This is a genomic window from Roseomonas marmotae (assembly GCF_017654485.1).
GTDB classification, from domain to species: domain Bacteria; phylum Pseudomonadota; class Alphaproteobacteria; order Acetobacterales; family Acetobacteraceae; genus Pseudoroseomonas; species Pseudoroseomonas marmotae.
Window position 1 is genome coordinate 52,817 of record NZ_CP061093.1, and the last position, 49,898, is coordinate 102,714.

48 protein-coding genes (1 of these 48 cut by a window edge) are annotated in these 49,898 nt (G+C 70.1%); 34 read left to right on the forward strand and 14 right to left on the reverse strand.

All coding sequences use genetic code 11. From position 1 onward, the window contains the following. The 6 genes in view from motA to IAI58_RS18315 are tightly spaced (at most 31 nt apart) and all read left to right on the forward strand, a layout consistent with a single transcriptional unit that may run on beyond the window. Nucleotides 1–359: the final stretch of a flagellar motor stator protein MotA gene (gene motA, locus IAI58_RS18290; RefSeq protein WP_207448703.1), read on the forward strand. It extends 535 nt beyond the left edge of the window; 359 of the gene's 894 nt are visible here — the last part of the coding sequence; its start codon lies beyond the left edge, outside the window; it ends in the stop codon at nt 357–359. Nucleotides 360–364: 5 nt separating this feature from the next. Beyond that, nucleotides 365–2,794, forward strand: a complete 2,430-nt coding sequence (locus IAI58_RS18295; protein ID WP_207448705.1) for a hypothetical protein — start codon at nt 365–367, stop codon at nt 2,792–2,794. A 1-nt stretch (nt 2,795) separates the two neighbouring features. After that, nucleotides 2,796–3,551: a flagellar hook basal-body protein gene (locus tag IAI58_RS18300; protein WP_207448707.1), complete on the forward strand. Its 756-nt coding sequence runs from the start codon at nt 2,796–2,798 to the stop codon at nt 3,549–3,551. Between the two features lie 25 nt (nt 3,552–3,576). Further along, nucleotides 3,577–4,359: a flagellar basal-body rod protein FlgG gene (gene flgG / locus IAI58_RS18305; RefSeq protein ID WP_207448709.1), complete on the forward strand. Its 783-nt coding sequence runs from the start codon at nt 3,577–3,579 to the stop codon at nt 4,357–4,359. Nucleotides 4,360–4,371: 12 nt separating this feature from the next. Then, nucleotides 4,372–4,821: a flagellar basal body P-ring formation chaperone FlgA gene (gene flgA, locus IAI58_RS18310; protein ID WP_207448711.1), complete on the forward strand. Its 450-nt coding sequence runs from the start codon at nt 4,372–4,374 to the stop codon at nt 4,819–4,821. Nucleotides 4,822–4,852: 31 nt separating this feature from the next. Continuing rightward, nucleotides 4,853–5,620 (forward strand): flagellar basal body L-ring protein FlgH, encoded by a 768-nt coding sequence (locus IAI58_RS18315; protein ID WP_207448713.1) that lies wholly within the window; start codon nt 4,853–4,855, stop codon nt 5,618–5,620. Here IAI58_RS18315 and IAI58_RS18320 read toward each other — a convergent pair. Next, on the reverse strand, nt 5,614–6,165 hold the full coding sequence (locus IAI58_RS18320) for a hypothetical protein (protein ID WP_207448715.1): 552 nt from the start codon (nt 6,163–6,165) through the stop codon (nt 5,614–5,616). The two genes, IAI58_RS18315 and IAI58_RS18320, sit on opposite strands and share 7 nt — an antisense overlap. A gap of 120 nt (nt 6,166–6,285) precedes the next feature. Here IAI58_RS18320 and IAI58_RS18325 point away from each other — a divergent pair, with 120 nt between their 5' ends. From IAI58_RS18325 to IAI58_RS18365, 9 genes are all read left to right on the forward strand, one after another. Then, a complete protein-coding gene (locus tag IAI58_RS18325; RefSeq protein WP_208776181.1) occupies nt 6,286–7,419 on the forward strand; it encodes a helix-turn-helix domain-containing protein in 1,134 nt (377 codons plus the stop codon). 67 nt (nt 7,420–7,486) lie between these two features. Then, nucleotides 7,487–9,454: a hypothetical protein gene (locus IAI58_RS18330; protein WP_207448719.1), complete on the forward strand. Its 1,968-nt coding sequence runs from the start codon at nt 7,487–7,489 to the stop codon at nt 9,452–9,454. Between the two features lie 56 nt (nt 9,455–9,510). Beyond that, complete coding sequence (locus IAI58_RS18335; protein ID WP_207448721.1) at nt 9,511–10,530, forward strand: GNAT family N-acetyltransferase; 1,020 nt, start codon at nt 9,511–9,513, stop codon at nt 10,528–10,530. Then, on the forward strand, nt 10,530–11,243 hold the full coding sequence (locus tag IAI58_RS18340; protein ID WP_207448722.1) for a class I SAM-dependent methyltransferase: 714 nt from the start codon (nt 10,530–10,532) through the stop codon (nt 11,241–11,243). Before IAI58_RS18335 ends, IAI58_RS18340 begins: the two co-directional genes overlap by 1 nt. Then, nucleotides 11,236–12,624 (forward strand): serine/threonine-protein kinase, encoded by a 1,389-nt coding sequence (locus IAI58_RS18345; RefSeq protein WP_207448723.1) that lies wholly within the window; start codon nt 11,236–11,238, stop codon nt 12,622–12,624. Before IAI58_RS18340 ends, IAI58_RS18345 begins: the two co-directional genes overlap by 8 nt. Before the next feature lie 209 nt (nt 12,625–12,833). Then, a complete protein-coding gene (locus tag IAI58_RS18350) occupies nt 12,834–13,370 on the forward strand; it encodes a (2Fe-2S)-binding protein (RefSeq protein ID WP_207448725.1) in 537 nt (178 codons plus the stop codon). Beyond that, nucleotides 13,367–14,380, forward strand: a complete 1,014-nt coding sequence (locus IAI58_RS18355) for an FAD binding domain-containing protein (protein ID WP_207448727.1) — start codon at nt 13,367–13,369, stop codon at nt 14,378–14,380. Before IAI58_RS18350 ends, IAI58_RS18355 begins: the two co-directional genes overlap by 4 nt. 13 nt (nt 14,381–14,393) lie before the next feature. Further along, nucleotides 14,394–16,619 carry a xanthine dehydrogenase family protein molybdopterin-binding subunit gene (locus IAI58_RS18360; protein ID WP_207448729.1) on the forward strand — a complete coding sequence of 742 codons (2,226 nt, stop codon included), beginning with the start codon at nt 14,394–14,396 and terminating at the stop codon, nt 16,617–16,619. A 324-nt stretch (nt 16,620–16,943) separates the two neighbouring features. After that, nucleotides 16,944–17,918 (forward strand): Bug family tripartite tricarboxylate transporter substrate binding protein, encoded by a 975-nt coding sequence (locus IAI58_RS18365; protein ID WP_207448731.1) that lies wholly within the window; start codon nt 16,944–16,946, stop codon nt 17,916–17,918. A gap of 295 nt (nt 17,919–18,213) precedes the next feature. Here the strand turns inward: IAI58_RS18365 and IAI58_RS18370 are convergent, their stop codons facing one another. Further along, nucleotides 18,214–18,906, reverse strand: coding sequence for a FadR/GntR family transcriptional regulator (locus IAI58_RS18370; RefSeq protein ID WP_237182953.1), 693 nt, complete (start codon nt 18,904–18,906; stop codon nt 18,214–18,216). Between the two features lie 89 nt (nt 18,907–18,995). Between IAI58_RS18370 and IAI58_RS18375 the strand changes: the two genes are divergently transcribed. From IAI58_RS18375 to IAI58_RS18405, 7 genes are all read left to right on the forward strand, one after another. Beyond that, a complete protein-coding gene (locus tag IAI58_RS18375; protein ID WP_207448735.1) occupies nt 18,996–19,910 on the forward strand; it encodes a fumarylacetoacetate hydrolase family protein in 915 nt (304 codons plus the stop codon). A gap of 121 nt (nt 19,911–20,031) precedes the next feature. Continuing rightward, nucleotides 20,032–21,006, forward strand: a complete 975-nt coding sequence (locus IAI58_RS18380) for a Bug family tripartite tricarboxylate transporter substrate binding protein (protein WP_208776185.1) — start codon at nt 20,032–20,034, stop codon at nt 21,004–21,006. Between the two features lie 11 nt (nt 21,007–21,017). After that, entirely contained in the window at nt 21,018–21,995 is a 978-nt protein-coding gene (locus IAI58_RS18385) for a tripartite tricarboxylate transporter substrate binding protein (RefSeq protein ID WP_207448737.1), read from the forward strand. Next, the gene (locus tag IAI58_RS18390) at nt 21,996–22,460 is read left to right on the forward strand and encodes a (2Fe-2S)-binding protein (protein ID WP_272877194.1); all 465 of its coding nucleotides are present in this window, start codon (nt 21,996–21,998) and stop codon (nt 22,458–22,460) included. Further along, nucleotides 22,457–24,601, forward strand: a complete 2,145-nt coding sequence (locus tag IAI58_RS18395) for a molybdopterin cofactor-binding domain-containing protein (RefSeq protein WP_207448739.1) — start codon at nt 22,457–22,459, stop codon at nt 24,599–24,601. Before IAI58_RS18390 ends, IAI58_RS18395 begins: the two co-directional genes overlap by 4 nt. A gap of 4 nt (nt 24,602–24,605) precedes the next feature. Further along, nucleotides 24,606–25,598: a substrate-binding domain-containing protein gene (locus IAI58_RS18400; protein ID WP_207448741.1), complete on the forward strand. Its 993-nt coding sequence runs from the start codon at nt 24,606–24,608 to the stop codon at nt 25,596–25,598. Between the two features lie 747 nt (nt 25,599–26,345). Then, nucleotides 26,346–26,978 carry an HAD hydrolase-like protein gene (locus IAI58_RS18405; RefSeq protein ID WP_207448743.1) on the forward strand — a complete coding sequence of 211 codons (633 nt, stop codon included), beginning with the start codon at nt 26,346–26,348 and terminating at the stop codon, nt 26,976–26,978. 332 nt (nt 26,979–27,310) lie between these two features. On the opposite strand, the gene IAI58_RS18410 is transcribed toward IAI58_RS18405, so the two are convergent. Genes IAI58_RS18410 through IAI58_RS18420 form a run of 3 tightly spaced genes read right to left on the reverse strand, consistent with a single transcriptional unit; the run spans nt 27,311 to nt 30,385 of the window. Beyond that, nucleotides 27,311–27,688 (reverse strand): c-type cytochrome, encoded by a 378-nt coding sequence (locus IAI58_RS18410; RefSeq protein ID WP_237182954.1) that lies wholly within the window; start codon nt 27,686–27,688, stop codon nt 27,311–27,313. Continuing rightward, complete coding sequence (locus IAI58_RS18415; RefSeq protein ID WP_207448747.1) at nt 27,685–29,925, reverse strand: xanthine dehydrogenase family protein molybdopterin-binding subunit; 2,241 nt, start codon at nt 29,923–29,925, stop codon at nt 27,685–27,687. Before IAI58_RS18415 ends, IAI58_RS18410 begins: the two co-directional genes overlap by 4 nt. 10 nt (nt 29,926–29,935) lie before the next feature. Beyond that, nucleotides 29,936–30,385, reverse strand: coding sequence for a (2Fe-2S)-binding protein (locus IAI58_RS18420; protein WP_207448749.1), 450 nt, complete (start codon nt 30,383–30,385; stop codon nt 29,936–29,938). Between the two features lie 310 nt (nt 30,386–30,695). Here IAI58_RS18420 and IAI58_RS18425 point away from each other — a divergent pair, with 310 nt between their 5' ends. The 4 genes from IAI58_RS18425 to IAI58_RS18440 all read left to right on the forward strand — a co-directional run bounded on the left by IAI58_RS18425 (nt 30,696) and on the right by IAI58_RS18440 (nt 33,484). Further along, a complete protein-coding gene (locus IAI58_RS18425; RefSeq protein ID WP_207448751.1) occupies nt 30,696–31,013 on the forward strand; it encodes a hypothetical protein in 318 nt (105 codons plus the stop codon). Between the two features lie 233 nt (nt 31,014–31,246). After that, the gene (locus IAI58_RS18430) at nt 31,247–31,429 is read left to right on the forward strand and encodes a PepSY domain-containing protein (protein WP_207448753.1); all 183 of its coding nucleotides are present in this window, start codon (nt 31,247–31,249) and stop codon (nt 31,427–31,429) included. Further along, entirely contained in the window at nt 31,429–32,088 is a 660-nt protein-coding gene (locus IAI58_RS18435) for a response regulator transcription factor (protein ID WP_207448755.1), read from the forward strand. The genes IAI58_RS18430 and IAI58_RS18435 overlap by 1 nt, the downstream gene beginning before the upstream one ends. Then, on the forward strand, nt 32,081–33,484 hold the full coding sequence (locus IAI58_RS18440) for a sensor histidine kinase (protein ID WP_207448757.1): 1,404 nt from the start codon (nt 32,081–32,083) through the stop codon (nt 33,482–33,484). Before IAI58_RS18435 ends, IAI58_RS18440 begins: the two co-directional genes overlap by 8 nt. A 112-nt stretch (nt 33,485–33,596) precedes the next feature. On the opposite strand, the gene IAI58_RS18445 is transcribed toward IAI58_RS18440, so the two are convergent. Next, on the reverse strand, nt 33,597–34,571 hold the full coding sequence (locus tag IAI58_RS18445; RefSeq protein WP_207448759.1) for an MBL fold metallo-hydrolase: 975 nt from the start codon (nt 34,569–34,571) through the stop codon (nt 33,597–33,599). 192 nt (nt 34,572–34,763) lie between these two features. On the opposite strand from IAI58_RS18445, the gene IAI58_RS18450 reads away from it, so the two are divergent. Then, complete coding sequence (locus IAI58_RS18450) at nt 34,764–35,702, forward strand: LysR family transcriptional regulator (RefSeq protein WP_208776182.1); 939 nt, start codon at nt 34,764–34,766, stop codon at nt 35,700–35,702. Nucleotides 35,703–35,952: 250 nt separating this feature from the next. Here the strand turns inward: IAI58_RS18450 and IAI58_RS18455 are convergent, their stop codons facing one another. The 3 genes from IAI58_RS18455 to IAI58_RS18465 all read right to left on the reverse strand — a co-directional run bounded on the left by IAI58_RS18455 (nt 35,953) and on the right by IAI58_RS18465 (nt 39,085). Further along, nucleotides 35,953–36,231 (reverse strand): hypothetical protein, encoded by a 279-nt coding sequence (locus IAI58_RS18455; RefSeq protein WP_237182521.1) that lies wholly within the window; start codon nt 36,229–36,231, stop codon nt 35,953–35,955. Nucleotides 36,232–36,321: 90 nt separating this feature from the next. Further along, nucleotides 36,322–38,031, reverse strand: a complete 1,710-nt coding sequence (locus IAI58_RS18460; protein WP_207448765.1) for a thiamine pyrophosphate-requiring protein — start codon at nt 38,029–38,031, stop codon at nt 36,322–36,324. A 64-nt stretch (nt 38,032–38,095) separates the two neighbouring features. Continuing rightward, a complete protein-coding gene (locus tag IAI58_RS18465; RefSeq protein ID WP_207448767.1) occupies nt 38,096–39,085 on the reverse strand; it encodes a Bug family tripartite tricarboxylate transporter substrate binding protein in 990 nt (329 codons plus the stop codon). Nucleotides 39,086–39,519: 434 nt separating this feature from the next. Here IAI58_RS18465 and IAI58_RS18470 point away from each other — a divergent pair, with 434 nt between their 5' ends. The 7 genes from IAI58_RS18470 (at nt 39,520) to IAI58_RS18500 (ending at nt 46,165) form a co-directional block, all read left to right on the forward strand. Continuing rightward, nucleotides 39,520–39,819 carry a type II toxin-antitoxin system RelB/DinJ family antitoxin gene (locus IAI58_RS18470; RefSeq protein ID WP_207448769.1) on the forward strand — a complete coding sequence of 100 codons (300 nt, stop codon included), beginning with the start codon at nt 39,520–39,522 and terminating at the stop codon, nt 39,817–39,819. Further along, entirely contained in the window at nt 39,816–40,103 is a 288-nt protein-coding gene (locus IAI58_RS18475; protein WP_207448771.1) for a type II toxin-antitoxin system RelE/ParE family toxin, read from the forward strand. Before IAI58_RS18470 ends, IAI58_RS18475 begins: the two co-directional genes overlap by 4 nt. A gap of 220 nt (nt 40,104–40,323) precedes the next feature. Next, complete coding sequence (gene galE, locus IAI58_RS18480; RefSeq protein ID WP_207448773.1) at nt 40,324–41,313, forward strand: UDP-glucose 4-epimerase GalE; 990 nt, start codon at nt 40,324–40,326, stop codon at nt 41,311–41,313. A 17-nt stretch (nt 41,314–41,330) separates the two neighbouring features. After that, nucleotides 41,331–42,122 (forward strand): SDR family NAD(P)-dependent oxidoreductase, encoded by a 792-nt coding sequence (locus tag IAI58_RS18485; protein WP_207448775.1) that lies wholly within the window; start codon nt 41,331–41,333, stop codon nt 42,120–42,122. Nucleotides 42,123–42,135: 13 nt separating this feature from the next. Beyond that, the gene (locus tag IAI58_RS18490; protein ID WP_208776183.1) at nt 42,136–43,032 is read left to right on the forward strand and encodes a polysaccharide deacetylase family protein; all 897 of its coding nucleotides are present in this window, start codon (nt 42,136–42,138) and stop codon (nt 43,030–43,032) included. A 9-nt stretch (nt 43,033–43,041) separates the two neighbouring features. Beyond that, complete coding sequence (locus tag IAI58_RS18495) at nt 43,042–43,509, forward strand: hypothetical protein (RefSeq protein WP_207448779.1); 468 nt, start codon at nt 43,042–43,044, stop codon at nt 43,507–43,509. Nucleotides 43,510–43,516: 7 nt separating this feature from the next. Beyond that, nucleotides 43,517–46,165, forward strand: a complete 2,649-nt coding sequence (locus tag IAI58_RS18500; protein ID WP_207448781.1) for a glycosyltransferase family protein — start codon at nt 43,517–43,519, stop codon at nt 46,163–46,165. Here IAI58_RS18500 and IAI58_RS18505 read toward each other — a convergent pair. The 5 genes from IAI58_RS18505 to IAI58_RS18525 form a co-directional block, all read right to left on the reverse strand. Beyond that, nucleotides 46,132–46,866: a hypothetical protein gene (locus IAI58_RS18505; RefSeq protein ID WP_207448783.1), complete on the reverse strand. Its 735-nt coding sequence runs from the start codon at nt 46,864–46,866 to the stop codon at nt 46,132–46,134. The genes IAI58_RS18500 and IAI58_RS18505 overlap by 34 nt on opposite strands. Further along, complete coding sequence (locus IAI58_RS18510) at nt 46,863–47,525, reverse strand: ParA family protein (RefSeq protein ID WP_207448785.1); 663 nt, start codon at nt 47,523–47,525, stop codon at nt 46,863–46,865. The genes IAI58_RS18505 and IAI58_RS18510 overlap by 4 nt, the downstream gene beginning before the upstream one ends. A gap of 115 nt (nt 47,526–47,640) precedes the next feature. Further along, nucleotides 47,641–48,282 (reverse strand): hypothetical protein, encoded by a 642-nt coding sequence (locus tag IAI58_RS18515; protein WP_207448787.1) that lies wholly within the window; start codon nt 48,280–48,282, stop codon nt 47,641–47,643. A gap of 426 nt (nt 48,283–48,708) precedes the next feature. Further along, nucleotides 48,709–48,975, reverse strand: a complete 267-nt coding sequence (locus IAI58_RS18520; protein WP_207448789.1) for a hypothetical protein — start codon at nt 48,973–48,975, stop codon at nt 48,709–48,711. Further along, nucleotides 48,972–49,196, reverse strand: a complete 225-nt coding sequence (locus IAI58_RS18525) for a DUF4170 domain-containing protein (RefSeq protein WP_237182522.1) — start codon at nt 49,194–49,196, stop codon at nt 48,972–48,974. The genes IAI58_RS18520 and IAI58_RS18525 overlap by 4 nt, the downstream gene beginning before the upstream one ends. Nucleotides 49,197–49,898: the final 702 nt, after the last annotated feature.

Consider the following 49,898-nt stretch of genomic DNA (forward strand, 5'->3'; position numbering starts at 1 on the left):
TCGTCGCCGCCGTGCTCGGCATCATCAAGGCGCTCGGGGCCATTTCCGAAAGTCCGGAGGTGCTGGGCCATATGATCGGCTCCGCGCTGGTCGGCACCTTCCTCGGCGTCTTTCTCTCCTATGGCCTGGTCGGGCCCATGGCCGCGCGCCTGAAGAGCATCTTCGAGGAGGAGCGGCGGATGCTGGATGTCGCCCGCGCGGTGATCACCAGCTACCTGCAGAATCTCTCGCCGCAGATCTGCGTCGAGGTCGGCCGGCAATCGGTGCCGACCAAGTTGCAGCCGAGCTTCGACCAGATGGAGGAACAGCTGCGCACTGCCGCCCGGTTCAGGACCGATGCCGAAGGTGGGGGCGAGTAAGCCCGATGCGCCGCTCCCTGCTGCTGGCCTCGACGCTGCTGACCCAGGCGGCGCTGCTGTCCCTGCCCGCCGCCGCCCAGCCGGTGCCGGCCGTAATGACCGAGACCGCGGCGGTGCGGCTGCGGAGCGGGCAGCATGCCGACCGCGGCCGCGTGGTGCTGCATCTCGGCAAGATCCCGGCACACACTATGCGAAAAACAAGCAATGGGTTCGAGCTGCGGCTCCGCGGCCGGCATCGCCTCGACCTCGCGGGCACCCGCCCGCTACGCGAGGTCGCGGGCCTGGAAGCGCGGCAGGAGGGGGAGGAAACGGTGCTGCTGCTGCGCGGCCCCGCGATCCAGGCTGAGACCGGATCCTTCGACGGCATGCTCTATATCGACCTGCGCGCCAGCCCCCCGGGGTTGGAGGCGGCTCAGCGGAAGCTGCTGGAGGACGCCGTGCGGCTGAAGCTGATGCGGCCGGAACAGGCCGAGGCGCTGCTGCATGCAGCCCGTGGTGGAGAGACGCAGCCGGCAGCCACCCTGCCGCGCCCGCCCGAGCCCGCCGGACCGCAAGCCGCCGCCGCACTGCCGCCGCCCCCGAAGGCGACCGGCGATGATTTCGCGGCCCTGCGGGAAGCGGTGATCGCCAAGCTCGCCGTGCTGAACGGCCTGCGCCCTGCCGATATGCTGCCTTCGGCACCGTCACCGTCACCGTCTCAGCCCGCCACGCCAGCCCTGGTTTCAGGCCCGCCGGCGGCGGCTGCCCCTGCGCCTCCTCCCCCCGCACCTCCTCCCCCCCCGCCGCCGCCACTGCCTGCCCCTTCCTGCCCCGCCACCTTCTCCCTGCGGGGATGGACAGGCCCGCAGAGCTTCGCCGAGGCCCTGCCGGCGCTGCGCGCGGCCCTGGCACGCTCCGACCAGGGCACCACGGAAGCCGTCGCGCTGGCGGAATTCTATGCCGGCCATGAACTGGCACGGGAGGCGCTGGTGGTGCTGGAAGGCGCCAGGGGCGAGGCCCCCGCCGGCCTGCTGCGGGAGCGGCTGGAACGGGTGCGCGATGTCGCCACGCTGCTGCTGGGCCGCCCCATTCCGCCCCATTCCCCGCTGCTGGCCCCGGCCGCCGATTGCCAGCGGGAGGATCTGCCGCTGTGGCAGGCGCTCGCCGCCATGGCCGGCGATGGCGCGGCCCTGGCGCCGTTGGCCCCCCGCGCCCGCGCCGCGCTGCGGGAGGTGCCGCAGGCGCTGCGCCTGTCTTTTGTGCAGCGGCTGGCCGATGCGGTGGAGAATGACCCGGCCACGCTGCGCATCCTGCTTGGCGCCATCCGCGCCGATACCGGGCTCAGCCCCACCCAGGCGGCGGCGCGCAACTGGCAGTATGCGCGCCTCGCCCGGCAGGAAGGCAACCGGGCGGATGAGCAGCAATATCTGGAACAGGCGCTGCGTGGCGGTGGCCGCAGCCTGCCGGAGATCCAGGCCCGTGCCCGGCTGGCGGCGCTGAACCTGGGCCGCCCGGGCGCCGAGGGCCGGCGGGCGGAGGCGCAGATCAACGATACCCTCCGCACCTATCGCTACGAAGCGCTGGGGGAGGAAGCCGCCATGGCCTATGCCGACCGCCTGCTGGAGCAGGGGGCGCTGGGCGCCGCCCTGGCGGTGGCCGATGGCGCCAGCCAGGCCTCGGCGCGTCCGGGCGTGGAAAGCCGCGGCGCGCGTCTGGCCGCCACGGCGCTGCGCCGCCTGCTGGCCAACCCCGCCCCGGATGGCCAGCACCTGCCGCCGCCGGATGAGCGGCTGGGCCTCTTCTGGCAGTATGAGGGCTATGCCACTCCGGGCGAGCGCGGCGACGACATCCGCCTGGCCGCCGTGACCCTGCTGCTGCGCCAGGGCCTGGCCGAGACGGCGCGCGACCTGGCGCAGCAGATCACCCCCGCGACGATGCAGAGGCCAGAGGCCATGCTGCTGCTGGCGCGGGTGGAGGCCCTGGCGGCGCAGGGCGATCCCCGGCGCGCGCTGGCGCTGCTGGCCAGCCTGCCGCCCGACGAGGCCAGCCGCCGCGTCGCCGCCGAGGCCCTGGCCCGGCTGGGACGGATGGAAGAGGCGGCAGCGCAGCTCGAGGGGCTGCGCGACACCGGCGACCTCTCCCGCCGGGCGGAACTGCTTTTCCAGGCCCGGTCCTGGCGTGCCGCCGGCGCGGCCTATGGCGCCCTGCTGCGCGACCCGGCCCTGCCCGCTCCCGCGCGGGAGGAGGCCACGGCGCGGCTGGCCACCGCCGCCGCCCTGGCGCGGCAGAAGGCCGATGTACCGGCCGAGTTGCTGGCGCCGGAAACCGGGAGCGCGGCCATGCTGCGCCTGACCGACGCCCCGCCTTCCTCCACCAGCGGAATCGGCGGGCTGCATGGCGCCCTCGCCCGCAGCCGGGAGATCGAGGCCCTGCTGCCATCCGAAGGGCTCCGCTGAGATGGAAGGTCCCGGCATCATCGGCCTCTCCGGCCAGATGGCACTGCGCCAGCAGCTGGATGTGGTGGCCAACAACATCGCCAATGCCAGCACCACCGCCTATCGGGGCGACCGCATGCTCTTCCAGTCGCATATCAGCAGGCTGGATGTGCCGGGGCGCGAGGTCGCCTTTGTGCAGGACCGTGCCACCTATCTGGATAGCCGCCCCGGCAGCGTCGCCTCCACCGGCAATCCGCTGGATGTGGCGATCGACGGCAATGCCTTTCTGGCGGTGGAGCGGCCCGGCGATGCCGGGCGCGGCTATACGCGCGACGGCAGGCTGCGTATCGCGCCCGACAATGGCCTGGTCGATATCGCCGGCCGTCCGGTGCTGGATGAGGGCGGCGGCCGGATCCTGATGCCCGAGCGCTTCTCGAGCATTGAGATCCGCGCCGACGGCACCTTGCTCGCCGTCAATGAAGGCCGGACGGAACAGGTGGCGCGTATCGGCCTGTTCCAGGCCGCCGAGCCCCGCGCCATCCGCAAGGCCGGCGACGGGCTGCTGGAAATTCCCGAAGGCGATGCGCGCCCGCTCGACCCTGCCTTGCGCGAGGCGCGGCTGGTGCAGGGCGCGCTGGAAGGCTCCAGCGTGCAGCCCATCACTGAGATCGCCAGTCTCACCGCGTTGCAGCGCGCCTATGACAGCGTGCAGCGCATCGTCGCGGATGACGACAGCCGCATCCGCAGGATGATCGAGGCGCTGGGGCGCCCGAACTGAACCGCATCAGCCAGGAGAGATCACCATGCGCGCCATGAGCATCGCAGCCACCGGCATGCAGGCCCAGCAGACGAATGTCGAGGTCATTGCCAACAATATCGCCAATGTCTCCACCACCGCCTTCGCCCGCCGCAAGGCGGAATTCCAGGACCTGATCTACCAGTCCTCCGAACGCGTCGGCTCCTCCTCCTCAGAGGCAGGCACGGTGCTGCCGGTGGGCACGCAGATCGGCCTGGGCACGCGCAACGCGGCGGTCAACCGCGTCACCCTGCAGGGCACGCTGACGGAAACCGGCAACAAATACGATCTGGCGCTGGAGGGGCGCGGCTATTTCGGCATCACCCTGCCCGACGGTACCATGGCTTATACGCGCGACGGCAGCTTCAAGCTCTCGCCCGAGGGGCAGATCGTCACGACCGAAGGCTACCCGCTGGAGCCCGCCATCACCGTCCCGCAGGACGCCAAGGATGTGACCATCAACCAGGCGGGCGAGGTCATCATCACCGAGGCCGGCGGGCAGCAGCAGAATGCGGGGCGCATCGCCCTCTATCTCTTCGCCAACGAGGCGGGGCTGGAAGCGACGGGCGGCAACAAGTTCCTGGAGACCGAGGCGTCCGGCCAGCCCAATGCGGGCCTGCCCTCGGACCCCGGCTATGCCAAGCTGCGGCAGAGCTACCTGGAAGCCTCCAATGTGAATGTGGTGCAGGAGATCACGCAGCTGATCCAGGCACAGCGGGCCTATGAGATGAACTCGAAGGTCATCGAGGCCAGCGACCAGATGATGCAGACCGCCAACAACGTCCGGTAAAGGAGACGAAGGATGCGCGCCTTTCCCATCGGCGCGGCGCTGCTGGCGGCGTCGCTCTGCCATCTGCCCCCGGCCCATTCGCGCGAGGTCTGGCACGCCATGCGCGACCTGCAGCCGGGCGACCTGCTGCGGCCCCAGGATATCGACCCGGCCGAGCCGCGCCGCGACAGCACGGGCTTCATCGAGGCCAGCCAGGACATCGTCGGGCAGGAGGTGAAGCGCCGCATCCGTGCCGGCACCGCCATCCCCGCCCGCGCCATCGGCGAGCGCGCGCTGGTGCGGGCCAGCCAGCCGGTGCGCGTCTTCTGGAAGGCCGGCGGCCTGTCGCTGGAGATGCAGGGTAAGGCACTGGAGGACGGGCCGCTGGGCAGGGAGATCCGTGTCCATAATCCCGGCAGTGGCCGCACCATTCGCGCCCAGGTCGTCTCCGAGGGCACGGCCGAGATTCTGGGCGCACCCTGATTTCTGCGAAAATACAGGAAAGGACACGGGGATGACGACGACCGCGGCACGCCCATCGGCGGCACGCGCCCTGGCGGTGGCCGGACTGCTGCTGACGCTCGCCGCCTGCGACAGCTGGGGGCATATCCAGCGCCCGCCACCGATCTCGGCTCCCGGCTCGCTGGACGGCATCCCCGCGGCGGGGGAGCCGGACAGCCCGCTGGCCGTCGCCACGCGTCCGCGGCTGGAAGGCACCGGACCCACCGCGCCGGGCTCGCTCTGGCGCCCGGGCAGCCGCACCTTCTTCCGGGACCAGCGGGCCCGCGCGGCGGGCGACCTGCTGACCGTGGAGATCGAGATCGACGACAGCGCGCAATTTGACAACAAGACCGATCTCGACCGCGATACCACGCAAAGCCTGAAGCTGCCGGCGCTCTTCGGCCTGCAGGGCTATCTCTCCCGCGCCTTCGGCGGCAGCACCGACCCGGCGCTGAGCGTCGGCGGCGGCAGCAGCACCAGTGGGGAGGGCAGGGTACGGCGCACCGAGAAGATCCGCCTGCAGGTGGCGGCGACGGTGGTGCGCGTGCTGGCCAGCGGCAATCTGGAGATTGCCGGCTCGCAGGAAATCCGAGTCAATGACGAGCTGCGGGAATTGCAGCTGCGCGGCCTCGTGCGGCCGGAGGATATCCGTCCGAACAACCGCATCGCCTCCGAGAAGATCGCCGAGGCCCGCATCTCCTATGGCGGGCGCGGCACCTCCTCCGACATGCTGCGGCCGCGTTGGGGCCAGCAGGTGCTGGACCGCGTGCTGCCCTACTGATAGCGGGCGGCGGCGGCATCCAGCGCAGCGCACAGCCGTTCGGCGGTCGCGGCCTCCAGACCGCTGGCCAGCAGCAGGGGCGGCGCACCGTCCCGCCGCTCCTGCCACAGCCGCGCCTCGGCAGCGCGCTGGCGGGCGGCGACGGCGGCGGCCAGCCCATGGATGCCGGTGGCGCCGGCAGGTGGCGCGGTCTCCGGCCGCTCCACCCGGCGCCCGGCCAGGGCATCCCACGACGGGCGCTCGCCCCGGACTTCCAGCCCGGCATCATCCAGCCGCAGGGTCACGGCCCGGCGCCCGCGCAAGGCACGCCGCAGCGCCCCGCCCGCCAAGGCCAGGATCAGCAGCGCGCAGCCGGCCGCGGTGAGGGAGAGCGGATCGCGCCGCCCGGGATTCAGCAGCACCGCCAGGGCCGGCAGGCCGAAGAGCCCGCCCAGCAGCACGGCGGCGGCGATGAAGCCGGGTTCGGGCTTGGCCGGGCGGATCTCGAAGAGCGTGGCATTGCCTTCGGCGCGGATGGTGAAGCGGCTGCTCTCGGTCCGTGGCATCGGCTCGGTCTTGGCTTTTTTGGAGGCTAGCGCGGAACGATGATGGCGGCGAGAGCGCCTTTGCGCTTGCATACCGGCCGGCAAATCATTGCCATGCCTGCATCCCCGCCCAGGAGCCCGATGATGACCGGCGACCCGCCGCAGGACAGCTGGCCCAGTTCGCCCTGGGAGGGAGAGGAGGAGGCGCCGCGTCCTCCCTGGGCCAGTGGCCCCGCCCCGGCGGCGCCGCTGCCCGCCGAGGCGCTGTTGCGCCCGCTGGCCGAGGCGGAGGATGCGCTCTCCCGCCTTGATGCCCTGGCGGGGGCCGCGGCGCCAGCGGTGCAGGCCGGTCTCGCGGCCCGGATGGCGCTGGCGGAGGCGGCCGGCTGGCTGGCGGTCGAGGAGATCTGGGTGCATCCGCGCGACCTGGCGCTGCGCGAGGCGCGGCTGACCGGCTCCACCGCGGCCGCCCTGGCGGGGGAGAGGCTGGCCGCCGCCCTGCCCTCCACCTTGCGGGAGGCCGAGGCCGCGCCGGCCGAGCCTCCCGCCGATGCCGCGATCGAGCAGGGCCTGGCCCTGGCCCGCGTCCTGCGCCGGCTGGCGACCCTGCAGACCGTCGATCCACTCGATTCCGCCGAGGCCTTCTCCCATGCCATCGGCCCGCTGGGGCCGGCGCTCTGGCCGGCCGCCTCCCACGTCCCGGGCGTGGCGGCGCCGGATTTCGCCCAATGGCGCGCGGGCTTCCTGAAGGCCGGGGAAGATGCGCCGGCCCTGCTGGCCGCCGCGCGCGGCGCCGCCGCCTGGGCGCGCGAGGCCGCCGAGGCCGATCCGGCCCGCCCCGGCGCCTTGCAGGCCCTGCTGGTGGCGGCAGTGCTGGTCAAGCGGCGCGGCCGGCTGCGGCATGTGCCCTTGCCCTTCTGGTGCGCCTTCACCGGGCGGATGCGGCGGCAGCGTCCGCGCCTGCAACAGCCCGGCTGGCCCCTGGCCTTCCTGGATGAGGTGGCGGAGGGCGCGCGGCGGGGTCTCTCGGAACTGGACCGGCTGAATGCCGCCGCCGCCCGCGCCGCCGCCCTGGCCGCGAAGGAGCGCAGTCACGGCCAGGCCGGCAAGGCCGCTGAGATCGCGCTGCGCCAGCCCGTGCTGACGGCGGCTGGGCTGGCGGCGCAGCTGGGTGCCACACCCCAGGGGGCGCTGCTGATCATCAAGCGGCTGATGGCCGCGGGCATCCTGCGCGAGGCCACGGGCCGCGCCAGCTTCCGCGCCTTCGTGGTCTGAGCCTCGGCCTTGCGGCCAGATGGCTGGCCGCGCTAGCCTCATGCGAAATTCTATGACGGAGCGGCGGATGGCCGACCTGACCCCGCGCCTGCGGCGGCTCACACGCTGGGCGGAGCTGGACCGGATGCTGCCGGCACTGGGCCGGCCTTCCGGCAAGGCTGCCCAGGCCCTGGCAGAAGCGCTGCTGCGGCTGGCGAAGCGGGAGGGCGGGGGCCTCGGCCTGAACCCGGCGGTGCTGGGGCGGCTTTCGTCACGGCTGGATGCACAGGGCCTGCGGCTGGAACATCCCAGCTGGCAGGCCATGACGGCCGTCCTGGCCGGCGCCGCGCCGGCCACCTTCCAGGCGGGGGAGGCCATGCCCGCCGCGCTGGCCGTGGCCGCGCTGCGGATCAGTCACGGCCATGCGGCGGCGATGCGCTGGCTGCTCACGACTGTCACCGCCCTGCCCGGTACCGCGGCGCTGGATGCCAGGCTGCACGAGACACTGTGGCGGCTGGACCTGTTGCGGGCTGATGCCGGCATGGCGGCCTGGGCGCCGGACCTGCCGCCAGCGCAGCAGCTCCGCGCGCTGCGGCTGCTGGGCCTCACCGCCCGCCGCCCCATGCCCTATAGCCAGGCGCTGGTCGAGCATCTGGCGCTGCCCTGGATGGCGCGCTGCACCGTGACAGGCGAGGCGGAACCGGCCCTGGTTCTGGAGGGCCTGCTGACCGAGCACTGGCTGAAACGCGAGGAATCAGAGGCACATTACGCACGCTGGACCAGCGCCTGGACACCCGGCCTCTTCGCACTGGGCCGTGCGGCGCAGGCACCGGAACACCGGCCCGGCCCGGCGGGCGACGGTCCTCCACCCCTGGCTTTCATCGTCCATAACGGCGTGCTGCTGGCGCATACCGAGGTGCTGCTGCTGGCCCTTCGGCGGCTGCAGCAACGCGGCGATGCCGGCTTCCGCCCGCAGATCTGGGTGCTGGGCGAGATGGAGGAGCGCTTTCACGCGGCATTCTCGGCGGCGGGGGCGGAGCTGTACGCCCTGGGCGCCTGGTGTGCCGGCCAGGGACTGGCCGCCCGACTGCACCGGTTGAGGCGGGAGCTAGCGGCACGAGGCTGCGAGGCCGCCGTCTGGCTCTGCCACCCTCATCTCCTGGCCTATGCCGCCGGGCTCGGCATCGCGCCGCGCCTAGCCTGGTGGTCGTTGAAATACCACCCGCCCATCCCTGGCCCGGATCTGCGGCTCTGCCAGGCCGGCGGTGAGCCGATGGCGGCCGTCACCATCCGCGGCCAGTCCTGGCACATCCTGCCCCTGGGCTTCATGGCGGTGCCGCCAGGGCCGGAGGCCCGGGCCGAGGCGGCGCGCCTGCGGGCCGGACTGCCACCCGATGCCGTCCTGCTCTCCACCGTGATGCGGATCGACAAGATGGACTCGCCCGCCTTCTGGGAGACCGCCGCCGCGATCCTGAAACAGGCGCCCCAGGCCATCTGGCGCTATGCCGGCCAGCAGGATCTGCCTGGGCTGCGCGCCTGCCTGGAGCGCCATGGGGTGGCCGGGCGGGCGCAGTTCGTCGGCTGGGTCAACCCGGCGGTGGAGGCGGCGCTGGCCGATCTCTACCTGGATGGCTGGCCGGTCGGCTCGGGCGCCACGGCGGCCCAGGCCATGATGGCCGGCATTCCCTATGTCTTCCGCGTGGCGGAAGCGGCGATGGATGGTTCGACGGGCGTGATGGACACGCTCTGGCTGCTGCCGCGCCGGCGCGGCGCGCTGGGGCCGGAGGCGGAGGCCAGCTTCCTCGCCTGCTTCGCTGAATCGACGGGCTCGCTGCTGCGGCAGCCGCGGGATCAGGAGGAACAGGTGCGCTGGGCGCTGGACCTGATCGCTGATGCCGCCTTGCGCCGCCGCACCGGCGCCGCCTTCCAGCGTTTCGCCAGCCGCCATGTCTGCAACCCGGAGGGACTCGCGGAGGGGCTGCGGCGCGCGGCGGCGCAACTGCTCCCTGGCCGGAGCTTTGCGAAAAATATTTGCGTGGAGGTTCCAGCCCTCTAGTATCGCCGCCGGTCGAGCCGTCCTGCCCCGAGAACGGTAGTGCGAAAAAGAGAGACATGCCGGAAGCCCTTCATCTCCGCCCTGCCCCGCAGCTCCCCCTGCCCATGCGGGCGCCCTCGCCAGCGGCCACGCGGCCCGAGGGGTTTGAGATGCTGGTCGATGCCTTCGTGGCCGACGATGCACCAGATCTCTTCAACCGTGCCGCTTTCCATCGCCTGCACCGGCATCGCCCGGGCATCGGCGCCGGCGCCTTCCTGCAATGGCGGCAGGGCAGCTCGGGCCGCATCTGCGCCACCTTCCAGGCGTTGGAGACCGAGCCCGGATATTTCGCCAGCCCCGGACGCGGCTCCTATGGCGGATTCGATCTCGCCGGGGATCTGGGCTGCGCCGAGATCGCCGACTTCGTCACCGCGGCGGAGGCGCATCTGCAGGAGCTGGGGGCGCGGCGGCTCGGCCTGGTGCTGCCGCCTTTCTGCTACGCCCCCGGCCGCGCGGCGCTGGTGCTAAGCACCCTGCTGGGCGCCGGCTATGTGGTGGAGCGGCACGAGCTCAACCAGTCCATCGACCTGCAGCACGCAAGGCTGTCCTCCAGGCGCAACTACCTGATCAGCCGGGCGCGGCGCGAGGGGCTGAGCACCACGCTGCTGGCGCCGCGCGACTACCAGGAAGCCCATGCGGTGCTGGTGGAGAGCCGGGAGAAGAAGGGCCTCACGCTCAGCATGAGCTGGCCCGACGTGGCGGAGATGGCCGAGGCTTTTCCCGATGCCCTGCGCGTCTTCGGCGCCTATCACGGCGGCAGCATGGTCGCGGCCGCCATCTGCATCGCGGTCAATCCCCGCCAGCTCTACGTCTATACCTGGGGCGAGCGGCGCGGCAGCGAGCCGCTGAGCCCGGTGACGCTGATCGCCGACACGCTCTACCGCCATGCCCGCGCCGGTGGCTTCCAGCGGCTCGACCTCGGCGCCTCATCCATCGGCGGCGTCGTCAATCACGGCGTGTACGCCTTCAAGAAAAGCCTCGGCGCCACGCCGTCGGTGAAGCTGTTCCTCGGCAAGACGCTGAGCTGGAGATCCTGATGTCCCTCGTCCTGAACCGCGACTACTCCAACACCTATGATCCGGAGGCGGATTTCGACCGCTGGTACACCATCTTCGCGGCACGGCGGATCGCGCCGCGCCTGGGGCGGGGCACGCGCATCCTGGAAGCCGGATCGGCCACCGGGCTGCTGACCGCCGAACTCTGCGGCGAGGGGCGGCAGATCACCTGCATCGAGCGTTCCGCCAGCTATGCCGCGCTGGCCCGCGCGCGAGGCCTGCCGGGTGTCACGGTGGTGGAGGCGCAGCTGGAGGAATTCGCGGCCGAGGGCGGCTTCGACCATGTGCTGGCCACCAACCTGCTGCATGAATTTCCAGATCCCGCCGCCATCCTGGCGCGGTTGGCGGCGCAGCTGGCACCGGGCGGGCTGATGCATGTCACCCTGCCCAACCCGCGTTCCCTGCACCGGCTGGTGGCCTTGCATGCGGGGCTGCTGGAGGATCTCTGCGCCATGCACCTGCCACCGCCCAACGAGCAGCATTTCCGCCTGCATGAGGCGGCCGAGGTGGAGGCCATGGGCCGTGCCTGCGGGCTGGAACTGCTCTCGCGCGAGGGCATTCTGGTCAAGCCGCTGCCGAATGCGGAGATGGCCCGGCTTCCGCCGACGGTGCTGGAGGGTTTCGACGCCCTGGCCGCCGGATTGCTGCCGGAGCATGGCGCGGTGACCTATTTCCTGTTCCGCCGCCATGGCTGAACCGCTGCATGTGGTGGGCGGCTCCGTCGCGGCCCTGGTGGCAGCGCTGACGGCGGCGCGGCACCGGCCAGTGGAGCTGTATCTGGATCCGGCCCGCGCGGGCGGCGGCTTCGCGGGCCTGCGCCTGGGGGGCTCCTGGCTGCCCCTGGGCATGCGGCTGCTGGAGCTGGATTACGAGGACCCGCTGGAGGCGCGGCGGCCACTGGCGGATTACGACCCGGCGCGGGACGACCACCGTCCCTTCATCGACGTGCTGCGCCGCCATTTGGAGGAATGGCTGGGGCCGGAGCTGATAGCCGCTCCGGCACCGGAAATGCTGTGGGAGGGGCGCCGCACGACCTGCGCCCTGACCAGTGCCGATATCGCCACCTTGCCACCGCTGATGGCCCCCTCCCTGCGCGCCCGCATCGCCGCCGAGGCCGGGGCCCTGTTGCGGGACCCCGCACCGCCGGCCTGGCGCTTCCTGCCCGGCCGTGCCGCGCGACTGGAGGCGGTGGGGCTGGAGGCGGCCTCCCGCGACAACCATGGCGCCACCCTGCACAGCATGCTGCTGGCGCCACTGGCGGCGCGGGTGGACCCGACCGGCTGGGCCGCCTGCCCGGCCACCGAGCGCCGCAAGCTCTGGGCAGCGCTGTTCCATCCGCGCACGGTGCTGGAGGCCTTCCGCGACGGCCGCACCAGTTTCCGTCCGCGTCGCCCCTTCGCCACGCTGCGGCGGGGCGGCATGGCCGGCGCGGTGCGGCGGATGCTGGCGGCGCTGAGAGCATCGCCGGCGGTGCGGCTGCACCGGGTCGGGCGCCTGACCGGACTGGCGCGGCGTGGTGAGGAACTCCTGCTGGATTTCGACGGCCGGCGCACCCGTCTGCCCACGCGCAGTGCCGCTTTCGGCCTGGGAGCGGAGGAGGCCTTCGCCGCCGCGGGGCTGGCCTATGCGCCCAACCGGCTGCGCGCCGGCTTTGCCTGGATGGCGGTGCGGGAGGCGGAGCTGCTGCACATCCCTTCCGCTTTGCTGCTCTGCGGCGCGGGCGCCCCTGCCTTCCGCATCTCCGATGGCGGGATGGTGGCGCCGGGGGAGCGGCGCCTGACCATCGAGTTTGGCGATATGGCGGCCGCGCCGGGGGCCGATGCGGCCCGCGCCGCGCTGGAGGCGGCGGGGCTGCTGCGACCGGGCGCCGCGCCACGGCTGCTGCATGCCCTGGCCGGCCCCGCGCAGGTCGCGCCCAGCGAGGCCAACCGTCAGGCGCATGAGACGGCCGCGACAGCCTTCCGCACGGCTCTGGGCGGGCGGCCACGCATTCTCGGCGGCGCCCGGCGCTTCGGCTTCGAGAGCTTCAACGACCAGATGGTGGACGGGCTGCATTGCGGGCAATGCCAGGGGTGAAGCCAGCCTGACAGGGCCACGCGGCGCGGCGGGGTGGCGCCTGCCATAGCATCCAGGCCGGACAACCCGGCCCGCCCCGGCACGTTGAAGGACGAGCTTCGCGCCATCCGGCCCGCCGCCAGCGGCTGGCCGGAAGCCTTCGTCCCGACCCCCATCCGGCCCCACCCGCTCCTGCCCGCCGGTGCGGCCGGCGCCCAGGAGCATGCCCCATGAGCGCCATCAACCCCCTGATCCCCCCCCGGGCGCAGCACCCGGGACATCCGGCGACCGCCATTCCCATCATCCTCACCATCAACGGCCGGCGGCAGGAGTTGCATGTGCAGCCCTGGACCTCGCTGCTGGACCTGCTGCGCGAGGAGCTGGCGCTGACCGGTACCAAGAAGGGCTGCGACCACGGGCAATGCGGCGCCTGCACCGTGCTGCTGGACGGGCAGCGGGTGAATTCCTGCCTCGCGCTGGCCGTCACCAAGGATGGCGCCGAGATCACGACCATCGAGGGACTGGCCGAGGCCGATGGCACCCTGCATCCGCTGCAGGAGGCCTTCATCGAGCATGACGCCTTCCAGTGCGGCTATTGCACGCCCGGGCAGATCTGCTCGGCGGCGGGGCTGCTGCGGGAGGGGCATGCGCAGAGCCTGGAGGAGATCCGCGAGCAGATGAGCGGCAATATCTGCCGCTGCGGCGCCTATCCGAATATCGTCGCCGCCATCGACGCGGTGCGGCGGAACGGGGGGGCGGAATCGTGAACCGCTTTTCCTATAGCCGTCCACAGGATGTCGCCGAGGCCCTGCGCGCGATCGGGGCGGATGGAAAATTCATCGCCGGCGGCACAAACCTTGTCGACCTGATGAAATACGATGTCGAGCGGCCGCGCCAGCTCGTCGATATCGCCCGCATCCCCGGACTGGACCGGATCGAGGCGCTGCCGGAGGGTGGGCTGCGGATCGGCGCGCTGGTGACGAATTCGGCGCTGGCCTATGCCGAGGAGGTGCAGCGGGATTATCCGCTGCTCTCGCGCGCCATCCTCTCCGGCGCCAGCCCGCAGCTGCGCAACGCCGCCACCACCGGCGGCAACCTGCTGCAGCGCACGCGCTGCTACTATTTCTACGACGCCGCCACGCCCTGCAACAAGCGCGAGCCCGGCACCGGGTGCCCCGCGCGCACGGGCGTCAACCGCATCCATGCCATCCTCGGCGCCAGCGAGCACTGCATCGCCACGCATCCTTCCGACATGGCCGTCGCCCTGGCGGCGCTGGAAGCACGGGTGCGCGTGGCCGGTCCGGGGGGCGAGCGCGTCATTCCCATGGCCGAGTTCCACCGCCTGCCCGGCGACCGGCCGGAGATCGACACCACCCTGGCGCGGGACGAGATCATCACGGCGGTGGAGCTGCCGGAGGCGCGCTTCCCCCGCCACTACACCTACCTGAAGCTGCGGGACCGGCAATCCTATGCCTTTGCCCTCGTCTCCGTGGCCGTGGGGCTGGAGATGGAGGGCGAGACCATCCGGCGCGCGCGCATCGCGCTCGGGGGCGTGGCGCACAGGCCCTGGCGGGTGCCGGAGGCCGAGGCGCTGCTGGCCGACCAGACTGCCGGCCGCGAGGCCTTCGCCGAGGCGGCGGCGCGGCTGCTGCATGGCGCGCGCGGCCATGGCCATAACGACTTCAAGATCGAACTGGCGCGCCGGGCCATCGAGCGGGCCCTGGCGCAGGCCGCAGCGGGCCGTCCGCAGGGCCTGGCCGACAAGCGCATCGCCTGAGGAGGAGCGGAGCATGACCTATATCGGCACTCCCCGCAGCCGCGTCGACGGCCGCGCCAAGGTGACGGGCGCAGCGCGCTACGCCGGCGAATTCACCGCGCCCGATCTGGCGCATGGCTATGTCGTAAGCGGCGCCATCGCCAGGGGCCGCGTGCTGGCAGTGGAGGCGGGCGCCGCCCGCGCCATGCCCGGCGTGCTGGCGGTCCTGACGCATGAGAACCGGCCGGACACGGCCCGGCTCAGCAGCAGCTACCGCGACGAGGTGGCGCCACCCGGCTCGCCGCTGCGGCCGCTCTACAACAACCGCATCCAGCACAGCGGCCAGCCCGTGGCGCTGGTGGTGGCGGAGGATTTCGAGACGGCGCGGGACGCTGCCTCGCTGATCCGCGTCGTCTATGAGGCGGAGCCGCATCAGACGGATCTGGAGGTGCAGCGCCATAAGGCCTATGTGCCGCCCCGGAAGCGCACGGGCATCTCGCCCCCGCCCAATCCGCGCGGCGATGCCGATGCCGCCCTGGCCGCCGCGCCTGTGACGGTGGAGCACGAATACCGCATCGCCTTCGAGCACCATAATCCCATGGAGCCACATGCCACCACGGTGATCTGGGAAGGCGGCGGCCGGCTCACCGTGCATGACAAGACCCAGGGCGCGCAGAACAGCCAGAGCTATGTCACCAATGTCTTCGGCCTGTCGCAGGACATGGTGCTCGTGGTCTCGCCCTATGTGGGAGGCGCCTTCGGCTCCGGCCTGCGGCCGCAGTACCAGCTGCATCTGGCGGTGATGGCGGCGCTGGCGCTGAAACGCTCCGTGCGGGTCTCGCTGACGCGGGACCAGATGTTCACCTTCGGCTACCGCCCCGCCACCATCAACCATGTGGCGCTGGGCGCCGATCGCGATGGCGGGTTGCAGGCGGTGAAGCACGCCGTGGTCGCCAATACCTCGACCTATGAGGACTATCAGGAGGTCGTCGCCAACTGGTCCGGCCTGGCCTATGCCTGCGAGAATGTGGACCTGCAATACCGGCTGGCGCAGACCGACCTCCATACGCCGCTGGACATGCGCGCGCCCGGGGCGCCGCTCGGCATGTTCGCGCTGGAATCGGCCATGGACGAGCTGGCCCATGCGCTGCGGATGGACCCTCTGGCGCTGCGCCTGCGCAACTATGCCGAAACCGACGGCAATACCGGGAAACCCTTCACCAGCAAGGCGCTGCGGGAGGCCTACCGGCTGGGCGCCGAGCGCTTCGGCTGGTCCCGCCGCAGCCTGGCGCCGCGTTCCATGCGGGAGGGGCGGGAGCTGATCGGCTGGGGCATGGCCACCGGCCTCTGGGAGGCCTCGGTCGAGAAGACCAGCGCGCGCGCCACTCTGCTGCTGGATGGGCGGCTGGAGGTGGCGACCGCCACGGCCGATATCGGCACGGGCACCTATACCATCCTGGCCCAGATCGCCGCCGAGACCATGGACCTGCCGATGGAGCAGGTGACGGCGCGGATCGGCGATTCCTCCCTGCCGGCCTCACCGGTGCAGGGCGGTTCCTGGACCGCGGCCTCGGCGGGCTCGGCAGTGCAGACGGCCTGCCATAAGCTGCGGGAGGAGTTGTTCAACCATGCACGGCGCATGGAGGGCTCCCCACTCGCCAATGCAGATCTGCAGCATGTGGTCTTCTCGCAGGGGCGGATCGCGCTGCACAGCGATCCCGCCCGCGCAGTCAGCTACGCCGATGCGATGCGCGCCGCCGGGTTGCAGAAGCTGGAGGTTGAGGAGACCGCCCAGCCCGATCCGAAAGTCCAGCAGGAATATTCCTCCTATACACATGCCGCCGTCTTCGCCGAGGTGCGGGTGGATGAGGAACTGGGCACGGTGCGCGTGACGCGCATCGTCGATGCCGTCGCGGCCGGTCGGATCATCAATCCCAAGACGGCGCGCAGCCAGATCATCGGCGGCGTGGTCTTCGGCATCGGCATGGCGCTGACGGAGGAGACGATGGCGGACCATGCGCTCGGCCGCTTCATGAACCACAACCTGGCCGAATACCATGTGCCCGTGAATGCCGATGTGCCGGAGATCGAGGTGATCTTCGTCGAGGAACAGGAGGACAAGGCCAATCCGCTGGGCGTGAAAGGCCTGGGCGAGATCGGCGTGGTCGGCACGGCGGGAGCCATCGCCAATGCCATCTTCCATGCCACGGGCAGGCGTGTCCGGGATCTGCCGATCACGATCGACCGGATGATCGGCTAGCCGGCCGCTCCCTGTCCCGCCCGCGCCCGGGTTCCGCGACGCGTCTGGCGGTGCCACCCCTGACCCGGGCGGTGGTGGCACCAAAGCCCACTGTTCACCCTCCCGGACGCATGCCAAGCTGAAATCCGGGCATGGCGGACGGAGTGGTGCTCTCCGCCCGCATGGCCGGTCGCCGCCGGGCCCTGATCGATCCCACATCCATGCCAGGGGGCACCCCAGGGCGGGAGGCAGGTTCAGACCGCCGCGCTGGCACGGAATTGGCTAGCGATGCCGAGGAGCCAGTCGCCCACTCCGCTTCTTCCACTCTCGAGTTCAGGACCTTCGATGCTCTTACGCCGTATGTTTCTTGGTTCCGCCGGTGCCGTCGCCCTTGCCGGCGCGGCACGGTCCCAGCCAGCCTATCCCGACCGCCCGATCCGGCTCATCTGCCCCTATCCTGCCGGCGGCGCGACGGATGTGCTGACGCGTATCCTGGCGGAGGGGCTGCGGGAGCGGCTGGGCCAGCCGGTGGTGGTGGAGAACCGCTCGGGCGCGGGCGGGAATATCGGCGTGGATGTCGTCGCGAAGGCCGATCCGGATGGCTATGTGCTGGGCACGGCGCCGGTTGGCAACTTCGTCATCAACCCCTTCCTCTACAGCAACATGCCCTATGAGCCCATGCGCGACCTGACGCCGGTCTCACTGGTCTGGGAGGTGCCGAATGTCGCGGTGGTGTCGGAGAAGTTCGTCCCGGCGCGCACGCTGAAGGACTTCCTGGCCTGGGCGAAGGAGAAGAAGGGCGGGGTGGTCTATGGCACCTCCGGCGTGGGCACGACCGCGCATCTCTGCTCCGAGCTGCTGTTCAAGCGCGCGGGCGTGGCCTGCACCCATGTGCCCTTCCGCAGCGCGGCCCAGGTGATCCCGGCGATGCTGTCGGGCGACGTGGATTTCGCGATCGACAACCTGGCTTCCTATGCCGGCGTGATCCAGCAGGGCCAGATGGCGGCGCTGGGCATGACGACGGCCGAGCGCTGGCCGACCATGCCGCAGGTGCCGACCATGACCGAGGCCGGCATGCCCGGCTTCGTGGTCACGGCCTGGTCTGCGCTGATCGGGCCGGCGGGGCTTCCCGCGCCCATCCAGCAGCGGCTGGCCGCGGCGGTGCAGAGCGTGGCGGCCGACCCCGCGATCCAGCAGCGTTTCCTGGTCGCCGGCGGGCAGGCCCTGTCGACCACGCCGGCCGGGGCGCGGGAGCGCATGGAGCGGGAGCGCCCGATGTGGAAGGAAATGGTGGAACTCTCCGGCGCCCGGATGGACTGAGCGGAGGCACGGAGCCTGGCGGGGCCGATACGGCACCGCCAGCCTTCATCCCCCGGCGGCGCCAGAACGTCCGCGCCAGCCCCGCGCTGCCCGGTGCCGCATCATGACCCTGGCGGCCTCATGGGCAAGGGATCGCCTATCAGGCGGGCAGCGCGGCAGGCGGCATGAGCGCCAAGTGGCCGCTCCTGTTTCCGGCGGGTGCCAGGAGAGTCTTTCCCTCCACCGCCGCCCGCTTCCATGGCGCCTGCCGCTGTTCCGGCGGGCATCATCACCCGGATCAGGCCCCTTCTCCCGATCAGGATCCGTCCTGGCCTTCGTCGCCAAACATGTAGCCCTGCACGAACAGGATGTGCTCCCGCATCACGCGCCGCGCCTCCGTCCTGTCCCGCTGCCGGACCGCATCCACCATGGCGTGGTGCTGCACCTGCAGGATGGCGCGCCGCTCCGCCGTGTTCCCGCGCGCCTTGAGCTGCCCCCAATCCGTCTGCTCCCGCACCCGCGCGAGGGAGCGTGACATGGCGATGATGGCGCCGTTATGGGTGGCCAGGGCGAAGGCATCGTGCAGGGCGGCGTCCCACCGCTCGAATGCCGGCAGATCCCCCGCATCATCGGTGCCGCGCAGGCATTCCGTCATCCGCGCGATATCGGTCTGGGTGGCGCGGGCCACCGCCAGGGAGATCATTTCCGGTTCCAGCATCAGCCGGCACTCCACGACATCGGAAGGACTGAGCTCCTCCTCCCCCACCGGGGCCGCGCCAGGAGGAGCATTGCGGAAGGTCCCGCGCCCGACATGCCGGGTGATCAGGCCCTCGGCCTCCAGGGCCTCCAGGGCGCGGCGCACGGTATTGCGCGCGACGCCATAGCGCGTCCCCAGCTCCCGCTCCGTGGGCAGTTTCTCACCGATGGCCCAGCGGTCCTCACGCAGCTCGCGGGCCAGGAGGTTCCGCAGCGCGGCCGCCCCTCTGCGTTCCGCAACGTCCTGTGTCACGAGATCTCCCTTGACGAAATGAACCAATAGGAAGACCATACCGGAACATTGGTCTATAATAAACCTAAATTGGTATAGGAAGCGGCGTTATGAAGCTTGCGATGATCAAGCGCGGAGACAGTTCCTGCCTGGTGCGCGTGGACCAGTCCGGAAAGCGCTTCTGGCCCGTCGCCGACCTCGCCCCCGGCCTGCCGAAGGACATGGCGGGGCTGATCGCCGCCCTCTCCGGCGGCGCGGCGCTGCCCGAGCCCTCTGGCACCGGCGAGGCACTGGACCCCGCTCAGTTGCTCGCCCCGCTGCCCCATCCGCCACGCAACATCTTCTGCGTCGGCAAGAACTACCATGCCCATGCCAGGGAATTCGCCGGCAGCGGCTACGACTCCTCCTCCACCAGCGCGGCGGATGCCATCCCGAAGGCGCCGATCATCTTCACCAAGCCCTTCACCTCCATCTCCGGCCCCTGGGACGATATCCCGATGGTACCGGGCCTGGATGCCGAGGTGGATTACGAGGCGGAGCTGGCGGTGGTCATCGGCCGCGGCGGGCGCTGCATCCCGAAATCCTCCGCCATGGCCCATGTCTTCGGCTATACCGTGGTGAACGACGTCACGGCGCGGGACCTGCAGGGCAAGCACAAGCAATGGCTTCTGGGCAAGGGCATCGACGGCTTCTGCCCCATGGGCCCCTGGATCGTCACCGCCGATGAGCTGCAGGCCGATGCCATGCGCGTCACCTGCAGCGTCAATGGCGAGAAGCGGCAGGACGCGGTCACCGCCGACCTGATCTTCGACATCCCGACGCTGATCGAGACCATCTCCCTCAGCATGGCGCTGCTGCCGGGCGACGTGATCGCCACGGGTACGCCGGAAGGCGTCGGCATCGGCTTCAAGCCGCCGCGCTTCCTGCGTGACGGCGATGTGGTCGAATGCGCCATCGAGGGCATCGGCCAGATCCGCAACACCGTCCGCAAGGCGGATCCGGCGGCGCTGCGCGGCGCTGCCTGACGCGTGGCACGCCATGCGGCGTGCCATGGGAGGCGGGAGGCGAGGCCGGCGCAAGACCGGCCCGATCCCGGAAACAATCCAGGAAAGGCGGGGCGGATGTCCCCGCAGGAGGATAGTCGTGCTGTCTCGTCGCGACGTGATGATGGCGCTTGCCGCCGCGGGCCTGCCCATGGCGGCAAGCGCGCAGGAAGCCTGGCCCAGCCGGCCCATGCAGATGACCGTGCCCTTCCCGCCCGGCGGCCAGGCGGATGTCACCGCCCGCCCCGTGGCGGCGGCGCTGGAGCGGGTCTTCGGGCAGGCGGTGCCGGTGGTGAACCGCCCGGGTGCGGGCGGCATCCTCGGCACCTCCAGCGTGGCCCGCGCGCCGGCGGACGGCTACACGGCGCTGATGGCGCTCTCCTCGCATGCCGTGCTGCCGGAGAGCGAGCGCATCCAGGGCCGCACGCCCGCCTATACGATCGAGCAGTTCGCGCCCATCGCGCGCATCACCGCCGACCCCACCGTCTTCCTGGTCCCCGCCGATGCGCCCTGGCGCTCGATCGAGGAACTGGTGGAGGATGCGAAGAAGCGGCCTGGCGCCATCACCTTCGGCTCCGCCGGCAATTACTCCACTTTGCATGTGGCCATGGCGATGTTCACCGGCTCCGCCGGCATCGACATGCTGCATGTTCCCTACCAGGGAGGCGGCCCGGCGCTGACGGCCCTGCTCTCCGGCACCTTGCACGCCCTCGCCTCCGGCCCCGGCCCGGCGCTGGCGCACGTGAAGGAGGGCCGCCTCCGCGCCCTCGCCAGCTGGGGGCAAGAGCGGCTTCCGGGCTTCGAGGATGTGCCGACCTTCATCGAGCTCGGCCACCCGGAGGTGGAATTCTACATCTGGACCGCCGTCTTCGTGCCCGCCGCCACGCCCGCCCCGGTGCAGGATCGGCTGCGGCAGGCGCTGCGCCAGATCTGCGAGAGCGATGAGGGCCTGCGCCGTGCGCTGGACACCGCCGGCAGCCCCATCGCCTACCAGGAAGGCGCCGAGTTCGACCGGTTCTTCCAGCAGGACAGCGCCCGCCTGATCCGCGCCGTGCAGCGCATCGGCAAAGTGGATTGAAGGAAGACAACATGCCCATCAGCATCACGCGCCGCGGCCTCGGTATCCTCGCCGCCGGCGGGCTCGCCGCGCCGGCCCTGGCACAGGAAGCGGCCTGGCCCAGCCGCGCCGTCCGCATCATCGTGCCCTTCGGCGCCGGCGGCTCGGCCGATATCGCCGCGCGCAACGTGGCGGAGGCCCTGACGCAGGAGCTCGGCCAGCCCTTCGTGGTGGAGAATCGCCCGGGTGCCGGCGCCACCATCGGCACCGAGGCCGCCGCGCGCGCGGCGCCGGATGGCTACACGCTCCTGATGATGTCCAATACGCATACGGCGAATGAGACGCTGCTGCCGAACCGCCCCTATGTGCTGATGCGGGACCTGGCGGCGGCGGCGGCCGTCAATGTGGCGCATCACGTGCTGGCGGTGCATCCCTCCCTCGGCGTCAGCAGCGTGGCGGAGCTGATCGCAAAGGCCAAGGCGGAGCCAGGGAAGATCGATTACGCCTCATCCGGCCCCGGCACGCCCTACCACATCGCGGGCGAGGTCTTCCGCGCCATGGCGGGCATCGAGATCCAGCACGTGCCCTTCCGCTCCTCGGGCGAGGCGCGGACGGCGCTGATCTCCGGCACGGTGCCGATGATGTTCGACGCCATCCCGACCATGCAGCCGCATATCGCCGGCAACCGCGCCAGGGCGCTCGCCACCACCGGGCCGCAGCGGGACCCGCTGATGCCGGAGCTGCCCACCGTCGCGGAATCCGGCCTGCCGGGCTACGAGGCTTCCATCTGGCTCGGCCTGATGGTGCCGGCGCAGACGCCGCGCCCGGTCGTGGAAAGGCTCAACGCCGCCACCAATGGCTGGCTGGCCCGTCCCCAGACCAAGGCGGCCATGGCCGCCCAGGGCGCGCAGCCCATGCCCATGTCCGTCGCTGAATTCGACGCCTTCCTCCGCAAGGATGTCGAGACCCAGCGGGACTATGTCAGCATGGCGCAGATCAGGGTGGACTAGGTGCGGCTCGCCTTCACCCTCAACGGCGCCCCCGCGACGCTGGAGGCGCCGGAGGGCATGACGCTGCTGCAGGCGCTGCGCGGACCGCTCGGTCTGAGCGGCCCGCGCTTCGGCTGCGGCGCCGAGGCCTGCGGCGCCTGCTACGTGACGCTGGATGGGGTGCCCCAGCCCTCCTGCGCCCTGCCGGCGGAGGCCGTGCAGGACCGGGAGGTGGGCACGGTGGAAGGCCTCGGCACCCCGGCGGAACCTCATCCGCTGCAAGCGGCCTTCCTGGCGGAACAGGCCGGGCAATGCGGCTGGTGCCTCTCGGGCATCCTGGTCAGCGCCGCCGCCCTGCTGCGGCGGAACCCGGCCCCCGACGAGGCGGCGGTGCGCGCGGCGCTGGAGCCGCATCTCTGCCGCTGCGGCGCGCAGAACCGCATGATCCGCGCCGTGCTGCGGGCGGCGGAGGAGATGCGGGCATGAACCTCGCCTATCATTTCGCCACGGGGGCGAACGGCAATGGCCCGGACCTGCCCGGCAGCCTGCGGGCGGAGCCGCGCCTCTCCCGCTGGCTGCAATTCTCGGCCGATGGCTTCGTCACCGTCAGTCCGGGCAAGGTGGAGATCGGCCAGGGCATCCTGACCGCCCTGGCGCAGATCGCGGCGGATGAGCTGGATGTGACGCTGGACCGCATGCGGATCGCCCCCGCCTCCACCCCCGGCAGCCCGAACGAGGGCGTGACCTCCGGCAGCCTCTCCGTCCAGGAAAGCGGCACCGCGATCCGCCATGCCTGTGCCGAGGCCCGTGCCATCCATCTCAGCCTCGCGGCCCATGACGCGGGGCTTGAGCCGGCGGCGCTGCGCGTGGAGGACGGCAGCTTCCTGGCGCCGGATGGCCGCACCATCGGCTCCTACTGGGCACAGGCCGGCGCCGGCCTGCTGGAGGTGGAGGCGCGGGGCGACGTGGCGCCCAAGGCGCCGGCGGCGCGGCATCTGGCCGGCCGTCCGGTACCGCGCCTGGACCTGCCGGAGAAGATCTTCGGCCAGCCGCGCTACCTGCATGACCTGCGCTGGCCGGAGATGCTGCATGCCCGGATGATCCGCCCGCCCGCCCGCGCCGCCAGCCTGCGCGCGCTGCGCGAGGGGCCCCTGCCCGGCGATGCCCGCCCGCTGCGCGACGGCAATTTCCTGGCCGCCATCGCCACGGAGGAATGGGCCGCCGAGGCCGCTGCCGCCCGCCTCGCCGCGCGTGCCGAATGGGAATTGCGCGAAAGCCTGCCGGAGGAGGGCGATCTCACCGCCTGGCTGCGATCAGCCCCGGCACAGGAGAGCATCGTCGCGGAGCGGGGGGAACCGGCGCCGCCCGCTGCCCATGGCGTCACCGCCCGCTTCACCCGCCCCTTCCTCGCCCATGCCTCCATCGGCACCTGCTGCGCCGTGGCGCTGTGGCGGGAGGAGGCGGTGGAGATCTGGACCCACAGCCAGGGCATCTACAATCTCCGCGCCGACCTCGCGACCGTGCTGCGCCTGCCGCCGGAGCGGATCATCCTGCATCATGTCGAGGCCGCCGGCTGCTACGGCCATAACGGCGCCGACGACGTGGCGCTGGATGCCGCCCTCTGCGCGCGGGCTAATCAGGGCCGCCCGGTGCGCGCCCTCTGGAGCCGTGCGGAGGAACTGGCCTGGGGCCCGCTCTCCCCCGCCGGCATGGCGGAGATCGAGGCGGCGGTGGATGCGGAGGGCCGGCTCTGCCACTGGCGCACGGTGCTGCGCGGCAATGGCCATTCCTCCCGCCCTGGCCGCGCCAAGGACCCGACGCTGCTGGCGGCAGCCTATCTTGATCCGCCCTTCACGCACCCCGTGGCCATCGACGCGCCGATGGCGGCGGGCGGCGGCGGCCAGCGCAACGCGGTGCCGGGCTACGAGGTGCCGGTGCTGGATATCCGCATGCACCGGCTGCTGGAGATGCCGATCCGCAGCTCCGCCCTGCGCGCGCTGGGCGGGCTGCTGAATGTCTGGGCCATCGAATCCGTCATGGACGAGCTGGCGGAGCGCAGCGGCCAAGATGCGGTGGCCTTCAGGCTGCGTCACCTCAGCCAGGACCCGCGCGCCCGCGCGGTGCTGGAGGAAGTGGCGCGGATGTGCGGCTGGCCGCGCGCGCCCGCGGGGGAGGGAATCGGCACCGGCATCGCCGTCGCGCGCTACAAGGGCACTGGCGCCTGGTGCGCCGTGGCCGCCGAGGTGGAGGCCACGGATGCCGTGCGCTGCCGCCGCCTCTGGATCGCCGCCGATATCGGGGAGGCGGTCAACCCCGATGGCGCGGCCAATCAGCTGGAGGGCGGCGCCATCCAGGCCACCTCCATCGCGCTGAAGGAGGCGGTGCGCTTCGACCGCTTCAACGTCACCAGCCAGAGCTGGGACGACTATCCCATCCTGCGCTTTTCCGAGGTGCCCACCGTCGAACTGCGCCTGATCGCCCGACCGGAGGAACCGCCGCTGGGCGCGGGCGAGGCCTCGCTCGGCCCCACCATCGCGGCCATCGCGGGTGGCATCCGGGTGGCGCTCGGCATCCACCCGCGCGCCATGCCCTTCACGCCCGACAATCTCGCCGCCAGCATGGAATAGACCAGTGCCAGAGACCCTTCGCCTCTCCCTCGCCTGCACCACCTCGGACCGCACGCGGCCGATCCTGGATGGCCGCGTCACCCTGCCCGGCGTCAGCCTGACCGTCTTGCCCGGGGAGCCGGAGGATATCTTCCGCCGCGCCCTGCGGGACCGCGCCTTCGACGTGACAGAACTCTCCATGGGCAGCCATATCGTCACCACGGCGCGCGGGGATGCGCCCTATATCGGCATCCCCGTCTTTCCCTCCCGCGCCTTCCGGCACAGCGCCATCTATGTCCGCACCGACCGTGGCATCCGCACGGCGGCCGACCTCGCGGGCAAGCGCATCGGCCTGCCCGAATACCAGCAGACCGCCGCCCTCTGGGTGCGCGGCATCCTGCGCGAGCATTATGGCGTGGACACGCAGGGCATCGCCTGGCGCACTGGCGGCATGGAGGAGACCGGCGGCAGCGAGCGCGTGGCGCTGAAGCTGCCGCCGGAACTGGATGTCCAGCCGATCGGCGCGGAGGAGACGCTGAACGGCCTTCTGGCGGCAGGCGAATTGGATGCCGTCATCGGCCCCCGCCCGCCCTCCTGCTTCGTCGCGCGCAATGCCCCGGTGGACCGGCTCTATCCCGACTACCGGGCGGAGGAAGAGGCCTATTTCCGCGCCACCGGCTTCTTCCCCATCATGCATTGCGTGGCGCTGCGGAAGGAACTGGCGACGGAACATCCCTGGCTGCCGGTGGAGATTTTCCGGGCCTTCGCACGGGCACGCGCCATGGCGGTGGCAGATCTCTCTCTGGTCAATGTGCTGCGCGCCTCCCTCCCCTGGATCGCCGCCGAGGCGGAGGCCCAGACACGCATCATGGGCGGTGACCCCTGGCCCTATGGCTTCCGCCGCAACCGTGACGAGATCGCCGCCATGATCCGCTTCGCCCGGGCCGATGCACTGGCGGTGCGTGACATCGCGCCGGAGGATCTGTTCCACCCCAGCGTGCTGGACGCTGTGCCGTAGCGCCCCGGGGAGATCCCCGGGCAACGCCCCCGGAGGCGATGGGGCCACGAGGCCGGAATCATGGTGGTCTGGGCGCAGGCACGATGGCCCTCGCCTGCCGTACAGCCATAACACGCGCCTGCGATATGCAGCACTTCCTCAGATGTTGCGGACAATACCGTAGGCATCCCACTCCGCGTCTGCTCGAGGGCGCCAAGCTCTTGGCGGATGCGACATGAGGGCATCGGCATCCTGGACAGCAGTCCTGCCTGACCCGGCTTCTGCTGACGGCTGGGCCGCCGGTACACCCTGCCCAACCGCCGACTGCCCATGAGCGGCTTGTGCCGGATTCCGTCAGGCCGCCAGCGGCGCCGCTGACGCTTCCTGAGACGGGATGATCCATCCCGGACAGGCGTAGCGCGCTGCCCGCCAGGGGCCCCTCCGGCCGCTGCGCCACGCGCTCCTGATCTCCTCCACGAGCGGCCGGCCTGACGTTTATCTGCGCCTGAATATCTGCCTTTTGCGCCACCCGCGCCACCTCCCGCTACGTCTGCAGCGAGATCCTGGAACGGCACCCTGACACAATAGATATCGTTTAATGCGGCGATACGGCCATGACAGCACAAGGTGCATGATAACCCAAGCTTATCATACAATATTGCTTATCATGGTAGCCTCGGCCGTGCAGGGCCTATGGAACGCTCCTCACCAGGCACCTGACACAGAGGAACCATTGCAACCCGAAGCGCCATTTGGCATGGGCCATCCATGCACTACGACCTCGCTATCTTCGACTTCGACGGCACACTCGCGGATAGCAGGGAGTGGTTCTTCGGATCATTGAACGAGGTCGCGGACCGGTTCGGCTTCCGGCAGACCACGCCCGAGGAGCGGGAAGAGCTTCGTCGCCTTGCAACCCGCGATATTGTCAGGCGCCTCCAGGTCCCTCTGTGGAAGTTACCGGCCATTGCTCGTCATATGCGGCAACGCGCATCGGAAGACATCTCCGCCATCCGCCTCTTCGATGGCGTTCCGGAGGCTCTGGGCAGCCTCCGTCAACGGGGTATGGCTCTCGCCGTCGTCAGTTCGAACTCAGAGGCGAATGTGCGCCGCGTCCTCGGCACGGAACTGGCCGCGCAGATTAGCTTCTATGGCTGCGGCTCCTCGCTGTTCGGGAAGGCCGCCAAGTTACGGCAGGCCATGAAGCTCGTAGGGGCCACTCCTGCCCGCACCATCTGTATTGGCGATGAGAGCCGGGACATCGAAGCGGCCCAGTCCGTGTCGGCAGCCTCTGCCGCGGTGACCTGGGGATATGCGGCACCGGAGGCGCTTCGAAGGCTGCTTCCAACGGTTGTTCTGGAAACAGTAGAGGAGATCGCAGTGCTCGGCCTCGATGCCTGAGGCGCAGGGGAATTGCGCCGACTATCGGAGCCATTCGGCTGCCGAATACGTCAGATCGGGCTTATAGACTTCGGCCGGAAGAGCAGAACAAACCTATTCGAGCCGCCCTCGATGGCGCTGCCCAGGCGCATGATCGAGCGCTCAACCGGCTTCTCGGCTACCAGCCGGCAACGCCTCCGACATGCTGAAAGACAGTTCGGCGGAGGGTGTTCCCGGCCATCAGCAAACCGGGCGGGGAGACAGGCTGGATCAGCCTGCGCATCGCGGCCTTCTCCGGCCGAGGCCTATGCGCCGGATGGTCGCATTGACCTCCGGCGCATCGGCCATCCGGCTCAGGGGTTGGCCAGGAAGGCGATGATATCCTTACGGTCCTGCCCTGCGTTGACGCGCAGCACCATGCGGGTGCCGCGTGCCACGCCGGTCGGGTTGGCCAGATAGGCGTCGAGCGTCTCCGGCGTCCAGGTCTGGCCCAGCGCCCGCAGCGCCGGCGAGTAGTTGTAGCCCTCGACGCCGGCGGCGGCGCGGCCCATCACGCCCTGCAGCGTCGGGCCGACGCCGTTGCGCGGCTGCGCCACCTGGTGGCAGGCCTGGCACTGGCGCTGGAACAGGGTGCGTCCACGGGCCGCATCCCCCTCCTGCGCCTGGGCGGCGGAAGGGGCGAGCAGCGCACCGCCCAAAAGGGCGGCGGCAAGCCAGGGAAGGGTCATCATACAGCTCCGAACCGGGCCTTGGAGAGGGGCAGGCTGCGGATGCGCTGCCCGGTCAGCGCGGCCACCGCATTGACCACGGCGGGCGGCACGCCGGGCAGGCCGGGCTCGCCGACACCGCCCATGGGCGCGCCGCTCTCGACGATGCGCACATGCACGCGCGGCATCCGCCCCGGCGGCAGGATCGGGTAGCCGTCGAAGTTACGCGCCTGCGGCACGCCGCCCTCGTAGATCACCTCCTCCAGCAGCGCCGAGGACAGGCCGAGCGCCACGGCGGAATTCACCTGCGCCGCGATGATCGCGGGGTTGACGATGGAGCCCGGATCGATCGCCACCCAGACGTCATGCACCACCACCTCGCCATCCTTCAGCGAGACCTCGGCGATGGTCGCCACCTCGCTGCCGAAGGGCGAGGCCATGGCGACGCCCCGGGCGCGCCGGGTGCCGTCCGCCGCGTCATAGGGGCCGCGCTTCCAGCCGCCGGAGAGTTCGCCCACCGCCTCCAGCAGCGCCTTGTGGCGCGGCTTCTCGGCCAGCAGCCGCAGGCGCAGCGCATAGGGGTCCTGCCCGCCGGCCTCCGCCATCTCATCGAAGAAGGTCTCGTAGAAGTAGTCGTTCATCGAGTGGCCGACGGAGCGCCAGAAGCTGATGATGGCCGGGTGCTTCAGCGGCACATGGCCGACGCGGCGGTTGGGGATGGCGTAGGGCTTGCCGGCGATGCCCTCCACCACCGTGGAGTCGGCCACGCCGGGCCGGGTGCCGAACCAGCGGCCGGAGGGGCCTTCGCCCACCGCCTCGGCCTCCAGCGCCACGGGCAGGCCGTCGGCATCGAGGCCGGCGCGGAAGCGCGCCAGCCCCATCGGCCGCAGCCCGTCGCGCAGGAACTCCTCCTCCCGGCTCCAGATCAGCTTCACCGGCCGGCCCACGGCCTTGGCGAGCTGGATGGCCTGCGGGAAGGGGCTGGCCGCGTCGTAAAGGAAATGCCGGCCGAAGAAGCCGCCCAGCAGTGGCGAATGGATGCGCACCTGCTCCGGCGCCAGGCCGGCCAACTGCGCGGCGGCGCGCTGGAACACCTCGGGCGCCTGGTTGGGCAGCCAGAGATCGAGCGTGCCATCGGCGTTCCACCGGGCGGTCGCCGAGGGAGGCTCCAGCTGGCCATGCGCGAGATAGGGCGCGTCGTAGGTGGCCTCGACGGTGCGGGTGGCGCCCTGCATCGCCTTGGCGGCGTCGCCCTCGGTCTCGGCGGTGATGCCCGGTCCGGCTTCGGCGGCGAGGGCCGCACGCAGGCCGTGGGAGGAGAAATCCGCCGGCATCGCATTGCGCGCCCCGGCGGCGGGCTCGTCCCAGCGCACCTCCAGGGTCTCGACGGCGCGGCGGGCACGCCACCACTGGTCGGCCACCACGGCGACGGCGCCGGGCAGGCGGTGGACCGAGTGCACGCCCGGCATGGCCCGCACCGCCGCCTCGTTGGCGAGCTCGCCCGGCTCCATGCCCAGGCGCGGCGCGTGCTGCACGGCCGCCTGCAGCATGCCCTCGACAGTCAGGTCGATGGAATAGACCGCCTTGCCGGTGGACTTCGCCCGCACATCAAGCCGGGCCACCGGCTTGCCGATGTAGCGGAAGTCCTTCTCGGCGCGCAGCGGGGCGCTGTCCGGCACCGGCAGGGCCGCGGCCTCGGCGGCCAGCGCGCCATAGTCCAGGCTGCGGCCGGAGGCGGCGTGGATCACCCGGCCCGGCTCGGTGGTCAGGCTATCGGCCGGCACACCGAGCCGCGTGGCGGCGGCCTGGATCAGCATGGCCCGCGCCTTGGCGCCAAGCTGGCGCATCACCGGATAGCTGCTGCGCGTCGAGAAGCTGCCGCCGGTGATGCGCCGGCCATTGACCACCGCGTAGTCCGCACCGGGCGGCGCGCATTCGACGACAAAGCGAGCGGGATCGACATCCAGCTCCTCGCCGACGATCTGCGCCATCGCCGTGTCGATGCCCTGGCCACCCTCGATGAAGGGGCTCTTGAGCAGGACCGAGCCATCAGCGCGGATCTCCAGGAAGGCCGGCACGCGGCTGCCCGGCTTTACCGCGGCGGCGGCGGCCTGCTGGGCACGCGCGGCGCGGGGCGGCAGCGCCACGCCCAGCACCAGCGCGCCGAGCGCGGCACCGAGTGCGCCACGGCGGGAGAGGTTGACCGGCTGGCCCTCGGGCAGAGCGGCATCGGAGAAGAGCGTGGGGGGGAGACCGTCCATATCTGCCTCCTCAGCCCTGCGCCGCGGCCTGCCGCACGGCGGCGGCGATGGCGTTGTAGGTGCCGCAGCGGCACAGATTGGTCATGGCGCCGGCGATGTCATCGTCGGTGGGCTTCGGCGTCTGCTGCAACAGGGCCGTGGCCGCCATCACCTGGCCGGACTGGCAGTAGCCGCATTGCGGCACCTGGCTGGCCACCCAGGCCTCGACCACGCGCCGGCCGACCGGGTCCTGCTCGACCGCCTCGATGGTGGTGATGGGGAGGCCCACCACGCTCTCCGCCGGGGTGACGCAGGAGCGCATGGCCTGGCCATCCACCAGCACGGTGCAGGCGCCACACTGCGCCACGCCGCAGCCATACTTGGTACCGGTCATGCCGAGCACATCGCGGATCACCCACAGCAGCGGCGTGTCAGCCTCGGCCTCCACGCTATGGGTCACGCCATTGATCATCAGGTCCATGGAAGTCGTCCTCGCAGGGCAGAGCAGGGAAAGTCAGAAAGAAGGAAGCGGCTGGATCAGGCCTGGCGGAGGAGATCCTTCACCAAGCCTAGCAAGACGTCCCGGAAGAGGGCGTGAGATCGGGGACAACTACCCGAAGACAGCACTGCACGCAAAACACAGATCTCCTGTTCTGGTACGGGTCCTCACCGCAGTTTTGGAGCGGCATTCCTGAACCGCAGCTGAACGGAAGGTTCAGGCTGGGTTCAGTCCGATCCCCATAAAACCTCTCCTGCCATCGGTCTTATCCAGATCCTTCAGGAGAAATCTCATGTCTCGCAAAACCTCCCTCGGCCTCGCTTCCATCTTCACCCTGCTGGTCGCGGCCTCTCCCGCCAGCGCGCAGATCGTCGTCCTGTCTCAGGGTGAGTCCTTCGCCGTGCAACGCGATGCCGGTGACAACGGTAACCTGGTCGGCGGCGGCGCCGTCGATGTGCTCAGCCATGGCGAGAACTTCCACGCCAGCTATCGCGATCCCGCTTTCGCTGAACGTACCCCGGGCACTCCGGTCGCGATCGGCGGTGGCAATGGCGATATCGTCTACCTGGCTCCCGGCGCCTCAACCGGGTTCATGGCCATGGTGAAGTGATCCCTGCTCGGCTGAACCCGGAGGGACTATCCCCGCTGCACCCTCCGGTGTTCAGCTTCAGTTCAGCTTCATGCTGGCAGTAAAGGCTGATGTTCAGTCTCCGTTGCCTGCAGATCCCTCTTTCGGTCGGCCTCCTCACGATGGCGGGTACAGCCTGGGCTGCCGGGCCGCTTGACCAGGAGGAGGCGAGGAGAGCGACGGAGGCAGGCCAGATCCGGCCGCTCGCGGAGGTCATGACCTCCGTCGAGCAGCGCTTCGTCGGCAAGGTGGTGAATATCGGCCTGGATCGGGACCAGGGGCGCTGGCTCTACCATTTCAAGGTCCTGCCTGGCTCCGGGCTGATCTACAAGCTGACGATCGACGCCGCGAGCGGGGATGTCGTCCGTTCCCACGGCCTGGTACAGGAGCGCCGCTGATGCGTCTGCTGGTGGTGGAGGATAATACGGATCTGGCGGGCCAGCTCGTGACGGCGCTGACCCAGGCGAGATTCGTCGTGGATCAGGCAGGCGACGGCGAGGAAGCCCTCTTCCTCGGCGAGACCGAGCCGTATGACGCGATCGTTCTCGATCTCGGCCTTCCGGTCATGGATGGCCTGTCCGTGCTGCGGCAATGGCGACAGGCCAGCCGCGACACACCCGTCCTCATCCTGACCGCGCGGGATTCCTGGACGGAAAAGGTGGCGGGGCTGAATGCCGGGGCGGATGATTACCTGTCCAAGCCCTTCGCCATGGATGAACTGGTCGCCCGCCTGCACGCCCTCATTCGCCGGGCCGCCGGGCATGCGCGCCCCGAGATCGTGGTCGGCCAGCTTTCCCTCAATGCGGTCGCCGGCCAGGCCAACTGGGGCGGGCAGTCCGTGCGGCTGACCGCTCTGGAGTTCCGCATGCTGACTTATCTTGCCCAGCATGCGGGACGCATCGTCAGCAAGACGGAACTGACCGAGCATCTCTACGCGCAGGACTTCGACCGTGACTCGAACACGCTGGAAGTCGTTGTCGGGAGGCTCCGCCGCAAACTGGACGCCGGTTTCATCGAGACCGTGCGCGGGCAGGGATACAGGATCAGTCATGGCTAGCATGCCGCGCCTCTTCCGCTCCCTGACCTTTCGCCTGGCCCTGCTCTCCGCCCTCTGGGTGGCCGGTGGGCTCGGCCTCGCCGGCTACATGCTGCTCGGCCTGATCAACGCGCAGCTGACCGAGAGCTTCGACCTGCGCACCTCCGCTCTCCTGTACAAGGTGGCCGGGGCCGCCGCCCTGGGGCCGGACGGCCGTCCGAGGCTGGACAGCAGCGTGCCGGTTCCGGAGTTCGAGCAGCCTCTTTCCGGCTACTACTGGCAAATGGAGGCAGGGGATCTGCGCGCCATGTCCAGATCGCTCTGGGATGGCCAGATCGCGCTGCCGGGCGCGTCACCCCACAGCAAAGCGCCCGTGATCCGGGACGGGATAGGCCCCCGCGGCGAGCCGCTGCGCGTTGCCGAGCGCCTGGTGACGATGCCGGAGAGCCGGGAACCTATCCGGATCCGCGTCGGCCTGGACCGGCGGCCGCTCGATGATCAGATCGCGTCCTTCCGGTTGCTGATCCTCACCTATTTCGGCGTTATTGGCATTGGGCTGGTGGCGGGGGGCACGGCGCAACTCATCTGGGGCATGCGGCCGCTGCGACAGGCACGCGAGGCGCTGATCCTGCTGCGTGCCGGTCAGCGCACCTCCCTGGCACATAGCAGTGCACCCAGCGAGATCGCGCCGCTGCTGGAGGAGATCGACGCCCTGGTGCGGCAGAACCACGATACGGTAGAACGCGCCCGCTCCCATGTCGGCAATCTGGCCCACGCTTTGAAGACGCCGCTTGCCGTGCAGCGGATGGCGCTCGATCCGGGCACAGCCGATACCCGACTGGCGCGGGAGCAGAATCGAACCATGGAGATGTTGATGCAGCATCACCTCTCGCGCGCCCGTGGCGCTGCTCTGGCGGGGGCTGCCGCCACGGACGCCTCGCCGGTCGAGGTCGCGCGGGAGATCGCGACAGCCTTGTCCCGGATCTTTGCCAATAAGGATCTGGAGCTCGATATCCTGGGTGACGACGCTCTCCGGGCCAAGGTCGATCGGCAGGATCTGACGGAGATCATCGGCAATCTGCTGGAGAACGCCTGCCAGTGGGCAAGGCATCAAGTAACTCTCGCCGTAGGCCACAGCAGTGCCAATCTCCTGATCACGGTCACAGATGACGGTCCTGGCGTTGCTTTGGAGGACTACGACACGGTGCTGGCGCGCGGCGTGCGGCTGGATGAGGCAAAGCCCGGCAGCGGCCTCGGCCTCGCCATCACGCGGGACCTCGTGAACCTCTATGGCGGCAGCCTTTCCCTGCAAGAGGCCCAGCCCGCCGGCCTCATGGTGGCCGTCACCCTGCCCCTGAGCTTGCGGCAGGAAGCAAGGCATGCAGAGCAGCGATCACGAGGGCAGGCTTCCGCTTGAATAATATCGGGCATCGCTGGCCGTCGTTCGTGCAAGTCTGCGTGCCGGCTGAGCTGATCTACCTGCGCCCTGTCAGCCCAGGCTCCAATACATACCATGCACCATAAGCTGGTTATCGGGCATCCCGATCGCCGTATTCCACCGGCACCCATGCGAAGCCGCGCTGCGCGGCCCTGACATGGCCGATGCCGGGGAATGGCAGGTGCGGGGCCGCCACCAGCTCCCCATCGCGGGCGAAGAGGGAGAACTGCTCGACGCGCCGCTCCGCGGCCTTCTTCGGGTCGACGTCATAGACGATGGTGATGTCCGGCTCCGGAAACTGGACGGACGACACATGGATGAGGTCGCCGATGAACACGATCCGCTGATCCATGCTCCGGAGTGTGTAGAAGGCGCTGCCTGGCGTGTGTCCCGGATGCAGGGTCGCCGTGATGCCCGGCAGAATCTCCTCCGTCGCAGCGAAGGTCCTTATCTTGCCTGCATCGAGATACGGCTTCAGCGCGGTGATCGCCTCCTCGAAATATCTGATGTCGTAATGCGCCTTCGTCGCATTGGAAGGGTCCATGAAGAAGTCGATATCCGGCTTGCCAAGATGCACGGTCGCATTCTCGAACACGGCTGCGCCCGCCTTCACGAGGCCGCCTGTGTGGTCCGTGTGGACATGGGTGATCAGGATATCCGTGATCTGCCCGGGACGGACGCCAGCCAGGGCCAGGTTCGCGATCAGCTTCCCTCCCATTCCCGGTCCGAACATCTCGCCGGCCCCGGCATCCACCAGGATCCGCCGGTCGCCCATCTCCAGAAGATAGACGTTGATAGAGGCCTCGACCGGGTTCGTGAGATAGCTCTGCGCGAGCAGCGCGTCCGTCCGGACTTCCGTCGTTCCGAGCAGGAGCTTATGCAGGTCCTGCGGAACGCTCCCGTCCGAGAGCGCGGTGATCCGAACCTCCCCGGCCTGGAAGCGGTAAAGACCGGACACCTGCGGCAGGACCCGGGGGGCGGAGAGCCTGGCCTCATGGGCGAGGGCGGCAGCCGGAGATGCGGCAAGCACGGCGAGAAGAGCTGCGATGATGGGGCGTCGGCGCATCGGGGTGGCCTCTGAACGGTGAGGAGGCCGATATCGCGGCTGCCGGATGTCTTGAGAAACCTGTCCGCCCGATAGCTGTCATCGACGCGGTTGATCGCTCGCCCGCTCATCCTGTACGCCCAGGCCCCGGCCATGCTGCCCGTGCGGGACGACGTCAGGTTGCAGATCGGGACCTCGCAGGAACTTCGGAGAATGCCATTGACCGACCGCGGTATCGATCTGGATGTCGGTCTGCTCCTCGCGCTCGACGCCTTGCTCAAGGACCGGAACGTCACCCATGCGGCGGCCCGGCTCAGTATCACGCAATCCGCGCTCTCCGCCCGACTGACGCGGCTCCGTCAGGTCCTGAACGATCCGCTGTTTGTCCCCGCCGCTTCCGGGCGCGGCATGATCCCGACGCCACACGCGCTGGCCTTGCAGCCTGACCTGAAAAGGCTCCTGGAGGGTCTGAGCGATTTCGCCCGGGGCGCCGCCCGCTTCGACCCCGCCACGAGCCGCCGCGTCTTCCGTATCGCCATCTCCGAAAATCCGGCCGCGATCCTGGCCCCCGACCTGATTCCCCTGATCCTCTCGCAGGCGCCGGGGACGCGTATCGCCTTCACCTTGCCCGACAAGCCCCGCATCCCGGAACTCCTCGAAAAGGGGGAGATCGACCTTTTCATCGGGGCGGCGGAAGATGGCGGGGGCGAGCTTATCGCGCGGCCGCTCTATCAGGAGGAACTCGTCACGGCGCAGAGGAAGGGCCATCCGCGTGGCACCGGGCCACTGACGCTCGATGCTTTCTGTGCCCTCGATCACCTCCTGATCTCGACGAGCGGGGGAGGCTTCGGGGGCATGATCGATGAGGCCCTGTCTAGGACCGGACGCGAGCGTGTGGTGTCCGTCTCGATCCAGAGCTATGCCCTGACGCCGCTCATCCTCACCAGCAGCGACCTGATCTGCACCCTGCCGCGGCGTTTCCTGACCCGATTTACGGCCGATCTCGATCTTTTCACGACGCCGCTGGACCTTGCTCCCTTCCGGATCTTCCTGTTCTCGCACCCGAGGATGCGAAGCGACCCGGCACATACCTGGCTGCGCCAACAGGTGCATCGCTGCGCGCAGGCCGCCGCCGGCCGATTCCCCGGATAGGCCCAGCAGGAGCATCACCGATCAGCGGACGAGGAGACGGCGGAGGACAGGAAGGCGGGATGACATGCGGCCCCGCCCTCCGGCTTCCCCCGCAGGAGAAGTCGCTGGAAGCATTCCGCCGGAACCCGGGCAAGGGTGACGGCAGGGTCCGGCTTGAAGCCGAACCGGGCAGGTCCGGCCGGCAGCATGATCGGCGGGTTGCACCGTTATGGCCATGGCGGGCCGGAGGGGCAGCAAGCCCCGCAGCCGCCTACATCCGGTGCGCCAGAACGGCATCGGCAATGGCCTCGCCCTCCGCCTGCGTGGCCCCCTCGGCCACGGGCTTGCCGGCACGGCGGTACCAGTACGCGGCGTTGGGGTGGTCCCCCTCCATCCGGTGCAGCCAGGCATGCACCCAGGCCCCCTCGGCGCTGTCATCCTCCTGGACGATCTCATGCGCGGCGGCCCATTCGCCGCGCAGGCCGTGCCAGAGGGCCCGCAGCAGCGGGACGCTGGGAGGGCTGGCGCGGTCGTGCAGGGATGCTGTCATGCCGGCGATCATGGCATGCTCCGCGCCCGCCGGCACCGAAAGCCGGCGCTGCTCACGGCCTGTTGGCCGAAGCCGTGGCAGCGCCGCCGGTCAGTAGTCGCAGATGACATTCAGCAGCGCCTGCCGCCGCTCCACCGTCACGGCATGGATGGCGCGGCCGAGCGCCGCCGGAAGCTCCCGGGGGTCGCTGACCTTCTCGCCATAGCCGCCGCTGGCCTGGGCATAGGCCTCGAAATCGGGGGCCGGGCTCAGATCGGCCAGCAGCGTGCCGCCATCCCTGGCCGCCGCGCCGTCCCGATACATGGCGAGGGTCGAATTCCGCACCGCGCCATACATGCGGTTGTTGAAGACGATGGCCAGCACCGGCAGGTCATGCGCCTGCGCCACCCAGTGGCAGGCGGCGGGGTTGTTGAAGACATAGGCCCCGTCGCCCAGCGTCGTCACCACCAGCCGGTCCTTCAGCGCCAGCTTGGCGCCCAGCGCCGCACCGAAGCCCCAGCCCAGCCCGCCGGCCGTGCTCTGCCCGTAGAAGCTGCCCCATCGCCGGCGCGGGCAATAGGGCTGGCGCAGCGGGTATTCGTTGACGATGACCGCCTCCTCGCCGACCGCCTCGCCGATGCAATGGCTCAGCCATTCCGGCGTGATCGCACCCGGCGGGGGGGCGGCCACGGCGGCGGCCCAGGCGGCCCGCTGCGCGGCGGAGCGGGCGCTGATCCGCTCCCGCCGCGCGGTCAGCGCCGCGTCATCCTCGGGCAGCATCGGCGCCAGGGCCGCGGCAATGCCCTCCAGCCCCGGCGCGGGATCGGCGGTGATGGCGAGATCGCAGGGAAAGCTCCGCATGGGATAGCGGGTGAAGAGCGGGTCTGGGCCGAGATGGATCACCCGGCACCCCGCCGGTGGCCCCTCCAGATGCGGGATCCAGGGCACATCCGTATCCACCACCAGCACGCAATCGGCCTCGGCCAGCAGCGGGCCGGGCTCGTAGCCCATATGCATGGGATGGTCGGCCGGGATGTTCACGAAGCGCGGGGTGAAGGAGATCACCGGGCAGGCGAAGCGCCCGGCGAAGCGGCTCAGCGCCTCGAACCCCTCCCGCGTCCGCCCGGCGGCGGAGGTGATGATCAGCGGGCGCTCCGCGGCCGCCAGCCACTGCGCCGCCTGTTCCAGCGCCTGGGGCTCCGGCAGCGGCGCGGCGGGATAGGCCAAGGGCACGGCGGCCACCGCCGCCCGTCGCACCGGGGCCGCCAGGGTGTCGCGCGGAAGCGTGGCATAGACCGGGCCGCGCGGCGCCGTCATGGCGATCGACAGGCCCCGCCTCGCGAGGTCGCCCGCCTGCTCGGGGTCGCGCAGCTCGCCATCCCATTTCACCGCCTCCCGCAGCATGCCGGCTTGGTCGAACATCTCCTGCGCCCAGTGGATGTTGCGGCTGCGGGCGCCATGGCGGCCCTGCTCGGCATAGGGGGTGCGTCCGGCCAGGACCATCATCGGCGTCTGGTCGCGCGCCGCGTTCAGCACGCCGTTGATGGTATTGGCGGTGCCGACATTGACATGCACCATCACCGCCTGCGGCCGGCCCAGGATCATGGTCGCGCCATGCGCCATGGAGACGGCCGCATTCTCATGCGGCACCGTCATGGGCACGGGCACCGGATGGTTGCTGCCGGCCAGCCGCGCATAGGCCTCGACGATCGGCGGGAAATCAGTGCCGCCATTGGCGAAGAGCCAGTCCACGCCGGAGGCGCCCAGCTGCCGCAGGAAGATCTCGGCGGCATCGGGCTGCTGCTCGGGACGGTCATTCATCTCGCAAACTCCGTGGTCGGACCTGACGGAAATCGAATCGGTTCGGAGAACGGGCGGCGCGCCGTCATTCCACCCGGGTGCCGGACAGTTCGATGGCCTGGCGCATGACCGGCGTCATGCGGGCGATGGAATCCGTCATGGCGGCGGGTGTGCTGCAGGCGGGCTCGGCACCCAGCCGCAGGATCGCGGCGCGGAATTCCTGGTCCTGGCAGGCCGCCGCCATGGCCCTGGCCAGACGGTCGCGGATGGGCTCCGGCAGGGCGGCCGGCGCGGCCAGGCCGTTCCAGGTGCCCAGCTCGAAGCCGGGATAGCCCTGCTCGGCCACCGTCGGCACATCCGGCAGGTTGCCCAGGCGCTCCGGCGCGGTGACGGAGATCACGCGCAGCCCCTCATTGTCCAGCAGGCCGGCGATATCGACATAGTTGCCGAGATAGGCGGGCACCCGCTTGCCCAGCAGGTCCTGCACCGCAAGCGGGCCGCTGCGATAGGGCACATGCTCCATCTTCAGCCCGAGGACATGCAGCAGGTAGCTCATGCCGAGATGGCTCAGCCCGCCCGCGCCGCCGGATGCGTAGTTCAGCGCGCCCGGCTTCAGGCCGACGATGTCGCGGAATTCCGTCAGGTTCCTCGCCCCCAGCTCCGGCGCGACGACCAGCACCAGCGGATTGGTGGCGGTGATGGAGACGGGCGTGAAGTCGCGGGCCGGGTCGAGGCTGATGCGCTGCATCAGCGGCAGGACCACGAAGTTGGAGGCGCTGGCGGCCAGCAGCGTATAGCCATCCGGCGCGCTGCGGCCCACGGCCTCCAGCCCGATGATGCCGTTGCCGCCGGGGCGGTTGTCGGCCACCACCGGCTGGCCGAGCTGCCGGCCCAGCCATTCGGCGGCGAGGCGGGCGATGCTGTCGCTGATGCCGCCCGCGGCGAAGGGGATGATCAGCCGGATGGGGCGGTCCGGCCAGTTGTCCTGGGCCACGGCCGGGCGGGCCGCCCCCATGGCCAGCATCGCCATGGCGGCCGCGCCGAGCAGGCGATGAAGAAGACGGTAGCGAAACATGCGACCCCCTGCGTGACGGCATGGATGACCGTCGCGAGATGTGGAACTGCCTTGGTTGACGCGTATTCGGAAAGAATGGTGCGGAGTACTGGATGTAAGGTCAACCCGGTTTATCTGTGCCGATTCTGACATAGATCGGCACCGCGCCCAGAAACTCCGGGCATCTCAGGAAACGAGCCAAGATCATTTCGACTTGATGATGTTTATGCCTCCGGGAATGGGTTTGCCGGCGACTGCATCCGGGCAAAATGGGCCAGAACGTTACTTGGCTTGACTGATCCTGCAGGGTTGGCCCGTCTGCGCCCGGGACCGGCCCCCTCGTTGGCGCCCCCCGCTTTGCCCCTTCATGCACACGTTGCGGTTGCAGGCCCGGCCAAGACTGGCGGATTGTCATGCATATGCATTATAGAGACAGGCGACAGAGGGACACCGCCATGCCCGCCAATGCCCTGATCCAGACCCGCATCGACCCACAGGTGAAGGAACGCGCCGGCGCCGTGCTGGAGAAGATGGGGCTGACCCTGTCGGATGCCGTGCGGATCCTGCTGACCCGCACCGCCAATGAGGGCGCCCTGCCCTTCGCCCTGCTGGCCGATCCCGCCCAGCACGATGCCTGGTTCCGCGCCAAGGTGCGCGAGGCTCTGGAAGACCCCCGCCCCGCCCTGCCGCAGGAGGAGGCCGAGGCTCTCTTCGCGCGCCGCCGGGCGGAGGCGCTGCGCGGGCAGGATGGGTGAGGCTGGAATGGTCCGCCCTGGCGCTCGCCGACCGGGCGGCCATCTTCGACCATATCGCGGCGGAGAACCCCCGCGCGGCCGTGGCGCTGGACCAGCAGCTGGCCGGCCGGATCGCCGCCCTGCCCGAATTTCCGCGGCGCGGGCGCCCGGGACGGGTGGAGGCAACGCGCGAGCTGCCGCTGCCGCCCACGCCCTATATCGCCGTCTATCAGCTCCGGGGTGATACCCTCCGCATCCTGCGCCTGCTGCACGGCGCCCGGCTCTGGCCCGATGAACGCTCCTGACGGCCCGCCGCCATGCGCCAGGCGCACCACGCCCCAGCCCATGGCCGGCGGGACAGGCTGACGGATGCGGGATAAACCCGGCGCCCGCGTTGTTTCCCAGCGCCCTTCGGACTTATTAGACCGCACCGCTTTACGGACGCCTGCTGTGTTACCGGCCCTGCTGCAACCCCTCCCCTTCCTCTCCCCTTTCCATCGGCTCGCCGGCACCGGGGCCCGCTGAATGGCCCGCTATCTCGTGACGGGCGGCGCCGGCTATGTCGGCAGCCATGCCGTGCTGGCCCTGATGGAGCGCGGGGACGAGGTCGTCGTCATCGACAACCTGCACCAGGGCCACCGGGAAGCCGTGGCGCCGGGCGTGGAGCTGGTGGTGGCTGACCTCTCCGATCGGCGGCGGGTGGCCGAGGTCTTCGCGGCCTGGAAGTTCGATGCCGTGCTGCATTTCGCCGCTCTCTCCCTGGTGGCGGAGAGCATGGAGCAGCCACTGCGCTACATCACCGAGAATGTCGGCAATACCCTCTGGCTGGCGGAGGAGGCCGTGCGCGCCGGCTGCCTCAGCTTCGTCCTCTCCTCCACCGCCGCCCTCTTCGGCGAGCCGGAGGGAGAGCCGATGCATGAAGGCTCCCGCCTCGATCCCGTCTCCGCCTATGGCGAGAGCAAGCTGATGGCGGAGCGCGGGCTGGAATGGGCGGAACGGGTGCACGGGCTGCGCTCCGTCAGCCTGCGCTACTTCAATGCCGCCGGCGCCGACCCCTTGGGCCGGCTGGGCGAGGACCACCGCCCCGAGACGCATCTGATCCCCCTGACCATCGATGCCGCGCTGGGACTGGGGCCGGCGCTGACGGTCTTCGGCACGGATTACGAAACCCCCGATGGCACCTGCATCCGTGACTATGTGCATGTCACCGACCTCGCGGACGCGCATCTGCGCGTGCTGGAGGTGCTGGGGCAGGGCCGCAGCGGCCGCTACAATATCGGCAACGGCAATGGCTATTCCGTGCGGCAGGTGATCGAGGAGGTGGAGCGCGTCTGCGGCTGCCCCGTCCCTTTCCAGCCCGGCCCGCGACGGCCCGGCGACCCGCCGGTTCTGGTCGCTTCCAACGCCCTGCTGCGGCGGGAGACGGGATGGGAGCCCAGGCATTCCTCCCTCTCCGAGATCGTGCGGACCGCCTGGGAATGGCGCCGCGCGCATCCGCAGGGCTATCGTTCTTGAAGAAAAGGGAGAACCCGATGGACTACGCGCGGGAGATGGCGGGCAAGCGGGTGGTGATCACCGGCGCCTGCGGCATCATCGGCGGCTGGCTGGCCGAGACCTTCGGCGCCGCCGGTGCCAGGCTCTGCCTGACCGATGCGCGGGCGTCGGAGCTGGCGGCGCTGGAACGGCAGCCCTGGTTCACCGAAGGCAGCTTCACCAAAACAGCCGATCTGCGCGACGCGGCCTCGATCGAGGCGCTGGCTGCCGAGGTGGGCGCGCGCTGGGGCGCGGCGGATGTGCTCATCAACAATGCCGGCGTCTATCCCAGCGGTTTCCTGCTGGACATCGATGCGGAGGAATGGGACCGCATCTTCGACATCAACCTGCGCGCGCCCTTCCTGACCTCGCGCGCCTTCGCCCGGCAGATGATCGCCCAGGGCGTGCGCGGCAATATCATCAACATCTCCTCCGGCGCCGCCCGCAAGATGCGCCGTACCGTCTGCCCCTACAGCACCTCCAAGACCGCGCTGGACCGGCTGACCAAGGGATTCGCGCTGGAACTGGCGGAATACGGCATCCGCGCCAATGCGCTGGAGCCGGGCTTCGCTCCCGGCAGCGTGGTCAGTCCGCTGAGCCAGGACCATGTCGACAATATCGGCGGCGGCAATCCGAGCGGCCGCACCACCTCCAAGCAGGATGTGGGCAATGCGGCGCTGTTCCTGGCCAGCTCCGCGGCCGTCTATATCACCGGCGCATCCCTGCCGGTCGATGGCGGTGGCTCGATCGGGTCGCTGGCGGTCTACCAGGACAAGAAGCACGCGCTGTAAGGAGCCCCGCCCGATGGTCCAGCCCTGGCCCCGCTATCACTGGCCCGACGGCAAGCAGGCCGCCTTCTGCTTCACCGTCGATGTCGATGCCACCGCGCCCTATCTCTGGATGCAGCGCGCTCCCGGTGCCGCCCGCACCCTGGGGCAGCTGGAGCAGCGGCATTTCGGCCAGCGCATCGGCGTCTGGCGCATCATGGACCTGCTGGACCGCTTCGGGATCAAGGGTTCCTTCTTCGTCCCGGGTGTCATCGCCGAGGAGAATCCGAACCTCCTGCCGGCCATTCTGCAGCGCGGGCACGAGGTCGGGCTGCATGGCTGGTTCCATGAGCTGGTGGCCGACAGCTCGGATGCCGAGTTCACCGCGGCGCTGGAGGCCGCCATCGCGCTCTTCCGCCGCCAGACCGGCGCCGCGCCCCTGGGCTTCCGCTCCCCGGCCTGGGAGATGACGCCGCATATGGTTCGGGAGCTGCGCCGCCTCGGCCTCTGGGACAGTTCCCTGATGGGCGCCGACCATCCCTATGAGATCGACGGGGTGGTGGAGGTGCCGGTGCAATGGGCCATCGACGACGCCATCCTCTACAAATACAGCGGCCTGCCAGGCGACCGCACCCCCGCCACCCCCGGCTTGGTGCTGGAGAGCTGGCGCGAGGAATGGGAAGGCCAGCACCAATATGGCGGGATGCTGATGCTGACCGTCCATGACTGGGTTTCGGGCCGGGTGCAGCGGCTGCGGATGCTGGAGAAGCTGCTGGCGCAGATCACCGCCACTCCCTCCGCCTGGGTGGCGCGGGTGGGCGAGGTGGCGGCCTGGCATGCCGCCTCCCCCAATGCCGGCCGCTACGCGGTCGAGGCCACCATCCCCGAGCCGGTGGAGCCGCGCCGCTTCGGCCGCGCCCCAGGGCAAGGATAAGGCCGGGCGATGGAGAGCGGTGCCGGGGAACCCTCCTTCGCCGCGCTTGCCCTGCGGCTGCGGGCGGAACTGCAGGGCATCCTCTCCCCCCTGGCCCGTCAGTGGCTGGAGGCGCCGCCGCTCGAGAGCCCCGGACGCCCCTCCCGCCTGCCCGGCGACACCCCGGAGGAGGTGCAGCGCCCGGAGGGTCGTGGCCCGCGCGAATGGCGGATCTATGGCCGCCGCCGCCAGGATCCGCAGGCGCCCTTCCTGCTGCGCGCCGTGCTGCCGGAGGCACGCCCCTTCGCGGGGCTGGTGGATGGCGCCTTCCGGACCCTGCTCCACCGCCCGCCCGATCCCGCCCTCCGCGCCGCTTATGGCGCGGAACTGGATAGCGGGCGGCTGAGCGTCGGGCTGCTGTTGCGCGAGATCGCCGCCTCTGCCGAGGCGCGCTCCCGCGAAGAGCAGATCCGCCTCGTCTGTGCCCCCATTCCCTGACACCGGCATGACCGCGCCCCGCCCTGCGCTGCTGCTGCTCTCGGCGCCCGACAGCCCCGATGCCCTGCCGCTGATGCGCGCCCTCTCAGAGCAATGGCAACTGTCACACCAGCTGCCTGCCGCCCTGGCCAGCCACCGGCCGGGAGAGGAGGTCGCCTGGATGCTGCGGCGGCAGGCGGCGCGGGCCGACCTCGTGCTGCATCTCTCGGCCGATGGCGCGGCGGCCACGGCGGGGCTGGAAGGCCTGGTGGAGGTCTATGCCCCCGCCGAGCCTGCCCTCTGCCGCCTCTCCGACAGAGAGCGGCTGGACCCGCTGGCCTGGGAGGCACTGTGGCGGCGCGAGCGCGACCTGGTGCGCCGTGCCCGCCTGGTGGTCGTCTCCTCCCCCGAGGCGGCGCTGGTGATGCGGTTGCTCTATGGCGTGACCGCCGCGCGGCTGCGCCAGGCGCCCCTCGCGGCGCTGCCCGGCCTGCTTCCCCTCGCCTTCGCCGAAGCGCCCGAGGATCCCGATCCCGAGCCCTTCACGCTAGCCTTGAACGATTATCCCGTGCGGGGGCGGCACAGCGGCGGCGCGGTGCGGGTGCGGCAGGGGCTGGCGGCACTGGGGCAGGCGACGGTGCTGCTCTGTCTTGGCGGCTCGGGCGAGACGGCCGTGATAGGCCCTGGACTGGTACAGGTTTGCCTGCCCAAGGGACAGGATCAGCGGGCCATGGAAGCCGACCTTCTGACCCTGACGGGCGATGCTCTGGAGGATATCGCCACTGCCATGCACGCGTCCGCCCATGCGGGCCTGGTGGCACTGGCTGCCGACCTGGCGACCCGCGCGCGGGTCGCGGTGTTCGAGCATTGCTACCTGGCGCCGCTGCTCGACGCGATGCAGCAGGCGGCACCTGGCCTCCCTGCGGTTTATGATGCCCATAACGTCGAGACGGCACTGAAACGCGAACTGCTGCGCGAGCACCCCGCCCGCGAGGCGCTCTGCGGCTTCGTGGCGGAGACCGAGCGCCGCCTGCTGGCCCGTTCAGCACTGGTACTGGCCTGCAGCGACGGCGATGCGGAAGCCTTCCGTCCGGCGGCGCGGCAGCTGGTGCTCTTCCCGCACGGCATCCTGCCCGCCTCCAATCCGTCCGCGCCGCCGGCTGAGGAGGCAGCACCGCGCATTGGCTTCATCGGCTCCGGCCATCCGCCAAATGTCGCCGCCGCACGCTTCATCACCGAGGCTCTGGCGCCGCGCTTCCCCGCTGCCATCTTCGAGTTCATTGGCGGCGTCTGCGCGGCGCTGGATCAGACGCCTGCCAATATCCGGCTGCATGGCACCCTGCCGGAGGAAGAGAAAAGCCTCGTCATGGCAGGCTGGACCCTGGCGCTGAACCCGGTGGAGAGCGGCGGCGGCGCCAGCCTGAAGGTGGCCGATTACCTCGCCCACGGCCTGCCCAGCCTGAACACGCCTCATGCCGCAAGGGGCTTTCCCCTGCTGCGGAAGGGCGCGGGCATCATCCTCCCGCTGGTCGAATTCGCGCCGGCCTTGCATGGCCTGCTGGCGGCACCGCAGTCGCTGCGGCCGATGGCGCGCGCAGCGTGCGAGGCTGCGGCGGCTTTGAACTGGCCGGAAGCGGCGCGCGCCGCGCGGGAAGCCATCCGGCGGCTGGCAGCCGCCTACCGGCCGCCGCCTCCGCCGCCGCCCATCCTCCTGCTGGATGAAGCCGGGCTGCGGGGGACACGCGCCCGCCCCGGCGCGGCGCGGCTGGACGTCCTGACACCGACACCCTCCCTCTCGCCCCTCGCAGACCGGATCGTCACGGCGCTGCCCGTCCACCTAAGGGACCTGCCGGGCGACTACGGCATTGGCGCATCCGGGCAGCAACTGGCCCGGTGCTTCGGGCTGTGCCTGCCGCCCGGCACCAGACGGCTGGCCCTGGACCTGCGCGCCGCGGCGCCGGTACGGCTGCGCCTGGTGCTTCGCACGGAAGCCGGAACCTGGTTGCTCCTGCGGACGCGGGTGGAAGCTTCCTGCCGTCTGGAGCTGGCCCTACCGGAGAACGGCCGGACGGCGCCCAGGCTGGAGGCTGAACAGCTATCCGGGCCGGCCTCCGCCTTGCGGCTACGGGCCGTTCTGCTGCGGGAGCCGCAAAGGGTTGCCCTGCCTTTGCCCGAGGCGCCGCTGCCGCGGGAGGGAGAGGTCCGTCAGGAGGCGGCGCTGGCGGCCTGGACGGCCCGCCACGGCCACCGCTATGCCCCGGTGCCGGATGACCCGGAGCAGGCCACTGCCGAAGCGCTCTCGTCACTATTGCGGGACGCCGCTTCCACAAGACGGGTCGCGGCGTTGCGCGAGGCGCTCGGGATCACGCAGCCCTTCATCCTGCTCCTGGGTGGAGCTCCGCTGGAGGCCGCGCCGCCGGAACTGCCGGCGGTTCGTCATGATGGCGCCGATGCCTTCCACCAGGATGCGGACGGCGTCCTGCGCCGGGCGCCTCTGCCCCTCGCCGGGCTGATCCTGCCGCGATGGCCGGCCTGCCGTGGCATCCTGCCCGGGAACCTGCCGGCAGCACAGGCGGAGGCCGTACGGCGCCTGGCCGCCTGGGCCGATGTTCCGGTGCTGGAGGAGCGGGGCTCCCCTGTTTCTCAGGCCTCGCCGGGCTCCGCTCCGGTCAGTTGATCGATCTGCCGCAGCCGTGCCTCAACCCGAGCCAGCGCCGCCGCCAGCGCATCCCGCCGGCCCGCCAGCCTGCGGCGCTCCTCGCGCAGAGCCGCGCGGTCCAGCCGGCCCTTGGGCGGGGCTTCCGGCATGTCGGCGAAAGGACGAACCTCGCGCCGCAGCGACATGATCTCCCGGCGCGTCACATCCGGCCGGATCAGCCCCCGCCGCTGGGCCACCTCCAACTGGGTGTCGGACAGCAGTGTGATCTGATAGGCGGTGCCGTAGCTGCCCGGACATTGCTCGCGCGGCAGCCTGCCGGAGTCGACGGCACGCGCGATCTGCCGAAGCTGGGTGGCCGTGGCGTCGGAAAAGGGAAATAGCCGCTCGCTCTCCTGCCGCAGCCGCTGCCATTCGCTGCGCGTCAGGCTCTCTTCCAGGTTCAGCAAGGCCCGGCCGATGGCCAGGAAGCTGTCCCTCGCATCGCCCCATTCCTTCTGGATCTCGGCCCGGACCCTCAGGATGCGGGAAACCTTGGCCTGATCCTCCAACAGCCCCGTGCCGGCGAAGACTTCGTGGATGGCCTGAAGTGCCTCTTCATCGGCCTCGCCCAGCGCCCGCATGGCGGCGGCGCGCGGGTCCTGCGCGGTGGCGAGATGATGCTCCGGCTCGTCCGAGAGCAGGAAACTCCGCAGCGCGCTTTTCGACCTTTTCCCGCTCACAGCCCGATCTCCCGTCGCACGAAGGCCCAGATTTCCTCGAATGGCGCGATGCCCCGGCTCTTCGAATAGTCCAGCAGCGTCAGCCCTTTGACAGAGGGAACGTGGATATCCTCGAGTTGCGGGATCTCGGTCGGGCAGACCGCACCCGCCTTGATGAGCGCACCGCGCATCCGCGCGAAGGAGGAGGTGCGGCGATTGGCGCGGTTTAGCACCACCACGGCCCTGAATCCCTTGTCGGCGAGACTCCGCAGCCAGGGGCCAACGGCTTCGACATCGTCCTGGGTGCAGACCGCCGGCACCAGGACCAGATCGGCCGCGCGCCCCAGACCATCGATGGCAGGCAGGTGGTCCTCTACCGACGGCGGCGTATCCAGTACCGCCAGGTCATAGCCATGGGCCTGCCGCAGGCTGGCCCGCCAGTCCTGAAGCATGGCAGGCTGGACATCAACCTCGGCGAAGTCGGGGAAGGCCTCCCGTGTGCGGGCGCGGCGGGCGCTCCATTTGGTGAGGGTCTGCTGCCGGTCAAAATCCAGCCCGACAGGACGCAGCCCGGCCTGGGCAGCGCTGATCAGAAGATGGCGCGCCAGGACCGACTTGCCGGATCCTCCCTTCGGTGACGAGATCAGGATGGTCTTGCCACCTGTTCGGCTCTTGCTCATCCGCCGCTCCTGCCTGTGTCGCGGCAGATTTACCTACGGCGGGGCTACTGTCCATCCCGGCGATCAAGGCCCCTGGAAAGATGAATTAGACATGTCTAATTCAGCTGGTGCCTCATCAGTGGCGGCTGTGACGGAGCACATCCTGGCCTAGAATCCCTTTACAAGCAGCTTCCACTGCATCGGCGAGACTTTCAAACGACCAATGCTGGAGGCGTAGCTGCCCGGCGCGTTCTTTCCATTCCCAGGTGCAGATGAAGCGCGGCAAGCCGTGGGAGAGACGCTCGCGGATGAAGCAGAGGCGGATGGCCGCCGCCTCACCTTCGGCGGTTTCTTCCGGTGCCACCACAGCACCACAACCCCAGACCCGCGGTTCCCCCGGCAGGCGCGGAAGCGCCACGCAGGCCGGGCCCAGCTTCAGCTGGCCGGCCATGCTCCCGGCGAGCCGGAGCGCGGAGCTGAGCGCAGCTTCCTGCGCGATCTGCAACGTCGCGGCCTCTCCTACAACGACACGGGCTGGAACGGGTGCCAAGGCATCCAGCGGCTGGCTCTCCAGCCTCCAGGAAACGGGCGCCGAGGACGGATCGGAGCGGGCTTCGGTCTGGAAGTGGCAGCGGTGGATGTGGTGGTGATCATCGGCGATCCTACCGAGGCCCGCCATCTGCGTCGTAAATCCGGCGATCCAGCCGACCTGCCCATGGGATTCAGCACTGCTCATACGCAGCAGGTGCGGGGCGATATAGCGCGCCAGCGGCTTCACGGCCTGTCAGCTGAGCGGAGAAGGGAAGGGATCACGGTAGCTGCTCCGTATCATCCATTCCTGTTTGCCACGACTGGCCGGTTTTGTGGCGCGGCTGGTGCCTCAGTCGTCGCTGTAGCCCGGGCAAGGATGACAAGTCTTGCCAACCTTAAGGATTTGTTCATAAATGAGACAAATCTCAGATTAGGGGCGATTTCAGCCTATGGGAAAGCCGCGACAACTGCTGCTGCTGACATGCAGCGTCTTGGTGGGGTCCGCCGGCTTGGTGGCCTCTCACGCCCTTCGGCACGAGGTCTCCGTGGCGCCATCAACGGTGCCAACCTGCCAGCTCCGTCCCGCCTGCGCGGATGGCCTGCGCCTCCGGCTGGATCCGGAGAAAGCGCGGCGCTTTTCCAAAGTCTTCAGATCCTGACATATGAAATCGCGTCAGGCAGGAAGGCTCTGTCGTGCCTGGTTGAGCGCGTCCTGTAGCCGGATCAGCGCGTCCTCGGCCGCCAGGGCCCGTGCCTCGTGCCGGCGGGCATGGGCCGCCTGTCGCGCCGCCAGCAACTCTGCCCGCGCCAGTCGGTCGGCCATGGCTTCCAGCGTCAGTTCCAGGGCACGAAGTTGATGATCCTGACGCTGGGCTGGCCTGGGAAGGCAGGCGCGCCGGATGATGGCCCGCAATCCGTCACCAGGCCGGCGCGATGTCACGCGCGCTTGCCTACAGGCATCGCGCGCAGCACGAAAAGCCGATGGGAGGCGATATCAACCATCCGCCGCATCCGCTCCAGCCAGGCTTTTTCTGCCGCTTCCTCGCTATGGAAAGGGCCGTGCAGTTCTTCGGTGCCGGGTTCCAGTTCGCTGAAGCTGGTGTCGCGGAAGATGCCCCCCCAGACGACCCAGATCTCTCGCTTATCCAACGGGTTTTCCATGCTCATTCCTCTCACGGCCATTCTGGGCGCTGGCGGGTCGGCAGAAAGGTCCGGCTGACCCTTAACGGCTGCAACGTATGCGTATGGTCATACGCTGGGCCGGGGGGCATGTCAGGACAGTGGGTTGCACGCCCAGGCCATCGCGCCAGGAGGCCAGTAGCATTAGGACGCCCATGGCCGCCAGGGCCAGCGCCCAGGCACCGTCTTCCGCCCCGGCGGTATCTCTCATTACCAGCAGAAGGCTGCTCCCCAGCAAGGCCAGGGCGCCGAAAAGACGGAACTGGTGCATCGGATTCTTCCTCGGGTCGAAGGCCATTCCGGCCCTGCGGCATGGTAGCTCAGGCCTGTATCTCTTCCAAGATTTTTCGCACACCGTCCTTGGCAAAAGGCGACCTTCCCGCGACAGAACAAAGCCCGATCGCAATGTCGGTTAAAAGACGACCAAGCATCTTGCTGCCATTACGCAATGATAAGTGGGGAATTCATAGCGTCTGGAAATAATCAACCTAAGGTTGATAAGCTGCGCCAAGAAGGAGCTGCTATTCGTCTTTTTACCGACATCCTCCCAATGCCTCTTTCTGCTCGGGTCCGGGGCCTCCGGCGCATGGGCTGGTGCGGAGGAGGCGTGGCCAGCTTCTTCTGGAGAAGAGTCAGAGAATCAGAAGAGTTAGATAGTTACAAAGTTATGGTCCGGGAAATTCC

Bases quoted from the DNA above. Each gene is read 5' to 3' on its own strand.
- IAI58_RS18295 (WP_207448705.1), top strand. From the start codon at position 365: ATGCGCCGCTCCCTGCTGCTGGCCTCGACGCTGCTGACCCAGGCGGCG.
- IAI58_RS18300 (WP_207448707.1), top strand. From the start codon at position 2,796: ATGGAAGGTCCCGGCATCATCGGCCTCTCCGGCCAGATGGCACTGCGC.
- flgG (WP_207448709.1), top strand. From the start codon at position 3,577: ATGCGCGCCATGAGCATCGCAGCCACCGGCATGCAGGCCCAGCAGACG.
- flgA (WP_207448711.1), top strand. From the start codon at position 4,372: ATGCGCGCCTTTCCCATCGGCGCGGCGCTGCTGGCGGCGTCGCTCTGC.
- IAI58_RS18315 (WP_207448713.1), top strand. From the start codon at position 4,853: ATGACGACGACCGCGGCACGCCCATCGGCGGCACGCGCCCTGGCGGTG.
- IAI58_RS18320 (WP_207448715.1), bottom strand. From the start codon at position 6,165: ATGCCACGGACCGAGAGCAGCCGCTTCACCATCCGCGCCGAAGGCAAT.
- IAI58_RS18325 (WP_208776181.1), top strand. From the start codon at position 6,286: ATGATGACCGGCGACCCGCCGCAGGACAGCTGGCCCAGTTCGCCCTGG.
- IAI58_RS18330 (WP_207448719.1), top strand. From the start codon at position 7,487: ATGGCCGACCTGACCCCGCGCCTGCGGCGGCTCACACGCTGGGCGGAG.
- IAI58_RS18335 (WP_207448721.1), top strand. From the start codon at position 9,511: ATGCCGGAAGCCCTTCATCTCCGCCCTGCCCCGCAGCTCCCCCTGCCC.
- IAI58_RS18340 (WP_207448722.1), top strand. From the start codon at position 10,530: ATGTCCCTCGTCCTGAACCGCGACTACTCCAACACCTATGATCCGGAG.
- IAI58_RS18345 (WP_207448723.1), top strand. From the start codon at position 11,236: ATGGCTGAACCGCTGCATGTGGTGGGCGGCTCCGTCGCGGCCCTGGTG.
- IAI58_RS18350 (WP_207448725.1), top strand. From the start codon at position 12,834: ATGAGCGCCATCAACCCCCTGATCCCCCCCCGGGCGCAGCACCCGGGA.
- IAI58_RS18360 (WP_207448729.1), top strand. From the start codon at position 14,394: ATGACCTATATCGGCACTCCCCGCAGCCGCGTCGACGGCCGCGCCAAG.
- IAI58_RS18365 (WP_207448731.1), top strand. From the start codon at position 16,944: ATGCTCTTACGCCGTATGTTTCTTGGTTCCGCCGGTGCCGTCGCCCTT.
- IAI58_RS18375 (WP_207448735.1), top strand. From the start codon at position 18,996: ATGAAGCTTGCGATGATCAAGCGCGGAGACAGTTCCTGCCTGGTGCGC.
- IAI58_RS18385 (WP_207448737.1), top strand. From the start codon at position 21,018: ATGCCCATCAGCATCACGCGCCGCGGCCTCGGTATCCTCGCCGCCGGC.
- IAI58_RS18395 (WP_207448739.1), top strand. From the start codon at position 22,457: ATGAACCTCGCCTATCATTTCGCCACGGGGGCGAACGGCAATGGCCCG.
- IAI58_RS18405 (WP_207448743.1), top strand. From the start codon at position 26,346: ATGCACTACGACCTCGCTATCTTCGACTTCGACGGCACACTCGCGGAT.
- IAI58_RS18410 (WP_237182954.1), bottom strand. From the start codon at position 27,688: ATGATGACCCTTCCCTGGCTTGCCGCCGCCCTTTTGGGCGGTGCGCTG.
- IAI58_RS18415 (WP_207448747.1), bottom strand. From the start codon at position 29,925: ATGGACGGTCTCCCCCCCACGCTCTTCTCCGATGCCGCTCTGCCCGAG.
- IAI58_RS18420 (WP_207448749.1), bottom strand. From the start codon at position 30,385: ATGGACCTGATGATCAATGGCGTGACCCATAGCGTGGAGGCCGAGGCT.
- IAI58_RS18425 (WP_207448751.1), top strand. From the start codon at position 30,696: ATGTCTCGCAAAACCTCCCTCGGCCTCGCTTCCATCTTCACCCTGCTG.
- IAI58_RS18430 (WP_207448753.1), top strand. From the start codon at position 31,247: ATGACCTCCGTCGAGCAGCGCTTCGTCGGCAAGGTGGTGAATATCGGC.
- IAI58_RS18435 (WP_207448755.1), top strand. From the start codon at position 31,429: ATGCGTCTGCTGGTGGTGGAGGATAATACGGATCTGGCGGGCCAGCTC.
- IAI58_RS18440 (WP_207448757.1), top strand. From the start codon at position 32,081: ATGGCTAGCATGCCGCGCCTCTTCCGCTCCCTGACCTTTCGCCTGGCC.
- IAI58_RS18445 (WP_207448759.1), bottom strand. From the start codon at position 34,571: ATGCGCCGACGCCCCATCATCGCAGCTCTTCTCGCCGTGCTTGCCGCA.
- IAI58_RS18450 (WP_208776182.1), top strand. From the start codon at position 34,764: ATGCCATTGACCGACCGCGGTATCGATCTGGATGTCGGTCTGCTCCTC.
- IAI58_RS18455 (WP_237182521.1), bottom strand. From the start codon at position 36,231: ATGACAGCATCCCTGCACGACCGCGCCAGCCCTCCCAGCGTCCCGCTG.
- IAI58_RS18460 (WP_207448765.1), bottom strand. From the start codon at position 38,031: ATGAATGACCGTCCCGAGCAGCAGCCCGATGCCGCCGAGATCTTCCTG.
- IAI58_RS18465 (WP_207448767.1), bottom strand. From the start codon at position 39,085: ATGTTTCGCTACCGTCTTCTTCATCGCCTGCTCGGCGCGGCCGCCATG.
- IAI58_RS18470 (WP_207448769.1), top strand. From the start codon at position 39,520: ATGCCCGCCAATGCCCTGATCCAGACCCGCATCGACCCACAGGTGAAG.
- galE (WP_207448773.1), top strand. From the start codon at position 40,324: ATGGCCCGCTATCTCGTGACGGGCGGCGCCGGCTATGTCGGCAGCCAT.
- IAI58_RS18485 (WP_207448775.1), top strand. From the start codon at position 41,331: ATGGACTACGCGCGGGAGATGGCGGGCAAGCGGGTGGTGATCACCGGC.
- IAI58_RS18490 (WP_208776183.1), top strand. From the start codon at position 42,136: ATGGTCCAGCCCTGGCCCCGCTATCACTGGCCCGACGGCAAGCAGGCC.
- IAI58_RS18495 (WP_207448779.1), top strand. From the start codon at position 43,042: ATGGAGAGCGGTGCCGGGGAACCCTCCTTCGCCGCGCTTGCCCTGCGG.
- IAI58_RS18500 (WP_207448781.1), top strand. From the start codon at position 43,517: ATGACCGCGCCCCGCCCTGCGCTGCTGCTGCTCTCGGCGCCCGACAGC.
- IAI58_RS18510 (WP_207448785.1), bottom strand. From the start codon at position 47,525: ATGAGCAAGAGCCGAACAGGTGGCAAGACCATCCTGATCTCGTCACCG.
- IAI58_RS18525 (WP_237182522.1), bottom strand. From the start codon at position 49,196: ATGGAAAACCCGTTGGATAAGCGAGAGATCTGGGTCGTCTGGGGGGGC.